This window comes from uncultured Xanthomonas sp., from assembly GCF_964278005.1.
Taxonomy (GTDB): Bacteria; Pseudomonadota; Gammaproteobacteria; order Xanthomonadales; family Xanthomonadaceae; genus Xanthomonas_A; species Xanthomonas_A sontii.
On sequence record NZ_CAXYKF010000023.1, the window covers coordinates 741818 to 799341 of the forward strand.

Annotated in this window: 45 protein-coding genes and 1 pseudogene (2 of these 46 running past the window's edge); 27 read left to right on the forward strand and 19 right to left on the reverse strand. The window is 68.8% G+C overall.

Annotated elements, in window-relative coordinates; genetic code table 11:
• On the forward strand, nucleotides 1-642 hold the end of the coding sequence (locus ACHWVH_RS17485) for a phosphocholine-specific phospholipase C (protein WP_394687635.1). It extends 1449 nt beyond the left edge of the window; the window shows 642 of its 2091 coding nt (coding positions 1450-2091); its start codon lies off the left edge, out of view; its stop codon occupies nucleotides 640-642.
• 409 nt (nucleotides 643-1051) lie between these two features.
• Here the strand turns inward: ACHWVH_RS17485 and ACHWVH_RS17490 are convergent, their stop codons facing one another.
• Nucleotides 1052-3361 carry a TonB-dependent receptor family protein gene (locus tag ACHWVH_RS17490; protein WP_394687636.1) on the reverse strand — a complete coding sequence of 770 codons (2310 nt, stop codon included), beginning with the start codon at nucleotides 3359-3361 and terminating at the stop codon, nucleotides 1052-1054.
• Between the two features lie 281 nt (nucleotides 3362-3642).
• Between ACHWVH_RS17490 and rimK the strand changes: the two genes are divergently transcribed.
• From rimK to ACHWVH_RS17510, 4 genes are all read left to right on the forward strand, one after another.
• Nucleotides 3643-4536, forward strand: a complete 894-nt coding sequence (gene rimK, locus ACHWVH_RS17495) for a 30S ribosomal protein S6--L-glutamate ligase (protein ID WP_026143298.1) — start codon at nucleotides 3643-3645, stop codon at nucleotides 4534-4536.
• A 302-nt stretch (nucleotides 4537-4838) separates the two neighbouring features.
• Nucleotides 4839-5021, forward strand: coding sequence for a hypothetical protein (locus tag ACHWVH_RS17500; RefSeq protein ID WP_295923842.1), 183 nt, complete (start codon nucleotides 4839-4841; stop codon nucleotides 5019-5021).
• 183 nt (nucleotides 5022-5204) lie between these two features.
• The gene (locus tag ACHWVH_RS17505; protein ID WP_145703507.1) at nucleotides 5205-5882 is read left to right on the forward strand and encodes a response regulator transcription factor; all 678 of its coding nucleotides are present in this window, start codon (nucleotides 5205-5207) and stop codon (nucleotides 5880-5882) included.
• Nucleotides 5875-7209, forward strand: a complete 1335-nt coding sequence (locus ACHWVH_RS17510; protein ID WP_148828478.1) for a HAMP domain-containing sensor histidine kinase — start codon at nucleotides 5875-5877, stop codon at nucleotides 7207-7209. The genes ACHWVH_RS17505 and ACHWVH_RS17510 overlap by 8 nt, the downstream gene beginning before the upstream one ends.
• Before the next feature lie 110 nt (nucleotides 7210-7319).
• Here the strand turns inward: ACHWVH_RS17510 and coaE are convergent, their stop codons facing one another.
• The 3 genes from coaE to ACHWVH_RS17525 are packed head-to-tail and all read right to left on the reverse strand — an operon-like array spanning nucleotide 7320 to nucleotide 10092.
• The gene (gene coaE, locus ACHWVH_RS17515; RefSeq protein WP_394687637.1) at nucleotides 7320-7949 is read right to left on the reverse strand and encodes a dephospho-CoA kinase; all 630 of its coding nucleotides are present in this window, start codon (nucleotides 7947-7949) and stop codon (nucleotides 7320-7322) included.
• Nucleotides 7950-7962: 13 nt separating this feature from the next.
• Nucleotides 7963-8826 (reverse strand): A24 family peptidase, encoded by an 864-nt coding sequence (locus ACHWVH_RS17520; RefSeq protein ID WP_017910397.1) that lies wholly within the window; start codon nucleotides 8824-8826, stop codon nucleotides 7963-7965.
• A 6-nt stretch (nucleotides 8827-8832) separates the two neighbouring features.
• Entirely contained in the window at nucleotides 8833-10092 is a 1260-nt protein-coding gene (locus ACHWVH_RS17525) for a type II secretion system F family protein (RefSeq protein WP_394687702.1), read from the reverse strand.
• Nucleotides 10093-10456: 364 nt separating this feature from the next.
• On the opposite strand from ACHWVH_RS17525, the gene ACHWVH_RS17530 reads away from it, so the two are divergent.
• The 4 genes and pseudogenes from ACHWVH_RS17530 to pilB all read left to right on the forward strand — a co-directional run bounded on the left by ACHWVH_RS17530 (nucleotide 10457) and on the right by pilB (nucleotide 13157).
• Entirely contained in the window at nucleotides 10457-10876 is a 420-nt protein-coding gene (locus ACHWVH_RS17530) for a pilin (RefSeq protein WP_019799634.1), read from the forward strand.
• Between the two features lie 92 nt (nucleotides 10877-10968).
• Entirely contained in the window at nucleotides 10969-11067 is a 99-nt protein-coding gene (locus ACHWVH_RS17535) for a type IV pilin protein (RefSeq protein WP_295923835.1), read from the forward strand.
• A gap of 21 nt (nucleotides 11068-11088) precedes the next feature.
• A pseudogene (locus tag ACHWVH_RS17540) lies at nucleotides 11089-11415 on the forward strand (pilin); the annotation flags it as partial.
• A gap of 8 nt (nucleotides 11416-11423) precedes the next feature.
• Entirely contained in the window at nucleotides 11424-13157 is a 1734-nt protein-coding gene (gene pilB, locus ACHWVH_RS17545; RefSeq protein ID WP_295923832.1) for a type IV-A pilus assembly ATPase PilB, read from the forward strand.
• 241 nt (nucleotides 13158-13398) lie between these two features.
• Here pilB and ACHWVH_RS17550 read toward each other — a convergent pair whose 3' ends face one another.
• Together ACHWVH_RS17550 and ACHWVH_RS17555 are read right to left on the reverse strand one after the other, a co-directional pair.
• Entirely contained in the window at nucleotides 13399-14787 is a 1389-nt protein-coding gene (locus ACHWVH_RS17550) for a sigma-54 dependent transcriptional regulator (RefSeq protein ID WP_043095008.1), read from the reverse strand.
• A gap of 82 nt (nucleotides 14788-14869) precedes the next feature.
• The gene (locus ACHWVH_RS17555) at nucleotides 14870-16483 is read right to left on the reverse strand and encodes a PAS domain-containing sensor histidine kinase (protein ID WP_267122127.1); all 1614 of its coding nucleotides are present in this window, start codon (nucleotides 16481-16483) and stop codon (nucleotides 14870-14872) included.
• 391 nt (nucleotides 16484-16874) lie between these two features.
• On the opposite strand from ACHWVH_RS17555, the gene sucC reads away from it, so the two are divergent.
• The 4 genes from sucC to ACHWVH_RS17575 all read left to right on the forward strand — a co-directional run bounded on the left by sucC (nucleotide 16875) and on the right by ACHWVH_RS17575 (nucleotide 23475).
• The gene (sucC, locus tag ACHWVH_RS17560) at nucleotides 16875-18044 is read left to right on the forward strand and encodes an ADP-forming succinate--CoA ligase subunit beta (RefSeq protein ID WP_010342227.1); all 1170 of its coding nucleotides are present in this window, start codon (nucleotides 16875-16877) and stop codon (nucleotides 18042-18044) included.
• A 22-nt stretch (nucleotides 18045-18066) separates the two neighbouring features.
• Entirely contained in the window at nucleotides 18067-18942 is an 876-nt protein-coding gene (sucD, locus tag ACHWVH_RS17565; protein ID WP_010342226.1) for a succinate--CoA ligase subunit alpha, read from the forward strand.
• A 379-nt stretch (nucleotides 18943-19321) separates the two neighbouring features.
• Nucleotides 19322-21379, forward strand: coding sequence for a pyrroloquinoline quinone-dependent dehydrogenase (locus ACHWVH_RS17570; protein ID WP_394687638.1), 2058 nt, complete (start codon nucleotides 19322-19324; stop codon nucleotides 21377-21379).
• Between the two features lie 458 nt (nucleotides 21380-21837).
• The gene (locus ACHWVH_RS17575; protein ID WP_320740576.1) at nucleotides 21838-23475 is read left to right on the forward strand and encodes an NAD+ synthase; all 1638 of its coding nucleotides are present in this window, start codon (nucleotides 21838-21840) and stop codon (nucleotides 23473-23475) included.
• 206 nt (nucleotides 23476-23681) lie between these two features.
• Here the strand turns inward: ACHWVH_RS17575 and egtD are convergent, their stop codons facing one another.
• Nucleotides 23682-24701 carry an L-histidine N(alpha)-methyltransferase gene (egtD, locus tag ACHWVH_RS17580; protein ID WP_267117620.1) on the reverse strand — a complete coding sequence of 340 codons (1020 nt, stop codon included), beginning with the start codon at nucleotides 24699-24701 and terminating at the stop codon, nucleotides 23682-23684.
• Nucleotides 24698-25987: an ergothioneine biosynthesis protein EgtB gene (gene egtB, locus ACHWVH_RS17585; RefSeq protein WP_394687639.1), complete on the reverse strand. Its 1290-nt coding sequence runs from the start codon at nucleotides 25985-25987 to the stop codon at nucleotides 24698-24700. Before egtB ends, egtD begins: the two co-directional genes overlap by 4 nt.
• A gap of 70 nt (nucleotides 25988-26057) precedes the next feature.
• Between egtB and ACHWVH_RS17590 the strand changes: the two genes are divergently transcribed.
• Entirely contained in the window at nucleotides 26058-27266 is a 1209-nt protein-coding gene (locus tag ACHWVH_RS17590; RefSeq protein WP_394687640.1) for an aminotransferase class V-fold PLP-dependent enzyme, read from the forward strand.
• A 187-nt stretch (nucleotides 27267-27453) separates the two neighbouring features.
• Here the strand turns inward: ACHWVH_RS17590 and ACHWVH_RS17595 are convergent, their stop codons facing one another.
• From ACHWVH_RS17595 to ACHWVH_RS17610, 4 genes are all read right to left on the reverse strand, one after another.
• The gene (locus ACHWVH_RS17595; protein WP_394687641.1) at nucleotides 27454-28956 is read right to left on the reverse strand and encodes a glycine betaine ABC transporter substrate-binding protein; all 1503 of its coding nucleotides are present in this window, start codon (nucleotides 28954-28956) and stop codon (nucleotides 27454-27456) included.
• Nucleotides 28953-29690 (reverse strand): ATP-binding cassette domain-containing protein, encoded by a 738-nt coding sequence (locus tag ACHWVH_RS17600; protein WP_043095015.1) that lies wholly within the window; start codon nucleotides 29688-29690, stop codon nucleotides 28953-28955. Before ACHWVH_RS17600 ends, ACHWVH_RS17595 begins: the two co-directional genes overlap by 4 nt.
• 52 nt (nucleotides 29691-29742) lie before the next feature.
• Nucleotides 29743-30693 (reverse strand): hypothetical protein, encoded by a 951-nt coding sequence (locus ACHWVH_RS17605; protein ID WP_394687642.1) that lies wholly within the window; start codon nucleotides 30691-30693, stop codon nucleotides 29743-29745.
• A gap of 335 nt (nucleotides 30694-31028) precedes the next feature.
• Entirely contained in the window at nucleotides 31029-31904 is an 876-nt protein-coding gene (locus ACHWVH_RS17610; RefSeq protein ID WP_017910377.1) for an outer membrane protein assembly factor BamD, read from the reverse strand.
• Between the two features lie 116 nt (nucleotides 31905-32020).
• On the opposite strand from ACHWVH_RS17610, the gene rluD reads away from it, so the two are divergent.
• The 5 genes from rluD to ACHWVH_RS17635 all read left to right on the forward strand — a co-directional run bounded on the left by rluD (nucleotide 32021) and on the right by ACHWVH_RS17635 (nucleotide 35864).
• Nucleotides 32021-33028, forward strand: a complete 1008-nt coding sequence (gene rluD, locus ACHWVH_RS17615) for a 23S rRNA pseudouridine(1911/1915/1917) synthase RluD (protein WP_152239062.1) — start codon at nucleotides 32021-32023, stop codon at nucleotides 33026-33028.
• A gap of 112 nt (nucleotides 33029-33140) precedes the next feature.
• Nucleotides 33141-33914 (forward strand): peptidoglycan editing factor PgeF, encoded by a 774-nt coding sequence (gene pgeF / locus ACHWVH_RS17620; protein ID WP_267114281.1) that lies wholly within the window; start codon nucleotides 33141-33143, stop codon nucleotides 33912-33914.
• Nucleotides 33899-34441: a DUF4166 domain-containing protein gene (locus ACHWVH_RS17625; RefSeq protein ID WP_295923803.1), complete on the forward strand. Its 543-nt coding sequence runs from the start codon at nucleotides 33899-33901 to the stop codon at nucleotides 34439-34441. The genes pgeF and ACHWVH_RS17625 overlap by 16 nt, the downstream gene beginning before the upstream one ends.
• A gap of 28 nt (nucleotides 34442-34469) precedes the next feature.
• Nucleotides 34470-34862 carry a thiol-disulfide oxidoreductase DCC family protein gene (locus tag ACHWVH_RS17630; protein ID WP_052250900.1) on the forward strand — a complete coding sequence of 131 codons (393 nt, stop codon included), beginning with the start codon at nucleotides 34470-34472 and terminating at the stop codon, nucleotides 34860-34862.
• A gap of 249 nt (nucleotides 34863-35111) precedes the next feature.
• Nucleotides 35112-35864, forward strand: a complete 753-nt coding sequence (locus ACHWVH_RS17635) for a hypothetical protein (protein ID WP_295923800.1) — start codon at nucleotides 35112-35114, stop codon at nucleotides 35862-35864.
• A gap of 36 nt (nucleotides 35865-35900) precedes the next feature.
• On the opposite strand, the gene ACHWVH_RS17640 is transcribed toward ACHWVH_RS17635, so the two are convergent.
• The 6 genes from ACHWVH_RS17640 to ACHWVH_RS17665 form a co-directional block, all read right to left on the reverse strand.
• Nucleotides 35901-37754, reverse strand: coding sequence for a methyl-accepting chemotaxis protein (locus ACHWVH_RS17640; protein WP_150409753.1), 1854 nt, complete (start codon nucleotides 37752-37754; stop codon nucleotides 35901-35903).
• 308 nt (nucleotides 37755-38062) lie between these two features.
• Nucleotides 38063-40534, reverse strand: coding sequence for a membrane-bound PQQ-dependent dehydrogenase, glucose/quinate/shikimate family (locus ACHWVH_RS17645; protein WP_394687643.1), 2472 nt, complete (start codon nucleotides 40532-40534; stop codon nucleotides 38063-38065).
• A 305-nt stretch (nucleotides 40535-40839) separates the two neighbouring features.
• Nucleotides 40840-42210 (reverse strand): alpha,alpha-trehalose-phosphate synthase (UDP-forming), encoded by a 1371-nt coding sequence (gene otsA / locus ACHWVH_RS17650; RefSeq protein ID WP_017916188.1) that lies wholly within the window; start codon nucleotides 42208-42210, stop codon nucleotides 40840-40842.
• A complete protein-coding gene (locus ACHWVH_RS17655; protein WP_267092664.1) occupies nucleotides 42207-43988 on the reverse strand; it encodes a glycoside hydrolase family 15 protein in 1782 nt (593 codons plus the stop codon). The genes otsA and ACHWVH_RS17655 overlap by 4 nt, the downstream gene beginning before the upstream one ends.
• Nucleotides 43989-44064: 76 nt before the next feature.
• Nucleotides 44065-44817 carry a trehalose-phosphatase gene (gene otsB / locus ACHWVH_RS17660; RefSeq protein ID WP_295923795.1) on the reverse strand — a complete coding sequence of 251 codons (753 nt, stop codon included), beginning with the start codon at nucleotides 44815-44817 and terminating at the stop codon, nucleotides 44065-44067.
• Between the two features lie 192 nt (nucleotides 44818-45009).
• Complete coding sequence (locus ACHWVH_RS17665) at nucleotides 45010-47448, reverse strand: TonB-dependent receptor plug domain-containing protein (protein WP_394687644.1); 2439 nt, start codon at nucleotides 47446-47448, stop codon at nucleotides 45010-45012.
• 243 nt (nucleotides 47449-47691) lie between these two features.
• Here ACHWVH_RS17665 and ACHWVH_RS17670 point away from each other — a divergent pair, with 243 nt between their 5' ends.
• From ACHWVH_RS17670 to ACHWVH_RS17690, 5 genes are all read left to right on the forward strand, one after another.
• Nucleotides 47692-48171: a DUF3574 domain-containing protein gene (locus ACHWVH_RS17670; RefSeq protein WP_152180688.1), complete on the forward strand. Its 480-nt coding sequence runs from the start codon at nucleotides 47692-47694 to the stop codon at nucleotides 48169-48171.
• Nucleotides 48172-48298: 127 nt separating this feature from the next.
• Entirely contained in the window at nucleotides 48299-48718 is a 420-nt protein-coding gene (locus ACHWVH_RS17675; RefSeq protein ID WP_226980455.1) for a GNAT family N-acetyltransferase, read from the forward strand.
• Nucleotides 48719-48823: 105 nt separating this feature from the next.
• Nucleotides 48824-50422: a hypothetical protein gene (locus ACHWVH_RS17680; protein WP_043091763.1), complete on the forward strand. Its 1599-nt coding sequence runs from the start codon at nucleotides 48824-48826 to the stop codon at nucleotides 50420-50422.
• A gap of 54 nt (nucleotides 50423-50476) precedes the next feature.
• The gene (locus ACHWVH_RS17685) at nucleotides 50477-51682 is read left to right on the forward strand and encodes a lysozyme inhibitor LprI family protein (RefSeq protein ID WP_394687645.1); all 1206 of its coding nucleotides are present in this window, start codon (nucleotides 50477-50479) and stop codon (nucleotides 51680-51682) included.
• Nucleotides 51683-51821: 139 nt separating this feature from the next.
• The gene (locus tag ACHWVH_RS17690; RefSeq protein ID WP_394687646.1) at nucleotides 51822-52655 is read left to right on the forward strand and encodes a DUF3014 domain-containing protein; all 834 of its coding nucleotides are present in this window, start codon (nucleotides 51822-51824) and stop codon (nucleotides 52653-52655) included.
• Between the two features lie 222 nt (nucleotides 52656-52877).
• On the opposite strand, the gene ACHWVH_RS17695 is transcribed toward ACHWVH_RS17690, so the two are convergent.
• Nucleotides 52878-53582 carry a glutathione S-transferase gene (locus ACHWVH_RS17695; protein WP_150409759.1) on the reverse strand — a complete coding sequence of 235 codons (705 nt, stop codon included), beginning with the start codon at nucleotides 53580-53582 and terminating at the stop codon, nucleotides 52878-52880.
• A gap of 218 nt (nucleotides 53583-53800) precedes the next feature.
• Here ACHWVH_RS17695 and clpB point away from each other — a divergent pair, with 218 nt between their 5' ends.
• The 3 genes from clpB to ACHWVH_RS17710 all read left to right on the forward strand — a co-directional run.
• Nucleotides 53801-56386 (forward strand): ATP-dependent chaperone ClpB, encoded by a 2586-nt coding sequence (clpB, locus tag ACHWVH_RS17700; protein ID WP_394687647.1) that lies wholly within the window; start codon nucleotides 53801-53803, stop codon nucleotides 56384-56386.
• Nucleotides 56386-57036, forward strand: coding sequence for an HAD-IA family hydrolase (locus tag ACHWVH_RS17705; RefSeq protein ID WP_295923781.1), 651 nt, complete (start codon nucleotides 56386-56388; stop codon nucleotides 57034-57036). Before clpB ends, ACHWVH_RS17705 begins: the two co-directional genes overlap by 1 nt.
• Nucleotides 57037-57166: 130 nt before the next feature.
• A protein-coding gene (locus tag ACHWVH_RS17710) for an O-acetylhomoserine aminocarboxypropyltransferase/cysteine synthase family protein (protein WP_394687648.1) crosses the window boundary here: on the forward strand, nucleotides 57167-57524 show its beginning. Its footprint extends 929 nt past the window's final position; only the first 358 of its 1287 coding nucleotides appear in the window; its start codon is at nucleotides 57167-57169; its stop codon lies beyond the right edge, outside the window.

Here is a 57524-nt window from a genome sequence, read left to right on the forward strand (position 1 = left end):
CCACAGCGCCCTGCCCAGCAGGCGCTGCCGGTGCAGGAGCCCGGGCAGCGCCCGGCGCGCGCGCTGCCCTACGATTTCGATGTGCGGCTGCAGGTGCAGGCAGACGCGCGCGTGTTGCGCATGCGCAACCGCGGCACGGCCGGCGTTGCGCTCAATGCCTATGCCGACGAGGGTGTGGCCGGGCCCTGGTTCTACACGCTGGCCGCCGGCAGCGAGCTGCAGGATGCGCGCCCCTGGCGCGGCGCTGCCGCCGATGCCGGCTACGCGCTGTGCGTGCATGGCCCCAACGGTTTCCTGCGCGAGTTCCATGGCGACGGGATCGGCGATGCCGGTCTGCAGGCCGAGGCCGACTACGATGCCGCCGCGCAATGCTTGCTGCTGACGCTGGTCAATGCCGGTGAGCAGCCCTGCGCGTTGCGCGTGCGCGACGGGTATCGCGGCGATGGTGGCGAGCAGGCGATCACGCTCGCTGCCGGTGATCGCACCGTCCTGCGTCTGCCGTTGCAGGCGCAGCACCACTGGTATGACCTGACCATCGACAGCGCGACTTTGCCGCAGTGGCGGCGGCGCCTGGCTGGGCACATCGAGACCGGCCGGCCGAGCATGAGCGATCCGGCGATCGGCCGCGCGGTCGACGCGTAGTGGCTGCAATGGCGTTCCGATGCGTGGCCAGTTTCTGGCTGAGCACGGACACTGCTTGAGCAGGTCCCATAGGTAATGTGGCCGCTGTAGAAGTCACTGTGATCCGGGTTCACTAAGCGAGGCCATTGGCGCTTTGACCCTGTTGCAGTCGGGACTGAAGTCCCTCCCACAAGGATGGGGACGGCCTTCGACGTCGCTGCTAGCAGGTGCGCATGACGCCCGGCGATGCGCCGGCGCTGGCGGCAGATTCAGTCGCGATCCTTTCGAGCGCATGCGATTCTGAAACGACGGCCAATGCCGCATGGCCATCCCCGTGCCCTGCAAGTTCGCCTCGCTCCCAAAACGCAAACGCCGCCGCTGCAAGAGCAGCGGCGGCGCGTGATGCCTTCCCTGGCAGTGTCGCGTCGGCTCAGAATTTGCCGCTGAAGGTGACGAAGAACTGGCGCGGCGCACCGGCCATCAGCGTCTGGTTGTAGCCGTTGGGGTCGGAGACGACGTAGCCGTTGGTGCCGACGGTGGCGAAATAGCGCTTGTCGAACAGGTTGGTGACGTTCGCGCTCAGGCCCAGGTTCTGGAACATGCCGACCTGGCCGAAGTCGTAGCCGGCGCTGAGGTCGAAGCGCCAGTAGCTGGGCACCGACGAGTCGTTGAGGTAGCTGATGTAGCGGCGGCCGGTGTACTTGCCGTCCAGCGAGGCGTGCCAGCCGGCGTTTTCGTAGGCCAGGCTGCTGGAGAACATCCACTCGGGGATGCCGACCACGCGCTTGCCGGAGGTCGCCACCACGCCGCCGTTGAGGTAGTCGTCCTGGTAGGTCGAGTCGTCATAGGACAGCGAGTTCAGCCAGCGCAGCTGTTCGATCGGACGCCAGATCACCGCCAGGTCGGCACCCTGGCTACGCACCGAACCGACGTTGTTGAGCGTGGCCGAGCAGGTCTGGATCGCGCTGCACGGCGAGGTCACCAGCAGGCGGTCGTCGAAGGTGGTGTGGTATAGCGCCAGCGACGCTTCCACGCCGGCGCCGCGCACGCGGTAACCCAGTTCGTAGGTCTGCGCGGTCTCCGGCTCCAGCGAGCCCTTGATCGCATTGAACGCGGCCTGCGATTCCTGGAACGGGGTGAAGCCGAAGCCGGCCATGTTCTTGTTGTAGGAGGCGTAGACCTCCTGGTGATCGTCGATCTTGTAGTTGATGCCGACCTGCGGCAGCAGGTCCGAATCGGCCTTGATCTCGCCGGCGGCATTGGACGCGGACGGCACCTGCGACTGCGCGGTGGTGTCGACGATCAGCTTCTTGGCACCGAAGTTCAGGGTCAGGCGCTCGTCCATCAGGCGCAGCGTGTCCTGCGCGTAGATCATGGTGGTGTCGGTATCGTAGTGCTGGGCGAAGCCGCGCGCGAACAGGGTGCCGTTCTTGTTGAAGTAGTACAGATCGGTGAACGGGCCGTCGAGCAGGAAGTAGTTGCGCTCCTGCACGGTCTTGGCGTTCTGGTACCAGCCGCCGACCTCGATCTCGTTGCCGGCCACGGTGAAGTTCAGCGAGCCGGTGATGCCATGGCGGTTGAGGCGGTAGTCGGTGGTGCGCATCGACAGCGGCACGCTGGCCGAGGACGGCGCGTAAGGCGTGGTCCACTGGCCTTCGCCGTTGTTGTCGTGATAGTAGCCGGTCAGGTTCAGCGTGGCGCTGCCGCCGAGGTTGAACACGCCGCTGAGCGCGGCCAGGTTGTCGCGGCGCAGGCCGGCGCCGGAGTAGTAGGAGGCATCGGCCTTGCCGTAGTCGGCGGGCAGGCCGTTGAGGCTGGCCGGGTAGCTGCCCTTGCCGTTGAGCGCGTTGGCGATCTGCACCGCGCTGTTCCAGTCCGGCATCAGGTAGTCCCAATCCCAGCCGAGGACCCGCTGCGAGGTCAGCGACAGGTCCATGATGTCGTATTCCTTGCGGTGCGAGCTGTCCAGGTACAGGCTGACCCGGTTGCCATCGCCCCACTGGTACAGCGCCTTGGCGTTGGCCTGGTTGTACTCGTTGTTGCCGTAGCCCTTCCACTTGTCCATTTCGCCGTGCACCAGCGAGGTGTACAGCGAGAAGCCGTGGATGTCGCCGGTGTCGCCGCGCAGGTAGGTGCGGCGGGTGCTGTCGGAGCCGAGGGTCTGGCTGAAGCGGAAGCCGGCGTCGGCATCCGGATCGGCGGAGTAGTAGCGCACGGTGCCGCCGAGGTTGCTGCTCGACGGCGTGCCCAGGCCGCCGGCGCCCTGCGCCAGCTCCACCGAGGCCACGTTCTCGGAAATGATCGCGCGGGTCACCTGCAGGCCGTCGCTGACGCTGTAGCTCATGTTGCCCAGCGGCACGCCGTCCAGGGTGAAGCCGAGGCGGCTCTGGTCGAACCCGTGCAGGCTGATCGCGGTGGACCATTCGTAGGCGCCGAACGGGTCGGCCGACTGGAACTGCACGCCGGGCAGCTTGTCCAGCACCTTCAGCGCGCTGGTGCCGGGGGCGGCGATTCCGATGTCCTCACGGGTGATGCGCTGCACCTGGCGGGTGGTGCCGCTGGACACGACGGTGATCGCGTCGAGCATGGTGGCATCGTTGCCGCTCGCGCTGGCCGCCGCATCGGCGGTTGCGGTGGCGGCGGCCGGCGCGGTCTCGGCCAGCGCGGCGAAGGCCGGCAGGGCGGACGCGACGGCGAGCACCAGCGCGTGCAGGCGCAAGGATCTGGAAGTGGGGGTCATCGAAAGTCACCAATCAAGAGGGGGAGACGTTCCGGTCCTGCCGCGCGGGGCGCGGGCAGCCGGCACCGGGCCGGTACGCGGCCCGCCCGCCACGATGCAACGGTTTTGTGAACGTTTCGGGGCGGTCCGATGTCGGCTGTGGGACAGCGCGCGGACGGTGGGTGATGGCGATCACCGCGCATCCTGGCCTTGCCACGACGTCGGCACCTGCGGCGTCGTGCGGCATCGCGGCGCCGGTGGCGCGACGTATGATGCCGGGCCAGCCACCGCCGCCGCCTTCGATGAAGCTCGCCATCCTGTCCCGCAATACCAAGCTGTACTCGACCCGGCGCCTGGTCGAGGCCGGCCGCGAACGCGGGCACACGGTGCGCGTGCTGGACCCGCTGCGCTGCTACATGCGCATCGCCGCCGGCGCTTTCACCATGCATTACAAGGGCAAGCCGATCACCGGCTACGACGCAGTGATCCCGCGCATCGGCAATTCGGTGACCCGCTACGGCACCGCGGTGCTGCGGCAACTGGAGATGATGGGCGTCTGCACGCCCAACCCGTCCGACGCGATCCTGCGCGCCCGCGACAAGCTGCGCGCGCACCAACTGCTGGCGGCCAAGGGCATCGACATGCCGATGACCGTGTTCGGCGACAACCCGGACGACACCGGCGATCTGTTGTCCATGCTCGGCCCGCCGCCGCACGTGGTGAAGTTGAACGAGGGCACCCAGGGCACCGGGGTGATCCTGACCGAGAAGGCCAGCGCCTCGCGCGGCGTGGTCGAGGCGCTGCGCGGGCTGTATGCCAATTTCCTGGTGCAGGAGTTCATCGGCGAGGCAGAGGGCGCCGATCTGCGCTGCTTCGTGGTCGGCAACCAGGTGGTGGCGGCGATGCGCCGCACCGCGCCGGAGGGCGACTTCCGCTCCAACCTGCATCTGGGCGGCACCGCCGAGAAGACCGCGGCCAGCCGTGGCGAGCAGGAGGTCGCGGTACGCTCGGCCAAGGCGCTGGGCCTGGGCGTGGCCGGCGTCGATCTGATTCGCTCCAAGCGCGGGCCGCTGGTGCTGGAGGTCAATTCCACCCCGGGCCTGGAAGGCATCGAGACGGTCTGCGGACTGGATATCGCCGGTAAGGTCATCGAGCACCTCGAAGCTTGCCTGAAACGAAAGAAATCAGGGGCTTAGTCGCATTACTGGCCGTGCGTTCTGGCTTAACACCGGTTTAATTCCGCCCTGCGTAAGCTTCCCCGGACCGCAGCTCTGCCCTCCTCAGCAGGAACGGTAATCGGGATAGAAAAACTTTCGGCCCAGGCAGCTCCCGCTGCCTGGGTCTTTTTCTTGGGCGATTTGTTGGCGATCGCAGACCCCGGTCGGCGCGGGGTTCGCGCTTGCGGGCATGTTTGCGCGGCAGCTACATTGCGACGCAATGGGGGGAACTGCGGAATGCAGGAAGCCCTGATCGGTCGTGGCGCCAAGGTGAGGCGCCCATGAACGTGAAGAAAGTGTTCGCGCGGCAACTAAGTACAATTCGGCAGCGATCTGACTCGGGTGAACGTGTTCAAGAAGGAGGCGAGCCTGGCTTGGCGCAGGCGTTGCCGAAGAACGAATGGCAGACCACGCCGTTTGCAAGCGCTGAAGCTGGCGAGCGGATCGGCTGGAGCGAGAACTGATAGCGGCGACGCGCTGTCCAAGGCAGCGAATCGTCAGGTGGATCGCGAGGGCGAAAGTTCGCCTGGGCATCCATCGGAACGCATTGCAAATACCATGGCGGCGTGCCGCCGTGGACGACGAGGAGGCGCGGCATCCGCGGCGCACTCTACTGATACGTAGTACGACTGACGGGGTACATGTTGGTGCGAATTCTAGTGATCGAAGACAACAGCGACATCGCTGCCAATCTCGGCGACTACCTCGAGGATCGCGGTCATACCGTCGATTTCGCCGCCGATGGCGTCACCGGTCTGCACCTGGCGGTGGTGCACGAGTTCGATGCGATCGTGCTCGATCTCAATCTGCCCGGCATGGACGGCATCGAGGTCTGCCGCAAGCTGCGCAACGAAGCGCGCAAGCAGACCCCGGTGCTGATGCTCACGGCGCGCGATTCGTTGGACAACAAGCTCGCCGGCTTCGATTCCGGCGCCGACGACTACCTGATCAAGCCGTTCGCGCTGCAGGAAGTGGAAGTGCGGCTCAACGCGCTGTCGCGCCGCGGCAAGGGCGTGCACACCCGGGTGCTGGAGACCGGCGATCTGGAATACAACCTGGATACGCTGGAAGTGCGTCGCCAGGGCAAGCTGCTGCAGCTCAATCCCACCGCGCTGAAGATCCTGCAGGCGCTGATGGAAGCCTCGCCGGCGGTGGTGACCCGGCAGGAACTGGAAACCCGCGTCTGGGGCGAGGAACTGCCCGATTCCGATTCCCTGCGCGTGCATATCCATGGCCTGCGCGCGGTGGTGGACAAACCGTTCGACGTGCCGATGATCCAGACCCGCCACGGCATCGGCTACCGCATCGCCGCCCCCGATGCCTGAAGCGCCTGCGTTGCCGCGTGTGGTGCGGCGGCGCGGACGCTACCGCCGCCGCCTCCGCAGCCGCATCATCCTCTCGTTCGTGCTGTTGGGCTTCGGCCTGACCGCACTGTTCGCGTTCGCCACCAACTGGGCGCGGGCACGCGTGGAGAACCAGCTGGTCGAGGTGGTGCTGAACCGCAACATCGACGAGTACTCGCACCGGTTCTTCTCCGATCCGTCGAAGAACCCGGATCTGCCGGTGCAGCAGATGGTCGGCCGGGTGGTCAAGAGCGACCGCTTCGAGGCGCTGCGGCGCGAGCAGCCGGAGTGGTACAACTTCTCCGACGGCATCCACAACGTGTCCGGTCGCGACGAAACCGGCAAGCCGTTCTCCTACAAGGTGGCGGTGCGCAAGACCCCGAACGTCTGGTTCTTCCTCGCCTACGACATGACCCAGACCATGCAGGGCGAGGTGCAGCTCAAGCGCACCCTGATCCTGTCGGTGCTGGTGTTCAGCGCATTGTCGCTGGTGATCGGCTGGTGGTCGGCGTCGCGGGTGATGCGGCCGGTGTCGGACCTGGCCGCACGCCTGCGCGCCTATCGCGGCAGCAGCGACCCCAAGCCGCTGGCGCCGCACTTCCCCGACGACGAGGTCGGCCAGCTGGCCGAGGCGCTGGACGACTATTCGGCGCGCCTGACCGAAGTGGTGCAGCGCGACCGCGAGTTCAATGCCGACGTCAGCCATGAACTGCGCACGCCGCTGGCAGTGATCCGCGGCGCCACCGAGCTGCTGCTGACCCGGCCCAATCTCGACGAGAAAGTGCTGCAGCGCCTGCAGCGCATCCAGCGCGCCGAACAGCAGTGCAGCGACTTGATCGGGTCGCTGCTGCTGCTGTCGCGCAACGAGCGCGGGCAGGGACACAGCAACGTCGCCAAGGTGGCCGAGCAGTTGATCGAGTCGCATCGCGCGCAACTGGGCGGCAAGCCGCTGCAGTTGCTGCTGGAAGGCGAGCGCAACCTCACCATCGATGCACCGGAAGCGGCGCTGTCGGTGGCGCTGGGCAATCTGATCGGCAATGCCGTCAAGTACACCCAGGAAGGGCAGGTGGTGGTGCGCGTGCTGAGCGACGCGGTGCAGGTGATCGATTCCGGCCCGGGTCTGAGCGAGGAGGACGCGGCCAAGCTGTTCCAGCGCGGCTACCGCGGCACCCACGCGGGCCATTCGCAGGGCGGCGGCATCGGCCTATCGATCGTCAGTCGCCTCTGTGATCTCTATGGTTGGCAGGTCAACGTGCGTCCGGGCGCCACCAAGGGCGTGGTGGCGACACTGTGGTTCAAGCCGGCCTGAGGCTGGCGACGGCGCTTCGTCCATCGCGTAGGAGCGGCTTCAGCCGCGACCGGGCGTTCCCCCGGTAAGGATTGATCGCGGCTGATCCCAGTGGGAACAAGGGCGACGACCTACAAAGACGCTGACGCCTTGGCCGCAGCCAGCGCACGGTACTGCTCGTCCAGCTTCTCCACCGCTTCCTGCAGTGCCGTTGCGGCGCCGTCGTTGACCACCACGTCGTCGGCAATGGCCAGACGCGCGACACGGGTGGCCTGGGCCGCCAGCATGCGCTGCGCCAGGTCGGCGGTGATGCCGTCGCGTTGCATCAGGCGGGCGTGTTGCAGCGCCTCGGGGGCGTCGATCACCAGGATCCGGTCGAGCCAGGGATAGCGGGCGCGCGCACCGACCTCGGTCAACAAGGGGATGGCGGCGATCGCGTATGGTCCGGCGGCCGCGCGACACTGTTCCTGCAGCAACCGGCGAATGGCCGGATGGGTGATCGCTTCCAGGTCGCGGCGTGCCGTTGCGTCCTCGAAGATCCGCTGGCGCAAGGCGGCGCGGTCGAGTTGCCCATCGTCCTGCAGGATCTGCGGCCCGAACCGCGCCACGATCTGTGCCAGGGTCGGGTGGCCGGGCGCGACCACCGCACGCGCGGCGAGGTCGGCATCGGCGACGACGATGCCCTTGGCCTCGAAGCGGCGGCTCAGTTCGCTCTTGCCGGAGGCCACGCCTCCGGTCAGGCCGACGACGAAATCAGTCAAGCCTTGGGCTCCGTCAGCGCAGTCCCGACCAGCGCATGTAGGTCTCCACGATCTCCGTGCCCCAGAAGAAGGTGATCCAGCCGGCGATCGCCAGATAGGGGCCGAACGGGATCGGCGTGGCGCGGTCGCGGCCCTTGGCCGCCAGCCACAGCGAACCCAGGATCGCACCGACCAGGGAGGAGATCAGGATGGTCGGCAGGATGCCCTTCAGGCCGCACCAGGCGCCGATCGCGGCCAGTAGCTTGAAATCGCCATGGCCCATGCCTTCCTTGCCGGTGATCTGCTTGAACAGCCACCACACCGACCACAGCGAGAAGTAGCCGACCGCGGCGCCGAGCAGAGCGGGTTTGGCCGGCATGTACAGGTTGTCCATGCTGCCGATCAGGCCGAGCCACATCAGCGGCAGGGTCAACTGGTCCGGCAGCAGGCGCGTGCGCAGGTCGATGCCGGACAATGCCACCAGGAAACAACTGAACACGATCGCGCCGAAGCCCTGCCAGCCGAAACCGAAGCGCCACACACTGGCCACCACCAGCAGGCTGGTGAGCAGTTCCACCAGCGGGTACTGCGGCGAGATCGGGGCGTGGCAGTAGCGGCATTTGCCGCGCAGGGCCAGCCAGCTGAACAGCGGGATGTTTTCGAACCAGGCCAGCTTGTGCTTGCAGTGCGGGCAGTGCGACGGCTCCACCACGATGCCGGGCGGCGGCGGATCGTAGATGTCCGGCAGCTCCAGGATCTCGCGCGAATCGCGCTTCCACTGCCATTCCATGCGCCTGGGCATGCGCAGGATGACCACGTTGAGGAAGCTGCCCACCAGCAAGCCGAGCCCGGCCGCGGCCGGGAAGCCGAGGCCGGGGTGTTGATCGAGAAATGCCATTAATGCTTATCCAACGACGGAGGCCAGCTTGAAGATCGGCAGGTACATGCCGATGACCATGCCGCCGACGATGGTGCCGATGAACACCATGATCAACGGCTCGATCAGGCTGCTCAAGGCATCGACCGCATTGTTCACTTCCTGCTCGAAGTACTCGGCGACCTTGAACAGCATCGCGTCCAGCGCGCCGGCCTCTTCGCCGATCGCGGTCATCTGGATGACCATGTGCGGAAAAAGATTGGTCTGCTTCATCGCCATGTTGACCGGGTAGCCGACCGACACGTCGTCGCGCATGCGCAACACGGCTTTTTCATAGACGCTGTTGCCGGTGGCGCCAGCGACGATATCCAGTGCCTCCACCAGCGGTACACCGGCACGGAAGGTCACCGCCAAGGTGCGCGAGAAGCGCGCGACCGAGCTGTTATGCATGATCTGGCCGATGATCGGCACCTTGAGCACCAGTCGGTCCATCCCATGCTGCATCGCAGGCGAACGTTTGTAGGTGAAGATGAAGCCGCCGATGGTGCCGATCAACAAGAGCAACAGCATCCACCAGTAAGCTACCATGAAGCGAGATGCAGCAACGATCATCTGGGTGAAGGCCGGTAGCTCCGCACCGAAGCCCTTGAACACCTCCTCAAACTGCGGAACGACCCAGACCAGTAGGATCGAAGTGACGATCAGGGCAACCGCCATCACCATGGCGGGGTAAAACAAGGCCTTCTTGATCTTGCCCTTCAGTGCTTCGATATTCTCTTTGTAGGTGGCAACCGTTTCCAGCACGGTCTCGAGCACGCCGGCGCCTTCACCGGCCTTGACCAGGTTCCGGTACAGCTCGTCGAATTGAACAGGATGCTTGCTGATTGCCTCGTAGAGCGAGGAGCCGCCCTCAATGTCGGTGCGGATCTGATCCACCATCTGCTTCATGCGCGGGTTCTTGTGTCCGCTGGCGATGATCTCCAACGAACCCACGATCGGCACGCCCGACTTCATCATCGTCGCCATTTGGCGGCTGAAGAAGGCGATGTCCTTGGGGCTAATCTTCTTGCCGGCGGCACCAAACAGCGGCTTGGGTTTGGGCTTGACCACCGAGGGGGTAATGCCCTGGCGGCGTAGCTCTGCACGCAGCAGGTTGGCATTCTTGGCGACTTGCTCGCCCTTCATCTTGATGCCGCGTTTGTCGGTGCCCTCCCAGACAAATGGCACCTGCTGACTGGTGCTGCGTGCGACCGGCTCTTTCTTGATTGCGCTGCGCGTTGCGGACATCAGGTCGTCTCCCCCGTCCGGCCATCCCCGGGCGGACATGCCGAGCATGGTATCGGTTTCCTGGGCATCTGGCACCCGTGGGAGCTGTCTCTGCAAGGCCTCATTGTCCACGGGGTGACCTTCAGCGTCACTTTTTGCCGAAATTTGGCGGATGGTCCAGTCTGTCGCAAATTGCCGATTTATCTGCATCTTGCTTGGCGTGCTAGGGCATGATGTGCCACGAGGCCTAGGGCCGGGCGGTGTGAGAAGTTGGCACGCCGTCTGCTTCTATCACCTCGCACGTGGCGCTTCGCCGCGGCGCTCGGGGAGTAGGATCCGCGGGCGAGTGCCTACCACCACCTCATTCCATCTCTAGGGGTTCACAATGAAGAAGCAGCAGGGCTTTACCCTGATCGAACTGATGATCGTGGTCGCGATCATCGCCATCCTGGCCGCCATCGCGATCCCGATGTACCAGGACTATGTGGTCAAGTCCCAGGCGACCTCGGCTCTGGCTGAAATCACGCCTGGCAAGGTTGGTTTTGAGACCGCGATCAATCAGGGCAAGACTCCCAGCACCACCGCGACGGATGATGGCTACATCGGTATTCCGGCTACCACTACCTATTGCAACGTTACGCTGGGGGCGACCGCTACTGGTAATATCACGTGCACCGCGAAGGGCGGAAATGCCGGTAAGTTCAATACCAAGACGATTATCTGGACTCGCGACGCAAACGGTGCATGGACTTGCACCAGCACCCTGGACGCGAAGTATCGTCCGGGCAGTTGCGCCGCGGGCTGACCTGTAGCGCTGTTGTTCACAGGAAGCCCCCGAATGGGGGCTTCTTTGTTTCTGGAACTGCTATGTAAGGGCTAAGTGTTTCCGGGGGCGCAATGAAGGGCGGGCATGTGCGCGGATTTGCTTTGCATGAATTGATGGTGACTGTTGCCATAGTGGCTATCCTTGCTGCTGTAGGATTCCCTGTCTATTAGGGGTATGTCGCGAGAAGCCAAACGACGGCTGCCTTGGCGATATTGAGGCCAGGAAAGACCATGATCGAAACTGCCGTCGCGGAGCAGCGGGATGCTTCTCTCCCTGATGCCGATTACATCGGGGTCAAAGCGGCTGCTTCTTGTTCCGCAGTGAGTGTTGATGTGACTGGTAATTATATGGTTCAGCTAGGTTGCCGTGTTTCAGGTAATTCAAAAATGGACGGAAAGATCCTTTACTTGAAGCGCAATGTGGAAGGTGTGTGGACGTGTGACGCGAGCGCCTTTGAGGTACCGTACAGGCCAGAGGCTGTGGTTGAGACGCATGCCCGCTCTTTCATCGTGAGTTGAGGTAGCAAATGAGTGCGTTGGTTGCTCCTAATTTGGTCGGCATCACCGGCATCGCCCGCCGCCTCGTCCAGGACGGGGCGCTGGAGGAAGCCGCAGCGCGGACCGCCATGGCCCAGGCGGCCGAGGCCAAGGTGCCGCTGCCGCAGTGGTTCTCCGAGAAGAAGCTGGTCACCGCCGCGCAGCTGGCCGCCGCCAATGCGGTGGAGTTCGGCATGCCGTTGATGGATGTCTCGGTCTTCGATGCCAGCCAGAACGCGATGAAGCTGGTCAGCGAGGAGTTGCTGCAGAAGTACCAGGTGCTGCCGCTGTTCAAGCGCGGCGGCCGCCTGTTCGTCGGCATCAGCAACCCGACCCAGACCCGGGCGCTGGACGACATCAAGTTCCACACCAATCTGACGGTGGAGCCGATCCTGGTCGACGAGGACCAGATCCGCCGGACCCTGGAGCAGTGGCAGGCCAGCAACGATTCCCTCGGCAGCGCGCTGGGCGACGACGAGGGCATGGACAACCTCGATGTCGGCGGCGGCGACGAGGACATGGGCGGCGGTGGCGACACCGGCATCGACGCCAAGGGGGAGGACACTCCGGTCGTCAAGTTCGTGAACAAGGTGCTGGTCGATGCGATCCGCCGCGGCGCGTCCGACATCCACTTCGAGCCCTACGAGGACGACTACCGGGTGCGCCTGCGCATCGATGGCCTGCTCAAGAGCGTGGCCAAGGCGCCGGTCAAGCTCAACCAGCGCATCGCCGCGCGCCTGAAGGTGATGGCGCAGCTGGACATCGCCGAGAAGCGGGTCCCGCAGGACGGCCGCATCAAGCTCAATCTGTCCAAGAACAAGCAGATCGATTTCCGCGTCAGCACCCTGCCCACGCTGTTCGGCGAGAAGATCGTGCTGCGTATCCTGGACGGCAGCGCGGCCAAGCTGGGTATCGACAAGCTCGGCTACGAGCCGGAGCAGCAGAAGCTGTTCCTGGACGCGATCCACAAGCCGTACGGCATGGTCCTGGTCACCGGCCCCACCGGCTCGGGCAAGACGGTGTCGCTGTACACCGCGCTGGGCATCCTCAACGACGATACCCGCAACATCTCCACCGCCGAGGATCCGGTCGAAATCCGCCTGCCCGGGGTCAACCAGGTGCAGCAGAACAACAAGCGCGGCATGACCTTCGCGGCGGCGCTGCGCTCGTTCCTGCGCCAGGATCCGGACATCATCATGGTCGGCGAAATTCGTGACCTGGAGACCGCCGAGATCGCGATCAAGGCTGCGCAGACCGGCCACATGGTGCTGTCCACCCTGCACACCAACGACGCGCCGCAGACCATCGCGCGCCTGATGAACATGGGCATCGCGCCCTACAACATCACCAGTTCGGTGACCCTGGTCATCGCCCAGCGCCTGGCGCGGCGCCTGTGCAACAACTGCAAGCGCCCGGTCCAGTTGCCGGAAAAGGCCTTGCTGGCCGAAGGCTTCACCGAGGCGGAGATCGCCGCCGGCGTCCAACTGTACGAAGCGATCGGCTGCGACGAGTGCACCGAGGGCTACAAGGGCCGCACCGGCATCTATCAGGTGATGCCGATGAACGACGAGATCGCGGCGATCGTGCTGCAGGGCGGCAACGCCATGGACATCGCCAGCGCCGCGCAGAAGATCGGCGTCAAGGACCTGCGCCAGTCGGCCCTGCTCAAGGCCCGCAACGGCATCACCAGCCTGGCCGAGATCAATCGGGTGACGAAGGATTGAGGAGCTGGGAATAGGGAATTGGGAGTGGGGAATCGGAAAAGCGGGGTTTCCCATCCCTGGTGGCCTGCTGGTATTCCAAGTCTTATTCCCAGGCCTCTTGTAGCGCAGGGCGCACGATGCCGGCTGCGCCCAATCGCATTATTACCCGCTTGGTCGGATCACTCCCTCGGGCGAAGGGCCGGGGTAGCCGGAAGAGCGGCTTTTCCCATTCCCCAATCCCGATTCCCCATTCCCGGCTTCACTACTCCATCCCCAGCTTCTTCAGCTTGTAGCGCAGCGCCCGAAAGGTGATGCCCAGTTGCGCGGCGGTGCGGGTCTTGTTCCAGCGGTTCTCTTCCAGCGCTTTCTGGATCGCGGCGCGTTCGAGTTGCTCGATGTAGGACGGCAGGGCGGAGGAGCTGGGGTCGATGTCGACCACGCCGCGCGGCAGGGCCGGGGCGGCTTCGGCGGCGCTGCGGGCGTGGTTGCCGGGTTGCGGCAGGCGCAGGTCGGTGGCGCTGATCTGGTCGTCCTCGGCCATTGCCAGGGCGCGCTCGAGGATGTTTTCCAGTTCGCGCACGTTGCCGGGGAAGGCGTAGCTGCTCAGTGCGTCCAGGGCGGAGGGCGACAGCAGCGGGGTGGGGCGGCCGTGGCTCTTGGCCAGCCGCGCCAGGATCGCTGCGGCCAGTTGCGGCAGGTCGCCGCCGCGCTCGCGCAGCGGCGGCACGCGCAGTTCGATCACGTTGATGCGGTAGTACAGGTCGTGGCGGAAGCGGCCCTCGGCGACCAGGTCGGCCAAGTCCTTGTGGGTGGCCGAGAGGATGCGCACGTCCACCGGCACCTCGGTGGCGGCGCCGACCGGGCGGACCGATTTTTCCTGGATCGCGCGCAGCAGCTTGACCTGCATCGGCAGCGGCAGTTCGGCGACCTCGTCGAGGAACAGGGTGCCGCCGTGCGCGGCCTGGAACAGGCCGGCCTGGTCGGCATGGGCGCCGGTGAAGCTGCCCTTCTTGTGGCCGAAGAACTCGCTTTCCATCAGTTCGGCCGGGATCGCGCCGCAGTTCACCGGAACGAAGGGGCCGGCGGAGCGGGCGCCCTGTTCGTGGATGGTGCGCGCGACCAGTTCCTTGCCCACGCCGGATTCGCCGAGGATGTAGACCGGCGCCTGGTTGCGCGCGACCTTGGCGATGGTGCTGCGCAGGGCGTCCATCGCCGCCGAGGCGCCGAGCAGGCGGCTGGCCTGCTCCGGGGCAGGCTGCGGCGGCGCGGCGCGGCTTTCGTTGTTGAGTTCCAGCGCATGCTTGACCAGGCCGCGCAGCACCTGGATGTCCACCGGTTTGCTGACGAAGTCGAACGCGCCGGCCTTCAGCGCTTCCACCGCCAGGTCCATGCTGCCGAAGGCGGTGATCATCGCCACCGGCGTGCGCGGGTAGTGTTTGGCGATCTCGCTGACCAGTTCGATGCCGTTGCCGTCGGGCAGGCGCATGTCGGTGATGCACAGATCGTAGGGATTGCTCGCCAGCAGTTCGCGCGCTTCGGCAAGGTTGGCGGCGGTGCTGATGCGCAGCCCCATCCGGCCCAGGGTCAGGACCAGCAACTCGCGGATGTCGCGCTCGTCGTCGACGACCAGGGCGCTTCGGGTTTCGTTCATGTGCAGGGAAGATAACGTAGGAACCGGGGCGTGCGCCAATTTACCGGCGCCGGCCGCGCGCTGGCGGAGCGATTCTCACCTGTCAGCCGCTGAGCATGGCGTGCGGGCCGGGCAGGGCGACGCGGAAGCAGGCGCCGCCGGCCGGCACCGGCACGTACTCCAGACGCGCCTGGTTGGCCCGGCACAGCTCGCGGGCGATGTACAGGCCCAGCCCGGTGCCGTGCTCGGAGGTGGTGAAGAACGGCCGGAACAGCTGTGCCGCCACTGCTTCGGGGATGCCGGGGCCGCGGTCCATGACGTCGACGATGGCGTTGCGCTCCTGCAGCGCCACGCGCAGGCGCACCCGCGCCGGCTCCTCCATCACCCGCCCGTACTTGAGCGCGTTGTGCACCAGCGCGCTGAGGATCTGGTGCAGGTGTTTGGGGTCGACCAGCGCGTGCACCGGCTGCGGGGCTAGGATCGCTTCGAGGCTGTCGGTCTCGATCGACAGGGTCTGTCGGTATTCCAGGACGAAGCGGCGCACGAACGCGCCCAGGTCCAGGTTCTCCGGATTGGAGCGCTCGCGCCGGGCCAGGCCGAGCACGCTCTCGACGATGCCGTTGGTGCGCTGGCACTGCTGGTGGATGATCTGCAGCAGGCGGCGGTCGGCATCGCCGATCGCCGGCGATTCCTCCAGCAGCTGCGAAGCGTAGTTGATCGCGGCCAGCGGGTTGCGGATCTCGTGGGCCAGGCTGGCCGAGAAGCGGCCCAGCGCCGACAGCGTCAGCGATTCGGCGCGCCGCGAGACCACCGTGGCGTCGTCGAGGAACACCAGGGTCAGGTCGCCCTCGGCCAGCAGCCGGGCGAAGCGCGGCTGCACCTCCGGCTGGTCCGGCGACAGCTGCAGCGGGCTTTCGTCCTGGTTCCAGCCGTTGCGCCAGCGCTGCAGGCGTCGGGCCAGTTCCGGCGCGGCGCTGGCCAGGTCCAGCCGGCCGCTGCCGCTGTTGCCGTCGGTATCGCCGAGCAGGGCCGACGCGGCCTCGTTGGCCAGCGTCACCCGGTTCTGCGCGTCCACCACCACCACCCCGGTGCGCATGCGGCGGATGATCAGTTCGTTGATTTCGTAGAGATTGGCCACCTCGGCGCCACGGCGCTCGGCCAGGTGCTGGCTGGTGCGCGCACGCTGGCCGATCCGGTTGCAGATGTAGGCCACCGCCAGGTAGCTGGTGGCGAACATCGCCAGTTCGGCCAGGCTGCGGGTGTTGTCGGCGCCGTCCAGCACGCTCCAGACGTATTCGGCCAGCGTCGCCGCCGAGGCGGTCAGGGCGATGGCGATGCCGCCGCGCAGGCGCAGCAGCATTGCCGCGGCGGCGACGTTGAACAGCAGCATCATCGCGATGCCGGCGCTGGCCGCGGGCAGGGCATGCGCGGCCAGGGTCGCGGCGACGATGTCGGCCAAGGCGCTGAAACCGACGATCGGCGCCAGGTGCGCCTCGTTGCGCCCCCACATCAGCAACGCCAGCGCCACCGCCAGGTAGGCGGTGGACAAGGTGGCGGCCAGTTGCGGGTAGCGCGGTTCGCCCACCAGCACGCCGAGCGGGCTGAACACCAGGGCGGCGATCAGCCCGGCCACCAGCACCCGGTACAGCGCGAAGAAGTACAGCTCGCGGCGCGGAATGGACTCGATGCGATCGATGAGCGAGGCGCTGGTGGGCAAGCCGGACTCCGGGCGGACAGCGGACGGCGCGAGTATAGGGGCGGCGCCGTCTACGCGGAGGGCGACCGGGGCGGTGGCGACCTGCCTGGGCCGTCACCGCCCTCGACGGGGAAACCGCGATTGCCGTCGCCGGCGGCCCGGCGCCGGATCGGGGCAAGGGCCAAGGACGACGTCGCGGGGTGAGGGCAGCAAGGCGTGGGCGGCCGAGTGCCCGCTCCACCCGGTGGCGCCACCGCGGACCTCGCCGGAGGCCTCGGTCGGGCCTGGGCGCCGGCGCTTTTGCGCCGCCGCCCTCGGTCGGCGACAATAGGCGTCCCGTCCGTACCGCTCCCGGCCGCCACTCAGGGCCCGGATCGCTGCGGGACGGCCGTTCCTTTTCCCACGGTGACGCATGAATTTCCACGAATATCAGGCAAAACAACTGCTTGCCGAGTACGGCATCCCGGTCCCGGCCGGCAAGGTCGCGGCGACTCCGGAAGAAGCGGTTGAAGCCGCCAAGTCGCTTGGCGCTGGCCCTTGGATGGTCAAGGCGCAGATCCACGCAGGTGGCCGCGGCAAGGCCGGCGGCGTCAAGTTCTGCAAGACCACCGACGATGTGAAGGCCGTTGCCGAGAAGCTGCTCGGCACCAAGATGGCCACCTACCAGACCGCCGGCGTCGAGCTGCCGATCAACCTGGTGCTGGTGACCACCGCTGGTGAGATCGTCAAGGAGCTGTACCTGTCGGTGCTGGTCGACCGCGGCACCCGCACCATCAGCTACATCGCATCGAGCGAAGGCGGCATGGAGATCGAACAGGTCGCCGCCGAGACCCCGGACAAGATCCACACCCTCAACGTCGACTTCGTCGAGGGCGTGCAGGGTTACCACGGCCGCGACATCGGCTTCAAGATGGGCCTGACCGCCAAGCAGGCCGGTCAGTTCGCCAGCATCATGGTCAACCTGTACCGCATCTTCAACGAGAAGGATCTGGCGCTGGTGGAGATCAATCCGCTGGCCATCCTCGACGACGGCAACCTTTACGCGCTGGACGGCAAGTTCAACAGCGACGACAACGCCAACTTCCGCCACAAGGAACTGGTCGCCATGCGCGACAAGTCCCAGGAAGACGAGACCGAAGTGACCGCTTCGGAGCTGGACATCAACTACGTCACCATGGACGGCAACATCGGCTGCATGGTCAACGGTGCCGGTCTGGCCATGGCGACCATGGACGTGATCAAGCTCAACGGCGGCGAGCCGGCGAACTTCCTGGACGTGGGCGGCGGCGCCAACAAGCAGCGCGTGATCGAGGCGTTCAAGCTGATCCTGTCCTCGGACAAGGTCGAAGGCATCTTCGTCAACATCTTCGGCGGCATCGTCCGCTGCGACATGATCGCCGAGGGCATCATCGCGGCGGTCAAGGAAGTGGGCGTCAAGGTTCCGGTCGTGGTGCGCCTGGAAGGCACCAACGTGGAAGAGGGCAAGCAGCTGCTGCGCGACAGCGGCATGGCCATCATCCCGGCCGACAACATCAACGACGGCGCCAAGAAGGTCGTTGAAGCTGTCAAGAACGCCGCCTGATCCACGACACCAAGGAACTCCAATGTCTGTTTTGATCAACAAGAACACCAAGGTGATCGTGCAGGGCTTCACCGGCCAGCAGGGCACCTTCCACGCCACTCAGATGATCGAGTACGGCACCCAGGTCGTCGGCGGCGTCACGCCGGGCAAGGGCGGCACCACCCACATCGACCTGCCGGTGTTCAACACCGTGGCCGATGCCGTGCAGAGCACGGGCGCCGACGCCTCGGTGATCTACGTGCCGCCGCCGTTCGCGGCCGACGCGATCCTGGAAGCGGCCGCGGCCGGCATCAAGGTCATCGTCTGCATCACCGAAGGCATCCCGGTGCTGGACATGCTGCGCGTCAAGAACGTGCTGACCCGCTCGCATCCGGACACCGTGCTGATCGGGCCGAACTGCCCCGGCGTGATCACCCCGGGCGAGTGCAAGATCGGCATCATGCCGGGCCACATCCACAAGCCGGGCAAGATCGGCATCGTCTCGCGTTCGGGCACGCTGACCTATGAAGCGGTCAAGCAGACCACCGAAGTCGGCCTGGGCCAGTCCACCTGCATCGGCATCGGCGGCGACCCGATCAACGGCCTGAACTTCGTCGACTGCCTAAAGCTGTTCAACGAGGATCCGCAGACCGAAGGCATCATCATGGTCGGCGAAATCGGCGGCGACGCCGAGGAAGCCGGTGCCGAGTACATCGCCAAGCACGTCAAGAAGCCGGTGGTCGGCTTCATCGCCGGTGCTTCGGCCCCGGCCGGCAAGCGCATGGGCCACGCCGGTGCGATCGCCTCGGGCGGCAAGGGTACGGCCGAGGGCAAGTTCGCGGCGATGGAAGCCGCAGGCGTCAAGACCGTCCGCTCGCCGGGCGACCTGGGTGCGGCGATCGCCTCGCTGGTGAAGTAAGCCGTCAGCGCCGCGGCAGCGACCCGCCTTCGGGTGCGTCGTTGTCGCCGCCGCTGTCCGCAAGGGCCTCGCGCGAGCGAGGCCTTTTGCGTTTTGAGGATCCGATGCGCGGCACTGCCGCGGTGTCCCTGGCGCGACGAGGCGGATGGGGCGGCCACGCACTGCCGCCCCGCCAACGTCTGCGCAATCAAGCAGTTGCGCCATCCCAGTGGTCGCCATTCGTCCCTGCGGCCCCGCCATTGGTCCCCTGGCCGGGTGGTGCTGTCCCTGCGTTGCCGACGCGGCCCGGCATGGTGCCGACACTGGCGCCACTTTCTTCGGCAGCGACAGGAGCGGATGCGTGATCAGGCGATGGCGTGCAGCGGTATGCGGGGCGGGCATGGCGATGGGTATCGGTGGTATCTGCGCGGCGGCGCCAGGCGACTGGGCCAGTTATGCCGGCGCGCCCGGCGGCGGGCAGTACTCGCCGCTGACCCAGATCACCCCGGACAACATCGGCCGGCTGCGTATCGCCTGGTCGTTCCGCACCGGCGAACTCGGCGCGGGCCTGCCCGATCCGGAGCGGCGCCGCTTCGAGGCCAATCCGCTGGTGCTGGGTGGGCGCATGTATCTCACCACCGGGACCGGCATCGCCTTCGCCCTGGATGCGACCAGCGGCCGCGAACTGTGGTCCTTCGATGCCAAGGTGCCGCGCAACAAGCACTACAGCGACCCGGCCTCGCGCGGGGTGAGCTTCTGGCGCGACACCCAGGCGACGGCCGGCGCGTGCCGCGAGCGCATCGTGTACGGCACCCTGGATGCGCGGCTGATCGCGCTGGATGCCGCCGACGGCAAGCCCTGCGCCGGGTTCGGCAAGGACGGCACGATCGACCTGCATGCCGGCATCGACGTGCACGACAACGCCAGCGATCCCTGGGCCAACTACGCGGTGACCTCGCCGCCGGTGGTGGCCGGCGACGTGCTGGTGGTCGGCAGCTCGATCGGCGACAACCGCGGGCATGCGCTGGAGCAGGGCGTGGTGCGTGGCTACGACGCGCGCAGCGGCCGCGAACTGTGGCGCTGGGATCCGGTGCCGCGCGATCCGGCCAAAGCGGCTGCGGCCGGCTGGCAGCCGGAGCAGGCGGCCACGGTCGGCGGCGGCAATGCCTGGGCGCCGCTGTCGGTGGATGCGGCGCTGGGCCTGGTCTACGTACCGACCGGCTCGGCCAGCCCCGACTATTACGGCGGCGAGCGCCTGGGCGACAACCGCGACACCGACTCGCTGGTGGCGCTGGACCTGCGCAGCGGGCGCCGGGTGTGGGCGCAGCAGTTGGTGCATCACGATCTGTGGGACTACGACCTGGCCTCGCAGCCGGTGCTGACCACGGTGCAGACTGCGCAGGGACCGCGCGCGGCCGTATTGCAGGCGACCAAGACCGGCTTCCTGTTCGCCTTCGACCGTCGCGACGGCACGCCGCTGTTCCCGATCAGCGAGGTGCCGGTGCCGGCTTCCGACGTGCCGGGCGAACGTGCCTCGCCGACCCAGCCGATGCCCGAACCGGGGCTGCGCCTGGCGCGGCACACGCCGCTGACTGCCGCCGACGCCTGGGGGGCGACGCCCGGCGCGCGCCGCGAATGCGCAGCGCTGATCGCCGGGCTGCGCTCGGAAGGCCTGTTCACCCCGCCCAGCGTGCGCGGCACGATCGCGCTGCCGGGCTGGGCCGGCGGCGTGAACTGGGGCGGCATCGCGGTGGATCCGCAGCGCCAGCTGGCGATCATGCCGGTGTCGGACCTGCCGATGCAGGTGGCGCTGATCCCGCGCGACCAGTTCAGCAAGGCCGAGCATGCGCGCCATCCGGACCAGCAGTTCAACGACATGGAAGGCACGCCGTACTACATGCGCCGCGGCATGTTGAGCTCGTCCGGTGGCATTCCCTGCGTCAAGCCGCCGTGGGGGCGACTGGTGGCGGTGGATCTGCGCACGCGCAAGATCGCCTGGGAGCGCCCGCTCGGTACCCTGGAAGAGAAGCTGCCGTGGCTGCCGCTGGAGGTGGGCACGCCGCTGCTCGGCGGCGCGGTGACCACGGCCAGCGGCCTGATCTTCATTGCCGCGGCGGCCGATGCGCGCCTGCGCGCGCTCGACAGCGCCACCGGCAGGACCCTGTGGGAGGCCAAGCTGCCGGCCGGCGGCCAGGCCACGCCCTCGGTCTATGCGGTGGGGGGCAAGCAGTACGTGGTGATCGCGGCCGGCGGGCGCGAAGGCATGGGCACGATGGGCGACTACGTGGTCGCCTACACGCTCGACGGCGAGGGCAAGGACGTGGTGTTCCAGCACGGCGTCGGCGTGCGCATGGCGGTGCTGGGCCTCGCCGCGCTCGGGTTATGTGCGGGAGTGGTGATGCTGTTGCGCCGTTGGCGCCGGCGGCGGCGTGCGCGGACTGGTGCTGGCGTCCGCTGAAGCACATGGCGGTGGCTGGCAGGTGCTTCGGGGTTGATGCAGTCGGGACTGAAGTCCCTCCCACAGTGACGCCTCTGCACGTGCTGTCCCTGGAGTGAGCGCGGCTTCGGTGGCGACGCGCGGCGCATGCACCAGCGATTTCTATTGGTCGTGCATGTTGCTCGATTGTGGGAGCGACTTCAGTCGCGACGCGGGTGCCTGACTAAGCGGCTTTCTCGGGCGCGCGCAGCAGAGCGAGCGCCCTGCGGCAGCGCCGCGGCTGCCGCCATGTGCGCACCAAGCTGCGGCCTGCCCGGGCTACATGCCTACATTCCAACGTGGCGGCACGCGCATCATCGGCCGCAACCCGGCACAGCGCTACACTGCGCATGGCGCCGTGCGATGCAACGGCGCCGCGGCAGGTGCGATGCGCTCGTGTGGCGCCTGACGGTCTTCCATTCGTTCCTGCAAGGTTGCCTATGTCCGCTTCCCTCCGCCTCGCCATGGCCCAGTTCGATTTCCCGGTCGGCGCCGTGACCCAGAACACCGACCGGATCATTGCGTTGATCGAGGAGGCGCGCGACGAGTACGGCGCCGACGTGGTGCTGTTCCCGGAACTGGCGGTCAGCGGCTATCCGCCGGAAGACCTGCTATTGCGGCCGGGCTTCCTGGCCGACTGCGAGCGCGCGGTGCAGCGCATCGCCGCACAGGTGCACGGCATCGTCGCGGTGGTCGGCTGGCCGCAGAGCGCCGGCAGCGTGGTCTACAACGCCGCCAGCGTGCTGCGCGGCGGCCGCATCGAGCGCACCTACCGCAAGCGCGAACTGCCCAACTACGCGGTGTTCGACGAGCGCCGCTACTTCGATGTCGACCCGGACGGCGAGAACTGCGTGTTCGAGGTCAAGGGCACGCCGGTCGGCCTGGTGATCTGCGAGGACCTGTGGTTCCCGGAGCCGCTGGCGGCGACCGTGCGGGCGGGTGCGGAACTGGTACTGGTGCCCAATGCTTCGCCCTACGAACGCGGCAAGCATGCGCAGCGCGACGCGCTGCTGGCCGAGCGCAGCCGCGAGAGCGGCGCGGCGCTGGCCTATCTCAACGTGGTCGGCGGCCAGGATGCGCTGGTGTTCGACGGCGCCTCGGTGGTGGCCGACGGCGACGGCACCGTGCATCCGGCGGCGGCCGCCTTCACCGACCAATGGCTGGTGGTGGAGTACGACACCGCCGCGCGCCGCTTCGCGCCGCTGCGCTGGACCGACGACGGCGACGAAAGCATGGATGCGCTGGCCTGGCGCGCGGTGGTACGCGGGCTGCAGGACTACTGCGCAAAGAATCGCTTTTCCAAGGTGTGGCTGGGCCTGTCCGGCGGCATCGATTCGGCGCTGGTGCTGGCGATGGCGGTGGACGCGCTTGGCGCGGACAACGTCACCGCGGTGCGGCTGCCGTCGCGCTACACCGCCGACCTGTCCAACGACCTGGCCGCGGATCAATGCCGCACCTTGGGCGTGAAGCTGGAGACGGTGGCGATCGAGCCGGCGTTCGAGGGCCTGCTGAGCGCGCTAGGCCCGCTGTTCGCCGGCACCGAGCCCGACGTCACCGAGGAGAACCTGCAGTCGCGCAGCCGCGGCGTGATCCTGATGGCGCTGGCCAACAAGTTCGGCGGCCTGCTGCTGACCACCGGCAACAAGAGTGAGTACGCGGTGGGCTACGCCACCATCTACGGCGACATGTGCGGCGGCTACGCGCCGCTGAAGGACCTGTACAAGACCGAGGTGTTCGGCCTGGCGAAGTGGCGCAACACGGTGGGCGGTGCGCCGGTGATCCCGCCGGCGGTGATCGCGCGGCCGCCCTCGGCGGAACTGCGCGCCAACCAGACCGACCAGGATTCGCTGCCGCCCTATGACGTGCTCGACGGCATCCTGTACCGCTATGTCGACCAGGAAGAATCGCGCGACGAGATCGTCGCCGCCGGCTATGCCGCCGAGGTGGTCGACCGGGTGGTGCGGCTGGTGCGCATCAGCGAATGGAAGCGCCACCAGGCCGCACCGGGACCGAAGGTGTCGCGCCGCGCGTTCGGGCGCGAGCGGCGTTATCCGATCAGCAATGGGTATCAGGCCTGAGGGAACTCGGAAAAGCCGGAACCCGGGACCCGGGACCCGCGATTTTTCCGCGAGTGCAAGGCGGTTGCGATTGCACTGTGGGAGGGACTTCAGTCCCGACGGGCGTTACCGGGAAAGAAGCCTGTCGGGACTGAAACCCTCCCACAAAAGTTGCTTGATAGCGATTTTGCTGCGGACACCATCATGATGTCCCGCGTCTCGCAGGACTACGGCTTTTCCGGGTCCCGGGCCCCGGGCCCCGGATCTCGGCTCTGCAGCAACCGCAACCCAAACGCATCGTCCTGCGCATTCCAGCCGTGGCTGACGCGCAGGCCGGCCTCGGCGGCCATCGCCGCAAAGCTCTGGTCGGTGTACTTGTGGCTGTACTCGACCTGCATCGCTTCGCCTTCGGCAAAATCGAAGCGGCGCCCGGCCACGGTCACCTGCTGTGCGCACTGGCTGACCAGGAAGGTCTCGATGCGCTCGCGCGCTTCCGAATAAACGGCATGATGGCGGAACTGCGCCAGGTCGAAGTCGCTGCCGATCTCGCGGTTGAGCCGGCGCAGCAGGTTCAGGGTGAATTCGGCCGTGACCCCTGCGGCGTCGTTGTAGGCCGCCTCCAGCAGTGCCGTGTCCTTCACCAGGTCGATGCCGACCAGGGCGCAGCCGTCCGCGCCCATGGTCTGGCGCATCGAGCGCAGCAGGGCGATGCCGTCCTCGCGGGTGAAGTTGCCCAGGGTCGAGCCGGGGAAGAACACCAGGGTGCGGCGCGCGCCGCGCTGCGGTGCCGGCAGCGCCACCGGCGCGGTGAAGTCGGCGCATACCGGCAACATCTGGATGTGCGGGAAGCGTTCGGCCAGCCGCGTGGTGCTGGACATCAGCATGTCGCGGGAAATCTCGATCGGCGTGTAGGCCACCGGCATGCGCAGGCCGTCCAGCAGCAACTGGGTCTTGCGGCCGCTGCCGCTGCCCAGTTCCACCACGTGCGCGCCGGTGCCCACCGCCTGCGCGATTGAGGGCATGCGCGCTTCCAGCAGGTCCAGCTCGGTGCGGGTCAGGTAGTACTCGGGCTGGCGGGTGATCGCCTCGAACAGGCGCGAGCCTTCGGCGTCGTAGAAATACTTGGACGGCAACTGCTTGGGGCTGCACGACAGACCGGCGATCGCATCGGCGGTGATGTCGTCCGGCTGCGGATGCAGGTCGGTCAGGGCGGCCTCGGTCAAAGCACGGGCGGTTGCGGCATTCATGCGGAATCCTTGGCCAGGCGCACGCCGGCGAACTGCCACCGCGCATCGGAGGGGAAGAAGTTGCGGTAGCTGGCGCGGATGTGGTCGCGCGGCGTGGCGCAGCTGCCGCCGCGCAACACCCACTGCGCGTTCATGAACTTGCCGTTGTATTCGCCCAGCGTGCCCGACCACGGGCGGAAGCCGGGGTAGGGCAGGTAAGCGCTGCCGGTCCATTCCCAGACATCGCCGAACAACTGCTGCAGGCCGGTATCGGCCGGCGCCGTCGACTGCGGATGCAGTGCATCGGTGTCGACGAAGTTGCCGACGATGGCGGCACCGGCGGCAGCCTGTTCCCACTCCGCCTCGGTCGGCAGGCGCGCGCCGGCCCAGCGCGCGTAGGCATCGGCCTCGAACAGGCTGAGATGGCACACCGGCGCATGCGGATCGCGTTCGCGCCAGCCGCCGAGGGTGAATTCGCGCGCGCCGTCGGCGTGCCAGTACAGCGGGCGCTGCCAATCCTCGGCGCACCGCCGCGCCCAGCCGTCGCTGAGCCATAGCCCGACCGTGCGATAGCCGCCATCGGCGATGAACTCGGCGTACTCGGCATTGCTCACCGGGCGGCTGGCCAGCGCATGCGCCGGCACCAGCACGCGATGCCGCGGCGATTCGTTGTCGTAGGCGAAGCCGGCATGCGCCGGCCACGGTGCGGCACCGATCTCGCCGATCTGTTCGTCGCGCTGCAGCCAGCGCAGCGGGGACGCCGGCGCGTGCTGCGTCGCCAGGTCGGCGCGATAGGCCGCGCCCAGTGGATTGCGCCAGAACGCATGCTTGATGTCGGTGAGCAGCAGTTCCTGGTGTTGTTGTTCGTGCTGCAGGCCCAGTTCCAGGATCTGCAGCGTCTGCGGCTCCAGCGTGCCGGCCTGCAACTGCGCCAGTACGCGGGTTTCGATCTCGCTGCGGTAGTCCAGCACCTGCGTCAGCGATGGCCGCGACAGCAGGCCGCGATGCGGCCGCGCATGCGCCGGACCGATGCTCTGGTAGTAGCTGTTGAACAGGTAGTCCCACTGCGGATCGTGGGGGCGGTACGCCGGATCGGCGCCGAGCACGAACCGCTCGAAGAACCAGGTGGTGTGCGCCAGATGCCATTTGGCCGGGCTGGCGTCGTCCATGCTCTGCACCATCGCGTCTTCTTCGCTCAATGGTGCGGCGAGATGACGGCTGCGTGCGCGCACGCGGCGCAGGCGGTCCGCCAGCGTCGCGACGGATGCGATGGGCGAGGGCGGTGACGCCGGAGAGATCGCTTGCATCGATGCAGTCTTAGCGCAGCGGCGTGAACGGACCGTCACGCGTCGCGGACCGTGGCGTTACCCTAGGCACATGTCTACGAGCGCCTTGCACCACCTTGCCGGTTCGGCTTCCGCCGGCGCCCTGGTCGACCTCGATACCGCGGCGGAGGCGTTCGCGCTGCCGCCCGGCGTGCGCTACCTGGACACCGCCAGCAAGGGGCCGCGCCTGCACCGTGCACTGGTCGCGGGGCAGGCGGCGCTGGCCGAGTCGATCGCGCCCTGGACGCTGTCCTTCGATGCCTGGCGCGCGCAGATCGAAGACCTGCGTGCGCTGGCGGCCGCCAGCGTGTTCGCGGGCGACAGCGAAGGCGTGGCGATGGTGCCGTCGGCCGCGTACGGCCTGGCCATCGCGGCGCGGCAGGTGCCGTTGGCGCCCGGCGATGCGGTCCTGCTGCTCGATGGCCAGTTTCCGTCCAACCTGCTGGCGTGGCAGCAACGCTGCGCCGAGAGCGGTGCGCACCTGGCGGTGGTGCGGCGGGTGCCAGGGCAGGACTGGACCGACGCGGTGCTGGCTACGCTCGACGCGCAGCCGCGCGTGCGTGTGGCGACACTGCCGAATGCCTACTGGCGCGACGGCAGCCTGCTGGATCTGGACCGCATCGTGCCGCGCGTGCATGCGGCCGGCGCGATGCTGGTGCTGGACCTGAGCCAGAGCCTGGGCGTGCTGCCGGTCCGGCTGGACGCCTGGCGGCCGGATTTCGTGGTCTCGGTCGGGCACAAATGGCTGCTCGGGCCGATGGGGCTGGCGTGGCTGTGGGCCTCGCCGCACTGGCGCGCGCACGGCGTGCCGTTCGAGCAGCACTGGCAGGCGCGCGACCCGGGGGCGGATTGGCAGTTCCCGGCCGAGGCGCCGCCCCCGTACCGCAGCGGCGCGCGTCGCTTCGATGCCGGCGGCGTCGCCGACCCGCTGCGCCTGGCGATGGCCAGCGCGGCGCTGCAGCAGGTGCAGCAGTGGCAGCCGGCGCGCATCGCGCAGCGGCTTGGCGCACTTGGTGCGGCATTCGACGCGGAGTTGCACGCGTTGGGCGCGGGCGACTGGACCGTGCCCGGGCATGCGCCGCACCTGTACGCGCTGCGCCCACCAGCATCGTCGATGCCGGCCTTGCTGCCATGGCTGCAGCACGCGCAAGTCATCTGCACCCATCGCCATGGCGCCCTGCGCATCGCGCCCTATCTGCAGTTGACGCCGGAGGCGATGCGCGGCCTGGCGCAAGAGATGGTCGCTGCGGCGCGTGCTTGAGCGCACGTGCGTGCGGTTGTTGTTTGTCTTCGGTTTCGATGGGAAGGCAATCGACTACTGGTCCGCATCGCCGATCCTGTTTGATGCATGGCTTCAGCCGCGACCCGATGCCGCTGTGATGCGTTTAGCGCGGGTGCGGGTTGCCGAAGGCCGGCCACATCGCTGATGCCCGCGGTGCTGGCTTGACCTACCGCCGCGTCGCCAGGCGCAATCCACGCGGGGTCAGCACCCGTTCCAGCAGCTCGAACAGGCCCTGGACCAGCAGCGCCAGCAGCGCGGCCGGCACCGCGCCTTCCAGGATCAGGCCGAGGTCGTCCAGGCGGATGCCGGTGAGGATCGGCTGGCCGTAGCCGCCGGCGCCGATCAGCGCGCCCAGGGTCGCGGTGCCGACGTTGATCACCGCGGCGGTCTTGATGCCGGCGAGGAGGGTGCGCAGCGCCAGCGGCAGTTCGATCCGCCACAGCCGCGTGCCCGGCGGCAGGCCCAGCGCGGCGGCAGTCTCGCGCAGCTCGCGCGGGATGCCGGTGATGCCGGCATGCATGTTGCGCACGATCGGCAGCAGGCTGTACAGGAACAGCGCGGCGATCGCCGGTTTCGCGCCGATGCCGAACAGCGGGATCATGAACACGAACACCGCCAGCGACGGCAGCGTCTGCAGCACACCGGTCAGGGCCAGCACCGCCTGGCCGAGCCGTGGTCGATGCGCGGCCAGGATGCCCAGCGGCAGCGCCACCAGCAGGGCCAGGCCCAGCGACAGCCCGACCAGCGCCAGGTGCTCGCGGGTGCGTTGCAGCAGCCGTTGCAGGCGTCCGTCCTCGGCCGGCGCGGCGATGCCCAGCCAGTGTGCGGCGATGACGCTTTCGGCACGCTTGTCGAGCTTGGCCTCGGCGTTGAGCCGCTGCATGGTCGCCGCGTCGATGCGCCCGCCCAATCCCTGCAGCGCCTGCACGAAGCGCGGCGCGCGCTGCGCCAGGTCGGCGCGGTACAGGAACACCGCGGCGTAGCGCGGGAAGTAATGCCTGTCGTCCTGCAGCACCAGCAGGTCGTGCGCGGGGATCTCGGCGTCGGTGCTGTACAGGTCGGTGAGGTCGATCGCGCCGCTGTCCAGCGCGCGGTAGGCGAGGTCGTGGTCCAGGCCGGTGGGCACCTGCGGCAGGCCGTAGGCGTCGCGCACGCCGGGCCAGCCGTCGGCGCGCGAGACGAATTCGTTGCTCAGTCCGAACTTCAGCGTCGGATGCGCGGCCAGGTCGGACAGGCGCGCGATGCCCAGCGCCTGCGCGCGTTGCCGGCGCATGCCGAACGCATAGGTGTTGTCGAAGCCCAGCGGCGCGCTCATCGCCAGGCCGTGCTGCGCCAGCGCCTTGCGCAGCGCGTCGTCGTCGGCGCCCGGCAGTTGCAGCAGTTCGGCGGCCAGCGTGCCGGTGTACTCGGCATAGGCGTCGATCGAACCCTGCTCCAACGCACGCCACAGGATGCGGGTGCCACCGAGCTGGCGCCGGTGCTCGACCTCGACGCCGGCCTGGCGCCCGGCGCCGGCGGCGATCTCGCCCAGCACCACCGCTTCGGTGAAGTTCTTCGAGCCGACCACGACCTTGGCATCGGCGGCGGCCGTCGGCAGGCTCAGCAAACTGGCTGCTGCACCGAAGGCGAGCAGCGCGACCGCGCGCCAGCGCGCGCCTCGCGAGGTCATCGCGCCTCCTCCAGGGTGCGCTGCGCCTGCAGGAACTGGCTCACGAACGGATCGGCCGGCCCCTCCAGCAAAGTGCGTGCACTGCCTTCCTGCAGCACGCGGCCGCCGCGCATCAGGACCAGGGTATCGCCCAGGTAGGCGGCCTCGGCGACGTCGTGGGTCACCAGCACCACGGTCTTGCCGAGCAGCGCGAACAGTTCGCGCATCTGCGTCTGCAGTTCGTGGCGCACGATCGGGTCGAGCGCGCCCAGCGGTTCGTCCAGCAGCAATACCGGCGGGTCCAGCAACAGGGCGCGGATCAGTCCGACGCGCTGGCGCTGGCCACCGGACAACTCGGCTGGATAACGCGCCAGCAGCGCTTCCGGCAGGCGGCACAACGCAGCGAGCTCGTGCAGACGCGCCTCGATGCGCGGCCGCGTCCAGCCCAGCGTGCGCGCCAGCAGGGCGGCGTTGTCGCGGGCGCTCAGGTGCGGGAACAGGCCGCCTTCCTGGATCACGTAGCCGATGCGCCGGCGCTGCGCCAACAGGGTGGCGCGACGCAGTGGCTCGCCCTGGAAACGCACCTCGCCGCTATCCGGCCACTCCAGCCCCAGCAGCAGGCGCAGCACGCTGGACTTGCCGGCGCCGCTGGGACCGATCAACGCGGTGGTGCGGCCCGGGGCGATGCGAAGATCGACCTGGTCCAGCGCCAGCATGTCGCCGTAGCGGCGGGTGACCCGATGCAGTTCGAACATCGCCGCAGCATAGCCGCAGGCGGCGACCACGCCGTGCGAAGACGCCGCGGCCTCAGCGGGCGGCGGCGGTCAGCAGGTCCAGCGTCGGTTTCGGCCGGCCCAGGTCGTACATCAGGCCGAAATGCGCCTCCGCGCCCTGCTGGTCCGGCTGGTCGAGCAGTTCGTAGAGATTGATCTCGGCGACCACGTCGGCATAGTCGCTGCGCAACGTCTGCAGTAACTCCGCCACGCTGTCGTAGCAGGCGCCGTCGCCGGGATGGCCGCCATCGGTGTTGCCCGTGTAGATCTCGGCGCAGTTGAGCTCGTTGACGTACACCTTGGTGCCGTATTTCTGCGCGGCGGCGCGCAGCTGTCCGAGATACAGGTCCATCCAGTAGCCGCGTTCGCCGTGGAAGGCGTAGTAGTGGAAGCTGATCCGGTCGAAGTCGAAACCGGCGGCCTTGGCCTGATCGAGGAACCACAGCGAGCCGTTGCGGTCGCCCGGGCAGCGCGCGCTGGCCGAATGGTCGTCGCTGTTGCAGGCGGTGATGTTGATGGTGAATTGCAGGCCGGCGCCCAGTTCGTCGGAGGCCTGCTTCATGCCGCGGTACATCGTGGTCATCGCAGCGATCCGCGCCGGGGCGGCGGCACGGTCCAGGTCCTGCTCGTTGCCGATCTCCCAGACCTTGATGTCGTTGGCATAGCGGCGCGCCAGCGCGTAGCCGATCTCGCGCGACATCGGGTACACCATCGGTCGCAGCGCGATGTTGTACTGGCGCGAGAGCTGCACCAGCCGGTCGAGCACGGCGAAGTTGCGCGGGTCCACGTCGAACCGGTAGCTGCGCAGGTTGCGCTGATCGAGCAGGCGGAACACCGCCTCGCTCCGGCTGAGCGGGTAGGCCGGGCGGCCGTCGTGGCCGTTGACCCCATACACGATGGCCGGTGCCGCGGCGGCAGGTGCGGCAGCGACGGCGAGGAGGGCAGCGAACAGGCGCAGCAGCGGGCGCAGCAGGGACAGAGACATGGCGTTCCCGGCGGAAGCGGCCCGGGGCGGGCACGGGACCAGCCTAGCAAGCCCGGCCACGGGCATCGGCGCCAATTCCCGGGACTGCGGTGCGGGTCGCACTCCGCCGGGATCGGCCTGGAGGCGCGCCATGCCGGGCGTCCAGTGATCGGGACTGGCGCTGCCTGGCGACGCGCGCACCTGCCTCGCCTTGGGTGCCCGCTGGTGTCGTCATGGCCGCCTGCAGCCGCCGCGCGCAGGTGCCCGAGTGGACCACGGGGGCCGATCGGCGCTGCCCGGAAACGCGACAGGGGCCTTGCGGCCCCTGTCGGTGTGCATCGTGTCGGCGCGGTGGATCAGCGCTGCATCTGCGAATTCGACTGTCCGGTGGCGGCGGACTTCTCGCCGGCGAACGGGTTGAGCTTGCGGATCATCCACGGGTACTTCGGCCAGTTGCCGGTCAGCCACGGGTGCTGCGGGTCGTTGAGTTCGAGTACGCGGCGCGCGTCGGCGGCCAGGGTCTTGTTGCCCAGGTGGGTGTAGGCATCGGCCAGCACCGCCACCGCGTCGTTCTGGTAGGCGCTCTGCGGGTAGGTCTCGAGCAGGTAGGTGGCGCGCGAGGCGGCCGACACCCAGGCGTCGCGGCGCAGGTAGTACAGCGCGTTGTCCAGCTCGTGCTGGGCGAACACGTTGCGCAGGGCGATCATGCGCGCACGCGCGTCGGCGGCGTAGCGGCTGTTCGGGTAGCGCTCGGCGACGGTGTTGAAGTCGGCGTAGGCCTGCTGCGGGGTGGACAGGTCGCGGCGGCTGGGATCCAGCGACCACACCCGGCGCAGGAACACCGTGTCGCGGTTGGAGTTGGACAGCCCGCGCAGGTAGTACATGTAGGCGATGTTGCGCTGGGTCGGGTAGGTGCGGATGAAGCGGTCGATGGTCGACACCGCGTCGTCGTGCTTGCCGGCCTTGTACTGGGCGTAGGCGCTTTCGATCATCGCCTGCTCGGTGTAGTTGCCGTACGGGTACTGCGCGATCAGCCGCTTGAAGCTGCTCTCGGCGCCGGCCCAGTTGCCGCTCTCCATCTGCGCATGCGCCTTCTGGTAGAGCTGCTCCACCGGCATCCCTTCTTCGGGGTTCTTCTTCTGACGGTGGCAACCCGTCGCCACGACCAGCGTGACCAGCAGCAGGGCGATGAAACGGACGTGCGCGGACAGCGGGACGGAGCGTCGGATCATGGGTTCGGGCGCGGCAGGGCAGGAATACGAAGGGGCGATGATAGCCTAGTGGCCTGTCCTGCGACTGACTATGGCCGCCGCGACCCCCTTTTTCCGACCCAAGCCGTGCCCCTGCCATGCCCCATACCCCCCCGGATCTCCCCGAGGACGCCGTCAGCGACGGCCCGCGCCAGGCGCGCGTCCCCGATCACGCCGCCGGCCGCCGCTTCGACGCGGTGCTGGCCGAACTGTTCCCCGAATACTCGCGTTCGCGCCTGGCCGAATGGATCAAATCCGGCGACGCCCTGCTCGACGGCGCCCCGGCGCGGCCGCGCGATGCACTGCGCGGCGGCGAGATCGCCAGCCTGCACGCGGTGCTGGACACCCAGACCCACGCCCTGCCCGAGGACATCCCGCTGGAGGTGCTGTACGAGGACGACCAGGTCATCGTGCTGAACAAGCCGGCCGGGCTGGTGGTGCACCCGGGCGCCGGCAACCCCAGCGGCACCCTGGTCAATGCCTTGCTGTACCGCGACCCGGGGCTGTCGGCGCTGCCGCGCGCCGGCATCGTGCACCGCCTGGACAAGGACACCAGCGGCGCCATGGTGGTGGCGCGGACCCTGCAGGCGCATACCTCGCTGGTGGCGCAGCTGTCGGCGCGCGACGTGCACCGGCAGTACCTGGCGGTGGTGGTCGGGGCCCTGGTCTCCGGCGGCACCGCCAACGCGCCGATCGACCGCCATCCGCGCGACCGCTTGCGCATGGCGGTGCGCGAGGACGGCCGCGACGCGGTCACCCACTACCGGCTGCGCGAGCGCTTCCGCGCCCACACGGCCCTGGAATGCCGCCTGGAGACCGGCCGCACCCACCAGATCCGCGTGCACATGGCGCACCTGAAGCACCCCATCGTCGGCGACCCGCTGTACGGCGGCCCGCTGAAGCTGCCCAAGGGCGCCAGCGAGGAGCTGATCGCCGAACTGCGCGGCTTCAAGCGCCAGGCGCTGCACGCCGAGACCCTGGAGTTCAAGCATCCGCTGAGCGGCGAGCCGGTCCGCGCCACCGCGGCGGTGCCGGCCGACCTGCAGCAGCTGATGGCCGCCCTGCGCGTGGATGCGCAGGCGGCCGCCGAGCGGGCGCGGCGCTGAGCATGGCCGGGGTGCCGGTCTCCCGCGCCGTGGCGCGCGGCTGTGTTTCGCGCGGCGGCCGCGGACGCCAGGCTGGCGGCATGTCGGCCGATGTCGGGCGAGGGCGCGGCCGATGAGCGACTTCGCCCTGTCGGCCGACTGGCCGGCACCGCCGCGGGTCCACGCCCTGACCACTCTGCGGACCGGCGCCGGCGCCTCGCAGCCGCCGTTCGACCGCTTCAACCTCGGCAACCGGAGTGCCGCCGACGGCGACGACCCGGCCACGGTGCAGCGCAACCGCGACGAGTTGGCCGCGCGACTGGCGCTGCCGACGCCGCCGCACTGGCTGCGGCAGGTGCACGGCGTGCAGGTGCTGCGTTTCGACGGGCCGCCGCAGGGCGCCGGCATCGATGCCGAGCCGACCGCCGATGCCGCGGTCACCGCCGAACCGGGCGTGGTGCTGGCGATCCTGACCGCCGACTGCCTGCCGGTGGTGTTCGCCGCCCGCGACGGCAGCGAGGTCGGCGCCGCGCACGCCGGCTGGCAGGGGCTGGCCGGCGGCGTGCTGGAAGCCACCGTGGCCGCGCTGCGCACGCCGCCCACGCAACTGCAGGCCTGGCTGGGGCCGGCGGCCGGACCGCAGCACTACGAGATCGGCGCCGAGGTGCGCGAGGCGTTCCTGCGCCACGATCCGGCCGCCGCGGCCGCATTCGTGGACACCCGGCCCGGCCACTGGCGGGTGGATCTGTACGCGCTGGCGCGGCAACGCCTGGTCGCGGCTGACCTGGCCCCGGAGCAGATCCACGGTGGTGGGCTGTGCACCATCGCCGATGCGCAGCGCTTCTACTCCTATCGGCGCGACCGCCGCAGCGGGCGCATGGCGACCCTGGCGTGGATCGCGCCCTGACGCCGCCGCTGTTCGCGCAGGTGCTGGGACCGGCGTTCGCGCAATTGCCGCCAGTGCTGCGCGCGCTGCACACACCGTCGTCGCAGTCGCGCTATGTCGGTCAGGCCGTGGTCCAGCGCGGCCGCCACCCGCTGTTGCCGCTGTGCGCGTGGCTGGTGCGGTTGCCGCGCACCGGGCCGGCGACGCCGGTGGAAGTGGTGTTTCGCGCCGATGCCCACGGCGAGCGCTGGCAGCGCCGTTTCGGCACGCATGCCATGCCCTCGCGGCTGTGGCTGCACCGCGGCCGCCTGCGCGAGCGGCTGGGTGCGGTGGTGTTCGAATTCGCCCTGCGGATCGACGGTGCCGGCATCGAATGGCGCGCGGCGCGGGCCTGGGCCTTCGGCGTGGTGCCGCTGCCGCGACGCTGGCTGGCCGGCGTGCACTGCCGCGAAGACCAGCGCGACGGGCGCTACGCGTTCTTGATCGCGGTGAGCCTGCCGTGGATCGGCCCGTTCATCCGCTACGAGGGCTGGCTTGCGCCGGCCTGAGCCGCCGGCGCCCGCGGCGTCGGAGGACATGGCCATCGTCGTGTTCGACGGGGTCTGCGCGCTGTGCAGCCGCTGGGTGCGGTTCCTGCTGCGCCATGACCGCCGCGGCCGCTACCGGTTTGCGGCGATGCAGTCGCCGCGCGGCAGCGCGCTGTTGCGCGAGCACGGCCTGGATCCGGCCGATCCGCTGTCGTTCCTGCTGCTGACACGGCACGGTGCCTTGACCGATTCAGACGCGGCGATCGCGGTGATCGCCGGGCTCGGCGGCGTGTGGCGCAGCGTCGCGTTGCTGCGCCTGCTGCCGCGCCGCTGGCGCGATGCCGGCTACCGGGTGCTGGCGCGCAACCGCCATCGCTGGTTCGGTACCACGGCGCAATGTTTCCTGCCGGAGCCGCAACAGCGTTCGCGCTTTCTGGAGTGAGCACGACGCGCGCGGCGCGTCTGATCGGCTGTTTCCTCGCGCGAGCCCATCGCCGCGGGTTCACAAGTGCCTGCGGTGGCCGTTCTTGACGGACGGGCCACCCACGCGATCGGACCGGCAACGATGGAGATTCCTCTGCTGCTTCTGCTGGCAAGCCGCTGGCAGCGGCGTCCGTCAGCCTCCTTGGCAGATAGCACCGTGGTGCCCCCCGTTTCCACGCTCCCACACCCGCCCGAGAGGAGTTTCGCTATGCCCAGTCCTACGCCTGCGCGGCTGATCGATCCAAGCAATCGCGTGTTCGGCACGATCGATATCAAGAACTACAGATTCGTCGGCGAGCAGCTGCCCAGTACCTACTACATGAGCGGGACGGGCCCGTTCATCCGCTTGCGTCCATTGCACCGATCCGGCTTCGCCATCTACGAAAGGCCGACGCGCGTGGTGGGGCTCTATGCGGGCGACTGGGACCGGGACGACACCTTCGCGCAGAACATCCAGAATGTGGCGCTGTATCGCGAACTCGGCGCAAGCGCGGCCGACATCGCCGCCAGCATCGAACGCCTGAAACTGGTCGCGCGTCGCACCGACGAGATCATCCAGCAGAATACCGCCCAGCCGTTGGAGTTGAACGACGCCGTCGTCTTCGTCAACGAGGGCGCCTTGGCCGGAACAGTGTGGGGCGGCGACAAGCAAAAGACCGGCAACGTGTACAAGCCGTTGAAGGTGGTCGATGCGACCGGCCCCAGCAGGAAGGCCCATGCCGGTCATGCCTTCGCCACGCGCGAGGCGGTGGAGCGGTTCTATGCCGATTACTATCCGCACGTGCTGGGGCAATTGATGCTGCTCGGGCAGGCCCAGCAATCCTTCGTTTCGCAAGCGCCCAATGGCGATGACGTCGTGACGGTGATCAATACCGACACCGGGTACTTTCCTCAGAGCGAGTTTCCCACCCGCGCCAGCCAGTTGCAGTTGCTGCTCCAGCAATTCATGCGCTTTGCCTGATCCTGGACGGGGCGGGCGGTCGTCGCGTGCGTCGCCTCAGTAGGTACGGCGCAGCAGTGGGGTGACATTGCTGCCGCCCGGCCGCCCTTGTCCCGTCTCGATCCGGAACACCGCGACCGCCGCAGCCAGGCCGCCGGCCTGCTCCTCCATGCTGCGCGCGGCGGCGGTGGCTTCCTCGACCAGGGCGGCGTTGCGTTGGGTCACCTCGTCCAGTTGCGCCACGGTGCGGTTGACCTGTTCGATGCCGCTGGACTGCTCGCCGCTGGCGGCGCTGATCTCGCCGATCAGGCCGGTCACCCGCTGCACCGAACCGACGATCTCGTGCATGGTGGCGCCGGCGCGGTTGACCAGCGCGGCGCCTTCGCCGACGGTGCGCGTGGACGCTTCGATCAGGTCCTTGATCTCCTTGGCCGCATCGGCCGAGCGCTGCGCCAGCGACCGCACCTCCGAGGCGACCACGGCGAACCCGCGGCCCTGTTCGCCGGCGCGCGCCGCTTCCACCGCGGCGTTGAGCGCCAGGATGTTGGTCTGGAAGGCGATGCCGTCGATCACGCCGATGATCTCGCCGATGCGCTGCGAGGACGTGCTGATCGCGCGCATCGTCGCCACCACCTCGTCCATCACCTGGCCGCCGGAACGGGCGACCTCGCCGGTGTTCTGCACCAGGCCGTTGGCCTGCTGCGCGTTGTCGGCGTTCTGCTTCACCGCCGAGGTCAACTCTTCCATCGAGCTGGCGGTCTCCTCCAGGCTCGCCGCCTGCTGTTCGGTGCGGTCGGACAGGTCGGTATTGCCTGCGGCGATCTCCGAGGCGGCGCGGCGGATCGTGTCGGCCGACTCCTGGATCCCGACGATGATTTCGGTGAGCTTGGCGACGGTGCGGTTGGTGTCCTCGCGCAAGCGCGCGAACACGCCCTGCGCCTGGCCGTCGACGCGGTGGGTGAGGTCGCCTTCGGCCAGCGCCGCCAGCGCTCCGGCCAGTTGCGCCAGGTTGCTCTCCACCCCATCGGAAATGCGGTTGACGCCCTCGGCCAGCGACTTGAGGACGCCGTCCATCGCCGCGGTCTCGATGCGCTGGCTGAAATCGCCGTGCGCGGCCGCCTCGATCACCGTGGCCAGCGCCTGTTCGGCGTTGACCTGCGCGGTCACCTCTTCCCATTGCGCGATGGTGCCCAGGCGGCGGCCGTCGGCATCGTCGATCGGGCTGTACACGAAATCGATCTGGCGGCCGAAGAACGGCGCGCGCACGCGCTTGGAGCCGGTCAGCGCGCGCATGCGATCGATCGCCGCCTGGCTGTCCGGATAGATGTCGCCGATGCTGCCGCCGACGAACTGTTCGGCGCGGAATTCGGGGCGGAAGCGCTGCACGTCCGGTTCGATGGTCTTCAACATCTGCAGCAGCTTGCGGTTGGCGAAATGCACGCGGCCATCGTCGTCGGCGATGCGCACCATGGTGTCGAGATCGTCCAGCGCCTGGATCACGAAACGGCCGTGGCGCAGTTCCGCCTCGGTCTGCGCCTGGCGCGCCGCCAGCGCCTGTTGTGCGTTCTGCAGCGCACGCAGCAGCGCCACCTCGGCCGTGTCCCCGAGCACCTCCACACGCTGCTCGAAGCGGCCTTCGCCCAGCGCCTGCAGCGCCTGCGTGGCCTGCTCCAGGGCGCGCGGTGCGCTGCGTCTGCCGAGCCAGACCAGTGCCGCGGCTGCGGCCACGGCGACCAGCAGCGCCGGCAGCAACCGCGGCAATGCCGATCCGTTGGCTCCCACCGTGCGGCCGACGTGCAACGCATAGCCGGCCAGCGCCAGCAGGACCAGGACATGGGACAGGGCAAGCAGCGCCGAACGCGGGCGCAGCCAGGAGGCGGTGGGGCGGAGAACGGCAGTTGGCGAGGGCATGGTCTGCACCGGCTGGGAAACAACGGGCAACGCCGCGAGGGCGGTGCGATCGCGTGGGGGTCGATCCAGTATCGGCATATCACCGCGCCGGCTTGATCGCCTTCACCTGCCGTTCGTCGGAAACTTCATATGGACTGAACGCCTACGGCGGAGCGCCGAAGGCGTGATGATGTGCTGCGGTGCAGCAGGCGATCGACTCAGGGCCGCGGGCGGGACGCGGCTCGGGCGAACCCGGAAAATCCAGCGCCAGGGCGGCCATACGCCACCGGCCGCATGCGTGCGGCCGGTGGCGGGATGGGATTGCCTACTTACTTCGCCGACGTCGCCGCGTCGGGCAGGGTCCAGGCGATCACGCTGTCGCCGGCCTTGGTCTCCATGCGGTCGTGGCCGCCGATCGCGGCGACGATGTACTGCTTGCCATCGACGGTGTAGCTCAGCGGCGCGGCCTGCGGGCCGGCGGGCACGCGCACTTCCCATAGCAGCTTGCCGGTCTGGGTGTCGTAGCCGCGCAGGAAGTTGTCCAGCGCCGCGCCGATGAAGGTCACGCCACCGGCGGTGGCCAGCGAGCCGCTGTTGTTGGGCGTGCCCAGTTCGAACTTCATCTTCGACGGAATGCCCATCGGGCCCTGGTCGTAGCCGGTGCCCAGCGGACGCCGCCAGATCACCTGCTGGGTGCGCAGGTCCACGCCGGAGATATAGCCCCACGGCGGCGCCACGCACGGGGTGTTGAGCGGCGACATCCAAGGCTCCTTGCGCGCGCCGTAGGGCAGCCCTTCCTGGGCCATGTAGCCGGGTGTCTTGCTCTTGCCGTTGAACACCGACACCACGCCCAGCGCCTGCATGTCCTTTCGCGGATACACGTGCTCGGTGTAGGGCAGGCGATTGCTGTTCATCACCATGATGCCGCGCTGCAGGTCCACCGACACGCCGCCCCAGTTGATGCCGCCGTGGTTGCCGGTGAAGGCCAGCGAACCGCCCAGGCTGGGCGGGGTGAACATGCCCTCGTAGCGCAGCCGCTTGAACTGGATGCGGCAGGCCAACTGGTCGAACGGGGTGATGCCCCAGGCATCGGATTCGACGAGGGTCTCGTAGTCCTTGCTCGGCGCGCCCACGGTATTGGGCATGCCCGGCGACACAGGCTGGGTCTTGGCGGTCCAGTCACCGTGGTCGGTGCCCTGCGGCACCGGGATCTGCTGCACCGGCATGATCGGCGCGCCGGTTTCGCGGTCGAGCACGAACACCTGGCCGGACTTGGTGGCCTGGATCACCGCCGGGCGGGTGCCGCCGCCGGGCACCGGGAAATCCACCAGGTTCGGCTGCGGGCCGATGTCGTAGTCCCACAGGTCGTGGTTGACCGTGCGGAAATGCCAGCGTTCCTTGCCGGTGGCCGCATCCAGCGCGACCAGCGAAGCGGTGTACTCCTCTTCCTGCGGGGTGCGCTGCTTGCCGAAGAAATCGCCGGAGGCGTTGCCGGTGGGCAGATAGACCAGGCCCAACTGGTCGTCGGCGGCCATCAGCGACCACACGTTCGGGGTCGAGCGGGTGTAGGTCTGGCCGGCCGGCGGCGCCGCGTCGATGGCCGGGTTGCCCAGGTCCCAGGCCCAGCGCAACTGCCCGCTGATCGCGTCGAAGGCGCGCACCACGCCGGACGGCGCGTCGCGTTCCTGGCCGTCACGGATCTGCCCGGTGGGCTGGATCACCACGCCGCGCATCACCACCGGCGGCGAGGTGGGGCCGACGAAGCCGGGCTTGGTGTTGCCGGTGTCCTTGTTCAGGTCGACATAGCCGTGCGTGCCGAAGCTGTCGCACAGCTTGCCGGTCAGCGCATCGAGCGCGCCGAGCCGGCCGTCCACCATCGGCCAGAAGATGCGCTTGGCGCATTCGGCCACCGGCGTGGTCGCCTCGAAGTAGGACACGCCGCGGCAGGTGGTGGCGGCGACGCCGGCCATGGCCTTGGGGTCGGTCTGCGGATCGAAGCGCCAGCGCTCCTTGCCGGTGGTGGCCTCCACCGCGATCACCTTCTGCGTGGGCGTGCAGATGTAGACCAGATCGCCGACCTTCAGCGGGGTGTTCTGGAACGCGTAGCCGAGCTTGGAGCCGGCCGGCTTGAGGTCGCCGGTGTGGAATTCCCAGGCGATCTTCAGGTCCTTGACGTTGTCCGGGGTGATCTGTGCGCCGGGGCTGTAGTGGTTGGACAGGTTGGATCCGGCATAGGCGGTCCAGTTGCCGGCATCGTGGTTGCCGGCGACGTTGCCGTCGGGGCTGTCCACGGTCGTGCGGCTGAAGGCGGCCTGCGGACGCTGCGCGGCGAGGCCGGGGTCGGCCAGTTCCACCGTGCGCGGCAACAGCAGTGGCACGAACACCAGCGCCGCGCCGAGCACCGGCAACACGCCGGCGACCAGCAGGTAGCCGATGCCGGACACGGGCGCCAAACGCCAGCGCGCGACCTTCCAGAACGGCAACAGCAGCAGGCCCAGCACCGAGATCATCGCCAGGCGCGGAATCAGCGCCCAGCCGTCCAGGCCGACCTCGGCCAGGGCCCAGGCGATGGTCGCGGCCAGGGTGACGCCGAACAGCCACAGGCCGATGCGGCGGCCGAGCGCGAGCAGCACGCCGGACGCAGCCAGGGCCACGCCGGCGAGCAGGTAGTACCAAGAGCCGCCGACGGCGGCGAGTTGCCCGCCCATGACGGCGAGGGCGACGCCGATCACGGCGATCAGGAGGGCATAGCCGGCGAACAGCCAGCGGCCGGCTCCATTCGGTGGGGGAGAAACGGTCATGAGCGAAACATCCGACGAGGATCCCTGGCGTGTGGCGCGAATGGCGGCGATGCAGGCGATCGTGGGGGGAGAGGCGAGCGCGGGGTCGCAAGGACGGCGCGCATCGCAAGGCAGCGACCGCGCTGCGCGTTCTCGGAAAGCGCGGAACCGGCGCGGCGCGTGCGGGCTATTTTAGGCGGCGCAGGTCGTCGGGCCGTGATGGCATGCGGAACACTGCGTCATGCGCTGCAGAGAGACGAAGCATGGCGCGATCGTGCGGCGCGCTGGCGCTGCGCGCGCCGCGTGGCGCAACGCGTGTGCCGCGGCTAGCGCACACTCTCCAGCGCCTGCAGATAGCGCTGGCGCCATGCGTTGATGTCGTGCTTGCGCAGGTGGTCCATCATCGCCTGCCAGCGCTCGATGCGCTTGGCCTTGGGCAGCGACGCGCCGGTGGCGATGGCGTCGGCGACGCCGTCGAGGTCGTGCGGATTGACCAGCAGCGCTTCCTTCAGTTCATCGGCGGCGCCGGCCAGCAGCGACAGCACCAGCACGCCGGGATTCTCCGGATCCTGCGCGGCCACGTACTCCTTGGCCACCAGGTTCATGCCGTCGCGCAGCGGCGTCACCAGGCCGACCTGTGCGGCGCGATAGAAGCCGGTCAGGGTGGCGTGGGTGAAGTTGCGGTTGACGTAGCGCAGCGGCGTCCAGTCCGGCTCGGCGTGGCCGCCGTTGATGTGTCCGGCGATCTGCTCGAGCTGGTTGCGCAGCTGCTTGTACTCGGTGACGTCGCCGCGCGAAACCGGCGCGATCTGCAGATAGGTGAGGCTGCCGCGCTGGTCCGCATGCCGTTCCAGGTAGCGCTCGAAGCCGAGGAAGCGTTCCGGCAGGCCCTTGGAGTAGTCCAACCGGTCCACGCCGATCGCCAGCTGGCGGTCGCGCAGGCTGCTGCGCAGGTCGCGCACCGCCGGCTTGGACATCGCCGCGCGCGCCTGCTGCGCGATCAGTTCGGTGTCGATGCCGATCGGGAACATGGCCGCGCGGAACCGGCGCCCGCCCGGCGCCTCCAGCACGCCGTCCTTGATCACCTTGCCGCCGCCGAACAGGCGCACGTAGGCCTGGAAGCGGTCGACGTCGCGGCGGGTCTGGAAGCCGATCAGGTCGTAGGCGTAGAAGCCGGAGAACAGCCGTGCGTGGTCCGGCAGCGCCTGGATCAGGTCGGCCGAGGGGAACGGCACGTGCAGGAAGAAACCGATGCGGCAGCCGATGCCGCGCTCGCGCAGCAGCGAGGCCAGCGGAATCAGGTGATAGTCGTGGATCCATACCGTGTCGTCCTCGCGCAGCAGCGGCGCGAGCTTGTCGGCGAACATGGCGTTGACCCGGCGGTAGCCCTCGCGCGTGGCGCGGTCGTAGTCGACCAGGTCCAGGCGGAAGTGCAGCAGCGGCCACAACGTGCGGTTGGCGAAGCCGTTGTAGTACGCGTCCAGGTCGGCGCGATTCAGGTCCATGGTGACGAAGCGGATATCGCCCTGGGTCTGTTCGTGCATCGCGCCGCTGTCGCCGCGCACGGTCTTGCCGCTCCAGCCGAACCAGACGCCGCCGCGCTCCTTCAGCGCCGCCAGCAAGCCCACCGCGAGGCCGCCGGCGCGGTTCTCGCCGGGCAAGGCCACGCGGTTGGATACCACCACCAATCTGCTCATGACGCCTCCTGCCAACTGCGCGACAAGCGCATGGCGGCGATGATCAGGCCGACATGCGAATAGGTCTGCGGGAAATTGCCCCAGGCTTCGCCGTTGTCGAAGGCCAGATCCTCCGACAGCAGGCCCAGGTGATTGCGCCGGGCGAGGATGCGCTCGAACAGCTCGCGCGCCTCCTCCTTGCGGCCGATCGCGGCCAGGGCGTCGATGTACCAGAACGTGCAGATGGTGAAGCTGGTCTCCGGTTCGCCAAAATCGTCCGGCGCCACGTAGCGGTACAGCGCATCGCCATGCTTGAGATCGCGGCCGATCGCCTCGACCGTGGCGATGAAGCGCGGATCGTCCGGGGCGATGAAACCGATGTCGGCCAGCAACAGCAGCGAGGCGTCCAGCCGGTGGCCGTTGAAGGTGTCGGTGAAGTGGCCAAGCTCGGCGCTCCAGGCCTCGGCCAGCACGCGTGCGTGGATGCGCTCGGCGCGCTCGCGCCAATACGCCACGCGGTCTTCCAGGCCCAGCCGCGCGGCGATCTTGGCCAGGCGGTCGCAGGCGGCCCAGCACATTGCGCTCGTATAGGTGTGCACCTCGGCGCGGCCGCGGAACTCCCACAGGCCGGCGTCGGGCACGTCGTGCAGTTCGAACGCGCGCTCGCCCAGCGGCTCCAGGCGCAGGAAGGTGTGGGTGTCGCCGGGATCCTTCAGGCGCAGGTCGAAGAACAGCTGGGTGGAGGCCAGCACCACGCTGCCGTACACGTCGTGCTGCTTCTGGATCCAGGCCAGGTTGCCGCGCCGCACCGGGCCCATGCCGCGGTAGCCGGCCAGCGATTCGACCTCGTGTTCCTCCAGCGCCGCCTCGAAGCCGATGCCGTACAGCGGCTGCAGGCTGCCGTCGGTGGTGGCGATGTTGAAGATGTAGCCGAGGAACTGCTCCATGGTGCGGGTGGCGCCGAGCCGGTTCAGCGCGCGCACCACGAAGGCGGCGTCGCGCAGCCAGCAGTAGCGGTAGTCCCAGTTGCGCGGGGTGTCCGGCGCTTCCGGAATCGAGGTGGTCATCGCCGCGATGATCGCGCCGCTGTCCTCGTACTGGCACAGCTTCAGCGTGATCGCGCTGCGGATCACCGCGTCCTGCCAGTCCAGCGGCACCGACAGGTAGCGCACCCACTCGCGCCAGTATTCCTCGGTGCGTTCCTGCGCTTCCTGGATGTAGCCGGTCAGCGAGCGAGTCAGCGATTCGTCCACGCCCAGCATCAGGTTGACCGGGTGGTTGAGCACGAACGGCAGTTCGTCGCGGATGAAGCGCACCGGCACGTCGGTGGTCAGGCGCAGGGTGAAGTCCGGCAGTAGCCAGCGCACGTGGTTGCTGCCCCAGGTGCTCTCCGGCTGGCGCGCGCCCCAGTCGGCCAGCGGCCTGGCCAGCACGCGGATGCGCGGGTTGCCGGCCAGCGGCCGCACCTGGCGGATGATGCTGACCGGGCGATAGAAGCGGCCATGGTTGCGCCAGCGCGGCGCGAAGTCGATCACCTCCACCGCGCCGCCGTGGGCGTCGCGCAGCACCGTGCGCAGGATCGCGGTGTTGGCCAGGTAGTGCTGGTCGCTGTCGACGAAGTCTTCCAGTTCGATGCTGAAATCGCCGCCAGGATGCGCGCGCGGGGAGAGCAGGGCGCAGAACGCCGGGTCGCCGTCGAAGGCCGGCAGGCAGCTCCACACCACGCTGGCCCGTTTGTCGATCAGGGCGCCGAAGCTGCCGTTGCCGATGACGCCGAGGTCGAGATTGGGGGAACTCATGGAGCGGTCGGGTCCTTGTGCGGAAGCAGTGGGGGAAACGGCCACGGGGCGCGGACGGGCGGGCGTTGCGCTGGCCTCATCCGGCGTTATCGCGCAGCCAGGCGTGTACGCCGCGTGGATCGGGCAGCGCATAGGTGGCGACGCTGTCGGCGCGGGTGCCGACCAGCACGCTCCAGCCGCCGGCCTGGTTGGCCGCGGCGAAGCCGAATTCGTCGGTGAGATCGTCGCCGACGAACACCGGGCGGCGTCCGCGGAACGGCGGTTGCTGCAGCAGCGTGGTCAGCGCCACGCCCTTGTCGCTGCCTTCGGGTACGAACTCGACCACGTGGTCGCCGGGCTGCAGGCGGTAGCCGGGCAGGTCGGCGAGCTGTGCGTGCGCGAACGCCAGTACCGCCTCGGCCGCGCTCGGCGCCGTCCGCCAGTGCAGGGCCACGCTTGCGCCCTTGTCTTCGACCAGCACGCCCGGATGCGCCTGGCGCAGATGCGCGGCGCGCGCATGCAGCGCATGGAGAAAGTCGGAGGTATCGGCGGGCATCGCCGCCTGCGCGTCGGCGTCGCTGCGCAACTCGTGGCCGTGCAGGCCGGCGGCGGGCAGCCGCAGCGGCGCGAACAAGGCGTCGAGCTGCGTCAGCGGACGTCCGCTGACCAGCGCCACCGCGCCACCCAGGCGCTGGTGCAGGCGGCCGATCGCCTCACGCACCCCGGGCAGCAACTGCACCTGGTCGGGGCGCTCGGCAAAGGCGATGAGAGTGCCGTCCACGTCCAGGAACAATGCGCAGGCATCGTCCAGACGCGGCGGCGGCGGTCGGAGGGGGAGCGCGTCTGCCATCCGGCCATCATGGCGCAGCGGGCGTTAGCGTCAGGTGGATTGGAGCTGGGAATGGGTAGGCGGGAATGGGGAATGGGGAAAAGCAACAGCCGTGCGGGCAGGCTCTTGCTCTTCCGATTCCCGTTTCTCGATTCCCGATTCCCCGCTTCCTTCCCATTCCCGATTCCCGTGTCCCCATTCCCTACACCTTCGTCAGAAGGTGTACCGCACCCGCCCATAGTAGTAAGCGCCGTTGCTGCCGATCGGCGACAGCACGTCGTAGGGCAGGTTGCCGAAGTAGGCGATGTCCGGCTTGGAGCGGTCGGCGTAGGCGTCGGTGAGGTTCTGGCCGCCTACCGCCACGCTCCACTGCGGGGTGAGGTGGTATTCGACCTCGGCGTCGAGTTGCCACTTGGCGCTGTAGGTCTGCTCCGGGGCGAAGCCGCCGCCGAAATCGAACACGCGGGTGGCACTGCCGTAGCGGGTGACGCGGGTCTGCAGCGACCAGCGCGCGTCGCTCCAGTTCGCCGCCAGCTGCGCGCGGGTGCGCGGGGTCGCCTCGGTCAGGGTGTTGCGCTCTTCCACGCCGAACAGCACGTAGTCCGGATTCAGCGCCAGCAACTGCGTCGGCGTGGCCACCACGTTCTCCAGTTCGGTCTTGGCGTAGCTCCAGGTGCCGGTCAGCTGCAGTTGGCCCTGGCCCAGCGCCTGCCGCCAGTTGCTGACCAGTTCGGCACCGCGGGTGCGGGTGTCGGCGGCGTTGACGAAGAAGCTGGCGCTCTGCAGGCCGGTGATGCCGAAGCGCTGCGCGACGAAGTCGGTCAGGGCATCGCCGTCGATGCTTTCCGACAGCGCGATGCGCTTGTCGATGTCGATCTGGAACAGGTCCAGCGACAGGTCGAAGTGGCTGCCGACGCGGCTGGTGAAGCCCAGGCTGTAGTTGCGCGACTTCTCCGGCTGCAGCGTGCGCGCGCCCAGCGCCTGCGCGATCGGGTTGTCGACCGAGAGCAGGCGGCCCTGCAGCAACTGTCCGTTGGCGTTGTAGCCGGTGGAACTGGCCTCGTAGCCGATCTGGCTCAGCGACGGCGCGCGGAAGTTGTTGGAGATGGCGCCGCGCAGGGCGAATGCCGGGACGAACTCGTAGCGCGCGGCCAGCTTGCCGGTCAGTTCGCCGCCGAAATCCTGGTAGTGCTCGTAGCGCGCGGCCAGGTCGGTGGAGAGCTTGTCGCCGAACTGGCTGGACACGCTGGCGTAGACACTGGCGACGTTGCGCGACAGGTCGGCCGCATCCTGCGGGGTCAGGCCGCCGCCGGCCTGGGCGCCGGTGGGGCGGTCGGTGTAGGGGCCGGCGGCGTAGCTGGCCGGGTCGCCCGGACGCGTGCGGTAGTGCTCGCGGCGCAGCTCCACGCCGGTGCCCACGGTGTGGGTGGCGCCGGCGACGTCGAAGCTGCGGCTCAGGTCGAGGTTGGCCACGCCCTGCGCGAAGGCGTAGTCGCCGGTCTTGAAGCGGGTCGGGCTGCCCGGGCCCAGCGAGGCGTTGAGCGAATGCTTGAGCCGGTAGGTGAAGTCGTTGCGGCCATAGTCGAGGCTGGCGTCGTAGGCCCATTCGCCCCATTGCCCGCGCGCGCCGAGCACCGCCTGCAGATCGCGGTTCTCGCCCAGCGACACCGGGCGGTAGCCCTGCGGATACACCTGGGTCCAGTTGGCGGCGCCGTCGGGGTAGCGGAAGTAGTTGGCGCCCTGCGTGTCGCGCTGGTTGTAGGTGCCGAAGGCATAGACCTCGCTGCCCTGGCCGAACGGCAGCTTGCCGTTGAGCCAGGCGTTGAGATCCTTGCTGGCGCCGTCGCCGAGTTCATAGTTGCGCTTGCCGGCCAGCGCCAGATTGGCCGGGGTCTGTTCCTCGAACGGCGGGATCTGGTCGAAGCCGGCGCGGTTGGTGGCCTCGTGGTTCTTCAGTTCCAGGCCGACCTTGAAGAAGCCGCCGTCCTCGCCCAGGCGTGTGCCGACCTTGCCGCTGGCATAGCCGGTCTGGCCGTCGGTGAGGGTGCGGTGGATCGGCTTGACGTCGGTGTGGTTGGCGCCGTAGCTGGCTTCCAGCGCGCCGCTGTCCGGGTCGTCGTCGAGGATCACGTTGATCACCCCGGCCACCGCGTCGGAGCCGTACTGCGCGCCGGCGCCGTCGCGCAGCACTTCGATGCGCTTGATCGCGCTGATCGGGATGGCGTTGAAGTCCACCGGGGTGGTGCCCTTGCCGATCTTGCTGTCGGTGTTGACCAGCGCCGAGGTGTGGCGGCGCTTGCCGTTGACCAGCACCAGCACCTGGTCGGGCGAGAGCCCGCGCAGCTGCGCGGCGCGCACGTGGTCGGCGCCGCCGGAGTTGGACTGGCGCGGGAAGTTGAAGGACGGCAGCAGCGCCTGCAGCGCGCTGCCGAGTTCGCCGTTGACCACGCCGGCCTTGCGGATGTCCTCGGCGCTGAGCACGTCCACCGGGGCGGTGGATTCGAGCACGGTGCGGCCGCTGGCGCGGGTGCCGGTGACGATCACCGTATCGAGGTTGGTCGTGGTGGCCGGGGTGGCGTCCTGGGCGAACGCGGGGGCCGCCAGGGCCAGGGCGATGGCCAGGCTCAGCGGCCTGACGAACGGGGACGACATGGGGGTTCTCTCCTGAAACGATGACCATCGAGACCGGCCGCGCCGGCCATGGCGGCGACTGGGGTCGGCAAAGGTTGCTGCATCCATCCGGATGAAGCGATATATTAGCTCGACGTTAAGGCGATGTGCGAGCCGTGTGTTCGGTGCGCTCGGGCATGAGCTCATGCCCGGCGGTTATCCGGCCCGGTCCGTACCTGGCCTACGATCGTGTGTTGCCTGCCCCTTCCGACCGAGACCTTGCCGATGCTCTTGCGTGCCCCGTTGATCGCCGTCCTCCTGGCCCTGAGCGCCTGCGCCAGCGTCGCTCCGTCTGCGCCCACCGCGCCGAGCAAGGTCAGCGCGACCATGCAGGGCGATGCGGCGCGGCCGGCACAGGCCGGCGGCTGGGTGCGCAGCGAGCTGTACTTCGGTGTGGGCGAGGAGAGCGGCCCGGCCGACCGTCCGCAGGCCGAGCCGATCAGCGAGGCGCGCTGGCGCGCGTTCCTGGACAAGGAAGTGACGCCGCGCTTTCCCGACGGCCTGACCGTGTTCGATGCCTACGGCCAGTGGCTGTTCCGCGGCGCCAAGGAGCCGAACCGGCTCAACACCAAGGTGCTGGTGATCCTGCACGAGGACACCCCGCAGCGCCGCGCCGACATCGAGGCGATCCGGCTGGCGTGGAAGCAGGCCACCGGGCACCAGTCGGTGCTGTGGGCGCGGCAGGCGGTGGACGTGTCGTTTTGACCGCGGGGATTGGGGAGTGGGGATGACCAGCCGTTCGGCTGTGGAAAGCGGGGATTCGCAAAAGCGGACCGCTGCAGTGAGTGCGGGGCCGTTCGTGATTCGGCCTGGTGATCTTGACGATCCGGCGGTGCGTGGGTTGCTGGAGTACCACGTGCAGCAGATGCATGCGCAGTCGCCGCCGGAAAGCGTGTATGCGCTGGATGTTTCCGGTCTGCGGCGCACCGACGTGCGGGTGTGGAGCCTGTGGCGCGACGATGCGCTGGCCGCGGTCGGTGCGCTGCGGGTGCTTGGCGAGGGCGGCGGCGAACTGAAGTCGATGCGCACGCATCCGGCGTTCCTGCGCCAGGGCGCGGCGGCGGCCCTGCTCGACCATCTGATCGCGGTCGCCCGCGCCGAAGGCCTGCAGCGGCTGAGCCTGGAAACCGGCAGCGGCGCGGCGTTCGCGCCGGCGCTGGCGTTGTATCGCCGGCGCGGCTTCCGCAACGGGCCGGCGTTCGGCGATTACGTGCCGAGCGCGTTCAACCAGTTCCTGCATCTGCCGCTGTAGCGCCGCGGCGCGCCGTCGCCGGAAAACGGCATCCTGCGCGTGCACCGATCCGACGGTGCCGCTTGCCCTTACCATCCCTCGACCCCCAACGCCGCCACTGCCCGCATGTCCACTCCCGCTCCTGTCTCGCCGCGTCCGCGTTGGTTCGTCGCCGGCGACCTCAACGGCTTCTTCGGCCTGGTGGTCGACAACCTGTCGATCCTCGGCTTCATCACCCTGGCGCTGGTCGGCCTGTTCCAGTTCCCCGTCGAGGTCATCTACACCCGGATGATTCCCGGCACCGCCTTCGGCGTGCTGGTCGGCAACCTGCTCTACACCTGGATGGCGCGGCGGCTGGCCGCGCGCAGCGGGCGCAGCGACGTCACCGCGATGCCGCTGGGCCTGGATGCGCCGACCAGCATCGGCATGGCGCTGCTGGTGCTCGGCCCGGCGTTCGTGCGCTACAAGCAGCAGGGCCTGGACCCGCAGGCCGCGGCGCTGGCCACCTGGCACCTGGGCATGGCGTCGCTGGTGGTGATGGGCGCGCTGAAGACGGTGCTGTCGTTCTTCGGCGATGCGGTCACCCGCGCCTTGCCGCGCGCCGCGCTGCTCGGCTCCATCGCCGGCATCGCCATCGTGTTGATGGGCTTCCTGCCGCTGCTGGAGACGCTGCGCACGCCGCTGGTCGGGCTGGTGGTATTGGGCCTGCTGCTGTACGTGCTGATCGCCAAGGGGCGGCTGCCGTGGCGCCTGCCGGGGGTGCCGCTGGCGCTGGCGTTGGGTACCGGCCTGTACTACTGGGCCAACGCGGCCGGCTTCGGCATTCCCGGCCACCAGGCGCCGCAATGGAGCGCGCCGCAGCTGGTGTTGCCGTGGCCGAGCCTGGGCTTCGTCGCCGGCCTGGCCGACACGGTGCCGCTGCTGCCGTTGCTGCTGCCGTTCGGCCTGCTGATGGTGGTGGGCGGCATCAACGTCAGCGAAAGCGCACGTGCCGCCGGCGACGACTACCGCACCCGCGACATCCTGTTGGTCGAGGCCGGCGCGACCCTGATCGCCGGTGTCTGCGGCGGCGTCGCCCAGACCACGCCGTACATCGGCCAGCCGGCCTACAAGCACATGGGCGCGCGCAGCGGCTACACCTTGCTCACCGGGCTGTTCATCGGCCTGGGCGGCATGTTCGGGCTGGTCGCCGGCCTGGTGCAGTGGCTGCCGATGGCGGTGCTGGCGCCGATCATCGTCTACGTCGCCATCGACATCACCACCCAGGCCTTCCAGGCCACGCCCAAGCGCCATGCCGGCGCGATGGTGCTGGGTTTCCTGCCGTCGGTGGCCTATCTGCTGGCGATCAAGGCGCCGGGCTGGATCGCCCCGGAGCAGCTGGCCAAACTCACCACCACGCTCGACGGCCACGGCCTGCCCGAGCTGGCGGTGATCCTGACCCTGGGCAACGGTTTCATCATCACCGCGATGCTGTGGATCGCCTCGGTGGCGGCGATGGTCGACGGCCGCCTGCGTCGCGCCGCCGCGTTCCTGCTGGTGGCGGCCGGGCTGACTCTGTTCGGGCTGATCCATTCGGTGGACCCGCGTGGCGGCCTGTACCTGCCGTGGACGCTGAGCGGCGTGCCCAAGTTGATCGCCTGGCAGTTCGTCGGTGGCTACCTGGTGCTGGCCGCCTTGCTCGGCCTGCTGTCGTTGCAGAAGCCGCGCGCGGTGCTGGTGGACTGACGGCGGCGCGACAAGCGGTGCCGGGATCGCAACGATGCACGAGAGGAGGATGGCATGAACGCTTGCCCTGGCCTGCGCATGCGTGCGCTGGCACTGCTGCTGGCACTGAGCTGGATGCCCGAGGCCGGCGCGGTGTCGTTCGATTGCAGCAAGGCAACCACGGCGGTGGAGCGACTGTTGTGCACGGACAAGCGGTTGGACGCCACGGAGGAATGGCTGGCCCTGCGCTATGCGGCGCTGCGCGACGTGGTCCCCGCGGCGCAGCGGCCTGGCGTGCGCAACGCGCAGCGCGACTGGCTGGCGCAGCGCCAGAGCTGCCTGGCCGAGACCGATCCGGGGGCCTGCCTGAAACAGCGGATGGAGGCGCGGGTACGCGCGCTGGACGCCGAGTTCGCGCCGCAGGCGGCGCGCTTCGACCGCATCGTCGCCAGCATTCCCACCACGCCTGCCGCGGCGGCGGCGCAGCTGCGCGCCTACGATGGTGGTCTGGCCTCGGCCTGGCTGGTGTACCTGCATCGCTTCGTGCCGGCGGCCGGGGTGGCGGCGGCCGAAGCGCATGCCCGGTTCGCGTCCGCTAGCACCGCCCTGCGGCAGCAGGACGGGGTATCCGCCGGGCTGCTCGACACGTCCGAGCCGAGCAGCCGACAGGCCGGGGAAGCGCGCGACCTGACCCTGTTGCGGCTATGGATCGAACGCAGCGGCTATACGCCGGATGCGGCCACGCAGCCGAATCCGCGCCCCTACGTGCATTGTTTCGTGTTCGCCGCGCAGGGCGAGGCCGCCTACGACGCCATGGGCCCGCTGTATGGCTCCAGCCGCGATCTTTCCGCGCCGATCTGCCGGCCGTTGCCCGGCCTGTTCGATCAACCCGCATGGATGCGCTTGCAGCAGGCATTCGGCAGCCTGGTGGATCGCGTCTCCGACGACGCGGGCACCATGCGCTACGCGGATTTCGCCGCATGGCGGGTGCTGTCGCTGCAGGCCACGGTGTCGCCACTGCTATTGCTGAAACAACCCAAGGGCGCCGAGCCGCCCGGCGATCCGGCCGCCGCCATCGCCGCGTGGCACGACGCGAGCGTGTGGCCGCAGGCCGATCGCAAGGCGGCACTGGCGGCCTTGCAGCCGGCGCGCGCTGCCGCGGCGCAATGGATGATCGCGCACAAGGCAATGCCGGCGGCGCAGGCCGACCGCGTCGCGGCGGTGCTGGTCGCAGCCTGGGTCGGTGCGCGCATCGCCTTTGCCGAAGGCCCGCAGGGGTAATGGTCGCGTACGCGGCGCTGGTAGGGCGCTGGCGCCTCGCGCAAGGCGTGCATCTAGGCTGAACGCCGGCCGTCCCGCGCTGGAACCGGTGCGCATCGCGGCGGTCACACCTCCATTGTCCGATGGAGATGTGCATCCCATGCAGCCGCGTCACTCGTTCTGGCCGTGGATCCTGGTCGCCGTGCTGGTGGCCGCCGCCGCGGCCTGGTTGTTCCGCGACAACATCGCCGCGCTGTGGCCCGCCACTGCGCCCGCACCTGCCGCGGTCGCGCCGCCGCCCGCCGCGGCCGCGCCGACAACGCCTGACACGCCTGCCGCGGCGGCAACGCCGCCGCCGATACAGCACCCGATCGATGCCGCGGAAGCCGCCGACGCGGCGATTCCGGCGCTGGCCGCCAGCGACGATGCGGCCTGGTCTGCACTGAGCGCGCTGGCCGGCGGCGACGCACCGCTGGCGCTGCTGCTGCGCGACCACCTGATCCAGCGCCTGGTGACCATGGTCGACAACCTGACCCAGCGCCGCGTCACGGCCCGCTCCCTGGCGCTCAAGCAGGTGCCGGGCGAGTTGCAGGTGAGCACCGATGCCAGCGGCGCCAGCGTCATCGCCGACACCAATGCCCAGCGCTATTCGCCCTACGTGGAGGCGTTCACCCGGGCCGATCCGGGCACGGCGGTGGCGGCCTATCGCCGCTTCTATCCGCTGTTCCAGCAGGCTTATGTGGAGTTGGGCTATCCGCAGGGCTACTTCAACGACCGGCTGGTGCAGGTGATCGACCACCTGCTGCAGACCCCGACGCCGACCGCGCCGCTCGCGGTGGAGATGGATCCGGTGCGCGGCAAGTACCGCTTCGTGGATCCGGCGCTGGAATCGCTGTCGATCGGCCAGAAGGCGCTGCTGCGCATGGGCCCGACCCAGGCCGCCGCGGTCAAGGCGCAGTTGCGTGCGGTGCGCGAAGCCCTGACGCGGACCTGAGCCAGACGCGAGGCGCGTGCCGCGTCATGCGGGCTTTTTGTTTTCTGGCAGGAGCGGCCCGAGGCCACCTCGAGCCGCTCATGCGGGAAAGCGCCTATGGCCACGCCTGAAGCGCCCTTGTGGGAGGGACTTCAGTCCCGACGCGCTACACCATAGATCACCACGGCATGACGGCGGTCTTTCAACGGACGTGGCAGGCCGACGCCGGACGTCCAGCCTCGCTCAGCCATCCAATTCCGGGTAATGCCGGAAGATGCCGTTCTCGTTGAACGGCAGGCGCCGCGGCGAGGCCAGGTAGGCGGCGATGCCCGGGCGCTCGCACACGCGCTGCTGCAGCGCGCGCAGCCGCGGCAGCTTCGGCGAGAGTTTTTTCATCGCCTGCGGGAAGGCGTAGTCCAGCCCGCTCATCAGCTGGAACAGCGACAGGTCCACGTAGGAATGCTCGCGCAGCACGTGGCGCCCGCCGCCCTGGTCCAGCACCTGTTCGAAATAGCCAAGGAACTTCGGCAGCCGCTGCTTGCGCAGGTCTTCGGCGCGCCGCCGCGCTTCGGCCTTCTGATCCTCGTAGTACAGCGCGCTGGCGATGGGATGGTGGCTGTCGTGGACCTCGGCAACCAGGTCGGCGATGGTCAACTGCAATTGCAGCGCCTGCAGCCGCCGCGATTCGCTGTCCGGCACCAGGCCCAGCGGCGGGCCGAGGTAGTGCAGGATGTTGGCGACCTGGGCGATCACCAAGCGGCCGGCCTTGAGGAACGGTGGTGCGAACGGGCGTGCGCCGGCATGGGCGCCGTCGAGGAAGGGCTGCATCGCCGCATCGCCCTGCTCGCGCGCTACGTCGCGATAACCGGCGCCGGCATCCTCCAGCGCCAGCCGCACGAACTCGCCGCGGCCCTGGATGCCGGTCCAGTAGTACAGCTCGTAGTGCATGGCGGGGCCTGTGCGTGGGGACGGGAGCGCCGAGGGTAGCCGCCGTTGCGGTAGCGGCGTGTGACTGTCTGGTACCGGAGTGCGGCGGACGTCACGTCGCGTCGCCGCCGTCCCGCGAGGTGTATACAGACGTCGCGGACGGCCTTGAAACAGGGGCGAACAGCCGCATTTTGCTGGCATGCCGGCACGGCCGGCCCTTTCCTTCAGAGGACTTCCCGATGCGGATGGACAAGCTCACCTCGCGCTTCCAGCAGGCCCTGGCCGACGCGCAGTCGCTGGCCGTGGGCCGCGACCACACCATCATCGAACCGGTGCACGTGTTCGTGGCGCTGCTCGACCAGGCCGGCGGCAGCACCCGGCCGTTGCTGGCGCAGGCCGGCGTCAACGTGCCGGTGCTGCGCGAGCGGCTCGGCGAGGCGCTGGACAAGCTGCCCAAGGTCAGCGGCCAGCCCGGCAACCTGTCGATGGGCAACGATCTCAGCCGCCTGCTCAACCAGACCGACAAGCTGGCGCAGCAGCACAACGACCAGTTCATAGCCAGCGAGTGGTTCGTGCTGGCCGCGGCCGACGACGGCGGCCCGTTGGGCCTGGCGCTGCGCGCGGCCGGCGCCGACAAGAAGAAGCTCGAGGCCGCCATCGACAAGCTGCGCGGCGGCGAGACCGTGCAATCGGAAAACGCCGAGGAACAGCGCCAGGCGCTGGAGAAGTACACCATCGACCTCACCGCGCGCGCCGAGAGCGGCAAGCTCGATCCGGTGATCGGCCGCGACGAGGAAATCCGCCGCACCGTGCAGGTGCTGCAGCGGCGTACCAAGAACAACCCAGTGCTGATCGGCGAGCCCGGCGTGGGCAAGACCGCCATCGTCGAGGGCCTGGCCCAGCGCATCGTCAATGGCGAAGTGCCCGAAGGCCTGCGCGGCAAGCGCGTGTTGTCGCTGGACATGGGCGCGCTGATCGCCGGCGCCAAGTTCCGCGGCGAGTTCGAGGAGCGGCTCAAGGGCGTGCTCAACGATCTGTCCAAGAACGAGGGCCAGATCATCCTGTTCATCGACGAACTGCACACCATGGTCGGCGCCGGCAAGGCCGATGGCGCCATGGACGCGGGCAACATGCTCAAGCCGGCGCTGGCGCGCGGCGAGCTGCACTGCATCGGCGCCACCACCCTCGACGAGTACCGCAAGTACATCGAGAAGGACGCGGCGCTGGAGCGGCGCTTCCAGAAGGTGTTCGTCGGCGAGCCGAGCGTGGAGGACACCATCGCCATCCTGCGCGGGCTCAAGGAGCGCTACGCGGTGCACCACGGCGTGGAGATCACCGACCCGGCGATCGTCGCCGCGGCCACCCTGTCCAATCGCTACATCACCGACCGCCAGTTGCCGGACAAGGCCATCGACCTGATGGACGAAGCGGCCAGCCGCATCCGCATGGAGATCGACTCCAAGCCGGAGGAACTGGATCGCTTGGAACGGCGGCTGATCCAGCTCAAGATCCAGCGCGAGATGCTGAAGAAGGAGAAGGACGAGGCCTCGCGGCAGCGCCTGGCCGACCTGGAGAGCGACATCGACAAGCTCGAGCGCGAGTTCTCCGACCTGGACGAGGTGTGGAAGTCGGAGAAGGCGGCGCTGCAGGGCGCGACCAAGATCAAGGAGCAGATCGAGCAGGCGCGCGTGGAACTGGAGGCCGCGCAGCGGCGCCAGGACTACGCCAAGATGAGCGAGATCCAGTACGGCCTGCTGCCGAACCTGGAGAAGCAGCTGGCCGCGGCCAACGAAGCCGAACAGCACGACTTCAAGCTGGTGCAGGACCGCGTCACCGCCGAGGAGATCGCCGAGGTGGTGTCGCGCTGGACCGGTATCCCGGTCAACAAGATGCTCGAGGGCGAGCGCGACAAGCTGCTGCGCATGGAGGACGAACTGCACCAGCGCGTGGTCGGCCAGGAAGAGGCGATCAAGGTGGTGTCCGACGCGGTGCGCCGCTCGCGCGCCGGCCTGTCCGATCCGAACCGGCCCAGCGGCTCGTTCCTGTTCCTGGGCCCCACCGGCGTCGGCAAGACCGAGCTGTGCAAGGCGCTGGCCGAGTTCCTGTTCGACAGCAGCGACGCGATGATCCGCATCGACATGAGCGAGTTCATGGAGAAGCACTCGGTGGCGCGGCTGATCGGTGCGCCTCCGGGCTATGTCGGCTATGAGGAAGGCGGCTACCTGACGGAGGCGGTGCGGCGTCGGCCGTATTCGCTGATCCTGCTCGACGAAGTCGAGAAGGCGCACAGCGACGTGTTCAACATCCTGCTGCAGGTGCTCGACGACGGCCGCCTCACCGATGGCCAGGGGCGCACCGTGGACTTCCGCAACACCGTCATCGTGATGACCTCCAACCTGGGCTCGCACCAGATCCAGGAGCTGAGCGGCGACGGCAGCGCCGAGGCCTACACGCAGATGAAGGCGGCGGTGATGGGCGTGGTGCAGGCGCACTTCCGCCCGGAGTTCATCAACCGCCTGGACGACATCGTGGTGTTCCATCCGCTGGACAAGGCGCAGATCAAGTCGATCGCGCGCATCCAGCTGCATGGCCTGGAGAAGCGCCTGGCCGAGCGCGGGCTGAAGATCGAACTGGGCGAGCGCGCGCTGGAGCTGCTCGGCAATGTCGGCTTCGACCCGGTGTACGGCGCGCGTCCGCTCAAGCGCGCGATCCAGGCGCAACTGGAGAACCCGCTGGCGCAGCAGATCCTGTCCGGCCAGTTCCTCAGCGGCGACACCATCAAGGTCGAGGCCGAGGGCGGCAAGCTGGTGTTCGAGAAGGCCTGATGGGTTCCATCGCGCAGGCGCGTTCCGCTGTGTCGGCGGCGCGCGCCCTGCTGGTGGACATGGACGGCGTGCTGCGGCTGTGGCCCGACGACGATGCGACGCTGGAGCGCGCGCACGGCGTGCCGCCGGGCAGTCTGCGCGCGGTGGCGTTCGCGCCGGCGCTGCTGGAGCCGGCGATCCGTGGTGCCACCAGCGATGCGCAATGGCGCGCCGAGGTGGTCGCGCGTCTCGCCGCGCTGGCGCCCCAGGCCGACGTCGCGGCGCTGGTCGCCGCCTGGTCCGCGCCGACGGCGGCCCGCCTCAACCAGCCCGTGCTGGCGCTGCTGCGACAGGTGCGCCAGCGCGTGCCCGTGGTGCTGCTGAGCAACGCCACCTCGCGCCTGCCGCACGACCTGCAGGCGCTCGGCCTCGCCGACCTGTTCGATGCCGTGGTGAATTCGAGCGAGGTCGGCGCGATCAAGCCGGAGCCGGCGATCTTCCTGCATGTGCTGGCGCAACTCCGGATGGCCGCGGACGAGGTGTTGTTCGTCGATGACACGGCGGTCCATGTCGAGGCGGCACGCGCCCTGGGCCTGCGTGCCGAGCGCTACGTCGGCATCGACGCGTTGCGTGCCTGGCTGTTCGCCCAGGGCGTGCTCGGCGACGACTGAGCCCGGCGGGCCGCCACGTTACCGGCCGCAGCGCTGACAACCCAGCGGCATGGCCTCATAACCGCAGGTTTGCATCTGCCGTCGTGCGCGGCGCTATCGTCTGCGCTCCCTCGTTGCCGAGACGCGCGCCATGTCCGACCCGAACTGGAAGCTGGAAACCATCGCCGTGCACGGCGGTTATCGCCCCGATCCGACCACCCGCGCGGTAGCGGTGCCGATCTACCAGACCGTGGCCTATGCCTTCGACGACACCCAGCACGGCGCCGACCTGTTCGACCTGAAAGTGCAGGGCAACATCTACAGCCGCATCATGAACCCCACCACCGACGTGCTGGAGCAGCGCATCGCCGCGCTGGAAGGCGGCATCGGCGCGCTGGCGGTGGCCTCCGGGCAGGCGGCGGTGACCTATGCCATCCAGACCATCGCCGAGGCCGGCGACAACATCGTTTCCTCCAGTGCGCTGTACGGCGGCACCTACAACCTGTTCG

Coding starts and splice junctions, on each gene's coding strand:
- ACHWVH_RS17490 (WP_394687636.1), bottom strand. CDS start 3,361: ATGACCCCCACTTCCAGATCCTTGCGCCTGCACGCGCTGGTGCTCGCC.
- rimK (WP_026143298.1), top strand. CDS start 3,643: ATGAAGCTCGCCATCCTGTCCCGCAATACCAAGCTGTACTCGACCCGG.
- ACHWVH_RS17500 (WP_295923842.1), top strand. CDS start 4,839: ATGAACGTGAAGAAAGTGTTCGCGCGGCAACTAAGTACAATTCGGCAG.
- ACHWVH_RS17510 (WP_148828478.1), top strand. CDS start 5,875: ATGCCTGAAGCGCCTGCGTTGCCGCGTGTGGTGCGGCGGCGCGGACGC.
- ACHWVH_RS17520 (WP_017910397.1), bottom strand. CDS start 8,826: ATGGCATTTCTCGATCAACACCCCGGCCTCGGCTTCCCGGCCGCGGCC.
- ACHWVH_RS17525 (WP_394687702.1), bottom strand. CDS start 10,092: ATGTCCGCAACGCGCAGCGCAATCAAGAAAGAGCCGGTCGCACGCAGC.
- ACHWVH_RS17530 (WP_019799634.1), top strand. CDS start 10,457: ATGAAGAAGCAGCAGGGCTTTACCCTGATCGAACTGATGATCGTGGTC.
- ACHWVH_RS17535 (WP_295923835.1), top strand. CDS start 10,969: ATGAAGGGCGGGCATGTGCGCGGATTTGCTTTGCATGAATTGATGGTG.
- pilB (WP_295923832.1), top strand. CDS start 11,424: ATGAGTGCGTTGGTTGCTCCTAATTTGGTCGGCATCACCGGCATCGCC.
- ACHWVH_RS17550 (WP_043095008.1), bottom strand. CDS start 14,787: ATGAACGAAACCCGAAGCGCCCTGGTCGTCGACGACGAGCGCGACATC.
- sucC (WP_010342227.1), top strand. CDS start 16,875: ATGAATTTCCACGAATATCAGGCAAAACAACTGCTTGCCGAGTACGGC.
- sucD (WP_010342226.1), top strand. CDS start 18,067: ATGTCTGTTTTGATCAACAAGAACACCAAGGTGATCGTGCAGGGCTTC.
- ACHWVH_RS17570 (WP_394687638.1), top strand. CDS start 19,322: ATGGCGATGGGTATCGGTGGTATCTGCGCGGCGGCGCCAGGCGACTGG.
- ACHWVH_RS17575 (WP_320740576.1), top strand. CDS start 21,838: ATGTCCGCTTCCCTCCGCCTCGCCATGGCCCAGTTCGATTTCCCGGTC.
- egtD (WP_267117620.1), bottom strand. CDS start 24,701: ATGAATGCCGCAACCGCCCGTGCTTTGACCGAGGCCGCCCTGACCGAC.
- egtB (WP_394687639.1), bottom strand. CDS start 25,987: ATGCAAGCGATCTCTCCGGCGTCACCGCCCTCGCCCATCGCATCCGTC.
- ACHWVH_RS17590 (WP_394687640.1), top strand. CDS start 26,058: ATGTCTACGAGCGCCTTGCACCACCTTGCCGGTTCGGCTTCCGCCGGC.
- ACHWVH_RS17595 (WP_394687641.1), bottom strand. CDS start 28,956: ATGACCTCGCGAGGCGCGCGCTGGCGCGCGGTCGCGCTGCTCGCCTTC.
- ACHWVH_RS17600 (WP_043095015.1), bottom strand. CDS start 29,690: ATGTTCGAACTGCATCGGGTCACCCGCCGCTACGGCGACATGCTGGCG.
- ACHWVH_RS17605 (WP_394687642.1), bottom strand. CDS start 30,693: ATGTCTCTGTCCCTGCTGCGCCCGCTGCTGCGCCTGTTCGCTGCCCTC.
- ACHWVH_RS17610 (WP_017910377.1), bottom strand. CDS start 31,904: ATGATCCGACGCTCCGTCCCGCTGTCCGCGCACGTCCGTTTCATCGCC.
- rluD (WP_152239062.1), top strand. CDS start 32,021: ATGCCCCATACCCCCCCGGATCTCCCCGAGGACGCCGTCAGCGACGGC.
- pgeF (WP_267114281.1), top strand. CDS start 33,141: ATGAGCGACTTCGCCCTGTCGGCCGACTGGCCGGCACCGCCGCGGGTC.
- ACHWVH_RS17630 (WP_052250900.1), top strand. CDS start 34,470: ATGGCCATCGTCGTGTTCGACGGGGTCTGCGCGCTGTGCAGCCGCTGG.
- ACHWVH_RS17635 (WP_295923800.1), top strand. CDS start 35,112: ATGCCCAGTCCTACGCCTGCGCGGCTGATCGATCCAAGCAATCGCGTG.
- ACHWVH_RS17640 (WP_150409753.1), bottom strand. CDS start 37,754: ATGCCCTCGCCAACTGCCGTTCTCCGCCCCACCGCCTCCTGGCTGCGC.
- ACHWVH_RS17645 (WP_394687643.1), bottom strand. CDS start 40,534: ATGACCGTTTCTCCCCCACCGAATGGAGCCGGCCGCTGGCTGTTCGCC.
- otsA (WP_017916188.1), bottom strand. CDS start 42,210: ATGAGCAGATTGGTGGTGGTATCCAACCGCGTGGCCTTGCCCGGCGAG.
- ACHWVH_RS17655 (WP_267092664.1), bottom strand. CDS start 43,988: ATGAGTTCCCCCAATCTCGACCTCGGCGTCATCGGCAACGGCAGCTTC.
- otsB (WP_295923795.1), bottom strand. CDS start 44,817: ATGGCAGACGCGCTCCCCCTCCGACCGCCGCCGCCGCGTCTGGACGAT.
- ACHWVH_RS17665 (WP_394687644.1), bottom strand. CDS start 47,448: ATGTCGTCCCCGTTCGTCAGGCCGCTGAGCCTGGCCATCGCCCTGGCC.
- ACHWVH_RS17670 (WP_152180688.1), top strand. CDS start 47,692: ATGCTCTTGCGTGCCCCGTTGATCGCCGTCCTCCTGGCCCTGAGCGCC.
- ACHWVH_RS17680 (WP_043091763.1), top strand. CDS start 48,824: ATGTCCACTCCCGCTCCTGTCTCGCCGCGTCCGCGTTGGTTCGTCGCC.
- ACHWVH_RS17685 (WP_394687645.1), top strand. CDS start 50,477: ATGAACGCTTGCCCTGGCCTGCGCATGCGTGCGCTGGCACTGCTGCTG.
- ACHWVH_RS17690 (WP_394687646.1), top strand. CDS start 51,822: ATGCAGCCGCGTCACTCGTTCTGGCCGTGGATCCTGGTCGCCGTGCTG.
- ACHWVH_RS17695 (WP_150409759.1), bottom strand. CDS start 53,582: ATGCACTACGAGCTGTACTACTGGACCGGCATCCAGGGCCGCGGCGAG.
- clpB (WP_394687647.1), top strand. CDS start 53,801: ATGCGGATGGACAAGCTCACCTCGCGCTTCCAGCAGGCCCTGGCCGAC.
- ACHWVH_RS17705 (WP_295923781.1), top strand. CDS start 56,386: ATGGGTTCCATCGCGCAGGCGCGTTCCGCTGTGTCGGCGGCGCGCGCC.